This window comes from Desulfovirgula thermocuniculi DSM 16036 (assembly GCF_000429345.1).
GTDB classification, from domain to species: Bacteria; Bacillota; Desulfotomaculia; order Desulfotomaculales; family Desulfovirgulaceae; genus Desulfovirgula; species Desulfovirgula thermocuniculi.
This window is the reverse complement of the sequence record NZ_AUBR01000004.1, coordinates 1-55487: the sequence shown is the minus strand read 5'-3', so window position 1 is coordinate 55487 and position 55487 is coordinate 1. Positions and strand designations below refer to the sequence as shown.

Below are 55487 nucleotides of genomic sequence, written 5' to 3'. Positions count from 1 at the left end.
TAGGCGGTGGCCACCGCATCCACCACGCGGCTAAAGCGGATGACCTGCCCGCCCCGCGAAACCTGGTTTTGCGTCCCCACGCGGACCACCCGCTCCACGGGAGCCTCCAGCACCTGGCTGTCCTGCATTACCCGGCTGACCTCCTGCCCGTCGTGGTAGGTGAGCAGCCAGCGCTGCCTGGCCTTTCCCGGCCTCCCCTCCTGCACCACCTTCTGCTGGCCCACCAGCAACTCCCCGTCCAAAATGCGCCGGGTGTCGTAGGGGAGGCTCACCTCCACTTCCTTTACCTCCTCGCGGACCCTCACCACGCGGATGTCCATGCCCGGGCGGAGCGCCTCATCGGCTGCGGGGTAGACGAGGTCCTTTTCGCCTAGGGCCACACCCACCGCCACCAGCGCCTCCCTCACCGTCCCGGCGGCGACCAGCACGCTCTTTACCTCGCCGTCTACGGCCAGGTTCACCGGCACCGCCCTCCGTACTTCCACGCGCATGCCGCCGGCCAGGGGGGTTTCCGGGGGCGGGTCTACCCTGTCCTGCGGCCCCAGGTCGATCCTTTGCGCGCGCAGGAGGTCGGCCACCGACCGCGCCTTGGTCTTCAGGGTGACCTCCCGCCCGTCGGCGGCCAGCGTCACCTCTTTGGTCGCCAGGGAAACGTAGGCCAGGCCGCACAGGGCCAGGGTTGCCGCCAGCGCCAGGGGCAAGATGAGGCGCCGCCCTGCCTTCATAATTATCCCTCCTCCGGCATCTAAAGGTGCCGGGCCTGCTGTTTATGGTATATTCTTTCCTCCCGGGCCGTTCTCCTGCCAGCCGGACCCAAAAATCATGTCACAATCACGGGAAAAGTTGTCGGCAAATTAAAATGGTCAACAAAGTTGGCAGGCGGCCCTATAAATATTTTATGCCTAACGGCTCCCATGGGCAAAAAAATCCCCCGCACCTCTGTGCGGGGCGCTAGCCCGTGCAGTGAAAGGTCCGCCAGTCTTCCTCCTCCAGGCACTCGTTCTGGCGCAGGCACTTTAAGACGGCCGAGGCCAGCCTGCCCATGGCCAGGGTGGGGCCGATCACCAGCACCCGGCTTTCTGCATACCGGCCTTCCAAGGGCTTTATGCTTGCGGCGGAGGGAAGGTAGTCCATGTGCACCCAGCCGTCCTCGCAGCAAAAAATGCCCTTGGCCCGGACGACCTGGCCGAAACAGGAAGCGTTTATTTTCTTTAAAAAGCCGAGCAGTTGCTGCGCGGCAAAAATGCCGCGAAACCTCTGCGCAAAGCTAAAAAAGCCCGGGATGTCCTGCGCGCTCCAGGAGCGGCGGCGGGCCTTACGGCCAACTGCCGAAAGCTGCGCCGCGTCGAGGCCTTCCAGGGGGCCGGTAAGCAGCGGGGCGTGCGGGTTTAAGCACCGCAGCGTCTTCACCAGTCTGTCCAGTTCCTCCGGCGGCACCTCCTCCCCCTTGTTCAGCACCAGCACGTCGGCCCGCCCCACCTGAGAGCCAATGAAGCGGGGTGACTGGCTGTACCAGAGCCCGAAGGCAGCGGCATCTACCACATGGATGATGTTGAACTGCGGTACGGGCAGGTCCGCCATGCGCAGGGCGGCCAGGAGCCCCTGCACGGCGGCCACGCCGGGGTATTCCACAATCAGCCTCTGGGGCTCCATGGTACGCTTGATGCGGGCTATCTCTGCGGCCAGGTCGGCATTCATGGTGCAGTAAATGCACTTGCTGTTCAGCTCCACCACGCCGGGCAGGTCCCCCGCCAGCAGGAGCCCGTCAACCCCCACCTCGCCGTACTCGCCCACCAGCACGGCCACCCGCTCCCTGGGAGCCAGCTGTCTCGCCAGGTGCCGGATGAGGGTGGTCTTTCCGCTGCCCAGAAAGCCTGTTACGATGTTCACAAACATGGCCAATACTCCGCGCTTTTAATTTAAGCACCTATGTTTTTTATTCTAAGGCAGCTTTCTTTTTTTTGTAAAGTAACTTTTAAAAATTAAAACTCGATGCCCCGCTGGGCTTTAACACCCTTTTGGTAGTGGTGCTTTACCTCCCTCATCTCCGTAACCAGGTCCGCCTTTTCGATCACCTCCGGCGGGGCGTCGCGCCCGGTAAGCACCAGGTGCAGGTGGGACGGCTTGCGGTCGATGAGGTCGATTACCTCTTCCAGGGAAACGAGGCCGAACTTCAGAGCGTAGAGGATTTCGTCGAGGATGAGGAGGTCGCAGCCTCCCTCGTCTATGGCTTTTTTAGCCTCTTCCAGGGCTGCGCGGGCCGCCTGACGGTGCGCCTCCTCCTCTCCTACCCAGGTAAAGCCCTCCCCCAGCTGGCGTATCTCAAAGCCGGGGGAAAGCCTGGCGGCGGCGGCCAGCTCCCCGTACTTCCAGCCGCCCTTGATGAACTGCAGCACCAGCACCTTCATCCCCTGGCCCCAGGCCCGCAGGCCCATGCCCAGGGCGGCGGTGGTCTTGCCCTTGCCGTTACCGGTGAAAACCAGCACGAGGCCTCTTTGTTCCGGCATAAAATCCTCTCCCCGTCTCTTTAACTTGTCCCCGGCAGCCCGAAGAGAAGCCGGCTGTTTTCGGCCGTGGCCGCGGCCACCTCGTCGGCGGCGAGGCCACGCAGCGCGGCAATTTCCTCCACCACGCAGCGCAAAAAGGCCGGCTCGTTGCGCCTGCCCCGCCAGGGCTGCGGGGGCAGGTACGGGCAGTCGGTTTCAATGAGGAGGCGCTCCAGGGGCACCCTTGCGGCCACCTCCCGCGTTTTCTGCGCGTTGGGGTAGGTCACCGGGCCGGCCAGGGAAATATACAGCCCCAGCTCCAGGCACTCCCTGGCCAGCTCCCAGTCCCCGGAGAAACAGTGCATGACGCCGCCGCGGCGCCCCAGGCCGTCTTTGCGCAGGATGCCCAGCACCGCGGCGTGGGCCTCCCGGTCGTGGATGATCACCGGCAGGTCCAGTTCCCGCGCCAGGGCCAGCTGCTCGCGGAAAACTTTTTCTTGCACCGCGCGGGGGCTTAAGTTACGGTAGTAGTCCAGGCCCATTTCCCCTAGGGCCACCACTTTGGGCTTTCGCGCCAGCTCCCGCAGCCGCTCCAGGTAGTCCGGGGGCACCTCCCCGGCGTCGTGGGGGTGCACGCCCACGGCGGCGTAAAGAAAGGGGTGGGCGCCCGCCAGCTCCAGGCAGGCGGCAGAAGAGGGCAGGTCAAAGCCGACGTTGACGACGGCCGCCAGGCCAGCCTCTCTGGCCCGCGCCAGCACCTCCTCCCGGTCGGCCTCAAAGCGGCGGTCGTTTAAGTGCGCGTGGCTGTCAATTAGCGGCACCACCGCGGCTCACCCCAGGCTCCCCGGGTCGATGCGCGGGAAGAGGATTTCTGTGCGGCGCACCGTTAAGCCCGCCGGCAGGCGCCCCCAGCGCAGAGACTCCCAGGTGTGGAGGTCCGGGCGGTCGGCTATGCCTAGCTGGCGCCAGATGCGCTCCGGCGTCCTGGGCATGAAGGGCCCGACGAGCACCCCTATAAAGCGCACGCACTCGGCCAGGTTGTAGAGCACGCGGCAGAGGCGCTCCCGCCGGGCGGGGTCGCGGTTTAAGGCCCAGGGCTCCGTCTCGTCCACGTACTTGTTGGCGCGGTTAACCAGCCTCCAGATGGCCGCCAGGGCCGCGGACAGCTCCCGGCGGTCCATCAGCTCCTCCACCGCCGTCGGGGTCTGCAGGGCCAGCTCGATGAGGTCCTCGTCGACGCCCTCCACGGGGCCGGGGTCTTCCAGCCGCCCCCCGGTGTACTTTTCCATCATACCCAGGGTGCGGCTCACCAGGTTGCCCAGGTCGTTGGCCAGGTCGGTGTTAATGCGGTTGACCAGGGCCTCCTCGGAGTAATAGCCGTCGGCCCCGAAGGGCAGCTCCCGCAGCAGGTAGTAGCGCACGGCGTCCGAGCCGTACTTTTCAATGAGCACCAGCGGGTCTACCACGTTGCCCTTGGACTTGCTCATCTTGCCGCTCTCCAGCAACAGCCAGCCGTGGCCCACCACCTGGCGCGGCAGCTCGATGCCCGCGGCCATGAGGATGATGGGCCAGATGACGCTGTGGAAGCGCACGATGTCCTTGCCCACTAGATGCACATCCGCCGGCCAGAACTTGCGGAAAAGCTCGTCGTCGTCGCTGCCGTAGCCCAGGGCGGAAACGTAGTTGGTCAGGGCGTCCACCCACACGTAAATGACGTGCCGGGGGTCAAAGGGCACGGGTATGCCCCAGTCAAAGGTGGTGCGGGAGACGCAAAGGTCCTCCAGGCCGCCCTTGATAAAGCTGATCATCTCGTTGCGGCGGGAGGGCGGCAAAATAAAATCGGGGTTTTCCTCGATGTAGCGCAGGAGGCGGTCGGCGTACCTGGAGAGGCGAAAAAAGTAGCTTTCTTCCTGCGTGAACTCCACGGGGCGACCGCAGTCCGGGCACTTGCCGTCCACCAGGCGGCTTTCCGTCCAGAAGGTCTCGCAGGGGGTGCAGTACCAGCCCTGGTAGGAGGCCTTGTAGATGTCCCCCTGGTCGTAGAGCTTCTGGAAGATGGCCTGTACCACCCTCTTGTGGCGCTCCTCGGTGGTGCGGATGAAGTCGTTGTAGCTTATGTCCAGGCTGGCCCACAGGTGCTTGAAGCTGGCCACAATCTGGTCCACGTATTCTTTGGGGGTCATCCCCTTGGCGCGGGCCGTGCGTTCAATCTTCTGGCCATGCTCGTCCGAGCCCGTCAAAAACCAGACTTCGTACCCCGTGAGGCGCTTGAAACGGGCCAGGGCGTCGGCGGCCACCGTGGTGTAGGCGTGGCCGATGTGCAGGCGGTCGCTGGGGTAATAGATGGGCGTGGTAATGTAGAATGTTTTCTTCAAAACGGCATCCCTCCTGACCAGCATCTGTCAAGTTTTCCCACGCCGGGCGAAATTTATACAAAAAAATACAAATCCTATTGACTTTAACTGGGACACTTGGTACCATTTACTTGTACAATCTTATAACTTATTGTCGAAATATGTCAATAGAGGGGAGGGGAAGTAGTGAAGTCCACGGGAGTAGTGAGAAAGGTGGACGAACTCGGCCGCATAGTCATCCCCATCGAGCTGCGGCGCACCCTGGGGATTGACGAAAAGGACGCCATGGAAATCTACGTCGACAACGAAAAGATCATCCTCAAGAAGTACGAGCCCGCCTGCATTTTCTGCGGCAACGCTTCCGACGTCAAGCACTTCCGCGGCAAGCTTGTCTGCAAGAACTGCGCCATGGAGATGTACGAGCACGCCAAGGCCATGTAAGCATTCCTTCCTGCCAGGGGGCCGGAAAGTGTTCTCCCGTCCCGGCCCTCTTTTTGCTTTTATTTTTCTTCCCCCCGGTGAACTTCTTCGTAAACCAGGCGCTTGGGCAGGCGGTGCTGCCTGGCCACCTCCTTTATGGCCTCCTTTTTGCTGTAGCCCATCTCCACCAGAAGGGCCACGTGCGCGGCGGGGGAAAGGCCCGCCCCGCTGCCCTCCTCATCTTCCGGCGGGGCGCCGCCCACCACCAGGGTGAACTCCCCCCGCGGCGGGTGCTGGCGAAAATGCTCCAGGGCCCCGGCGAGTTTTCCCCGCCACACCTCCTCGTGCACCTTGGTTAACTCCCTGGCCACGGCCACCGGGCGGTCGCCCAGGACCTCCAGCATGTCGGCCAGCGTTTCCAGCAGGCGGTGCGGGGCCTCGTAAAAAATGAGGGTCCGCTTTTCCTTTTTCAGCTCTTCCAGCCGGCGGCGCCGCGCTCCCCTTGCTGCGGGCAGGAAGCCCTCAAAGCAAAAGGACGATGTGGGCAGGCCGGAAACCACTAGGGCCGTGATGGCCGCGCTGGGCCCGGGCAGCGCCACCACGGGAATGCCCTCGGCCACGGCCAGGGCGACCAGCTCCGCCCCGGGGTCGGAAATGCCCGGCGTGCCGGCATCGGTCACCAGGGCAATTTTCTGGCCGGCCAGGAGGCGTGACAACAGCTCCCTGCCCCTTTGGCGGCGGTTGTGCTCGTGGTAGCTGAGCAGGGGCTTTTTAATACCGTAGTGGTTGAGGAGCTTTTTCGTGTGCCTGGTGTCCTCGGCGGCAATGAGGTCCACTTCCTTCAGCACCCGCAGGGCCCGCAAGGTGATATCCTCCAGGTTGCCGATGGGGGTGGCGCAGAGGTAGAGCACCCCCTTGCCGCTCATTTTGCCGCGCCCCGCTCCCGGCGCCAGAAGGCCTCGCAAAACAGGCATTCCTGGACCCGCAGGCGCCCGAAGTGGACGTTGCAGACGTGAAAGCCCTGCTGATATAGGTCCCAGAGGTTGCGCAGGCCCCCCTTCAGGGAGCCCTCCCCGGCATCTTGCCCGTAGGCTCTGGCCAGCTCGTGCCGCAGCCGCTCATTTTCCTCCGCCAGTAGGCGGGCCTGCCGCTTCAGCTTCCCCAGATCTGCCTGCAGGGCCTGCAGTCTGGCCTCCATTTCCTTCAACAAGCTGGTCAGAGCCTCCACCCTGCTCACCCCTTGCCTTTAATGAAATTACCTGGTGAAAGGCGTACTCCTTGTGCAGCTTGCTCTCCTTTAATTCCACCACCACGGTCTTGCGGAAAATGTTTACCGCCGCCACCCTGCCCTCGCCGTCTGGGGTAATCACGCGGCAGCCGATTTCCGGGTGCTCGGCCTTGGCCTCCTCGTAGATCTCGTTTTCAAACTTCAAACAGCACATCAGGCGACCGCACAGGCCGGATATTTTGGCGGGGTTCAGGGAAAGGTTCTGGTCCTTGGCCATGCGGATGGAAACGGAGGTAAAATCGCACAGCCAGGTGTTGCAGCAGAGTTCCCGGCCGCAGCAGCCCAGGCCCCCGCGCAGCTTGGCCTCGTCCCTCACCCCGATTTGCCGCAGTTCAATGCGCGTGCGGAAAACGGCGGCCAGGTCCTTGACCAGCTCGCGGAAATCCACCCGCCCTTCGGCCGTGAAGTAAAAAATGATCTTGCTGCCGTCAAAGGTCTGCTCCACCTCCACCAGCTTCATGGGCAGGCCGTGGGCGGCAATCTTCTCCAGGCAGATGTAAAAGGCCTCCCGCTCCTTCTCCTTTTTCAGCTTTATCCTTTCCAGGTCCTCCGGCGTGGCCGGGCGGATGATCTTTTTCAGCGGCGCGGCCACCTCCTCCTCGCCCACCTCGCGCGGCCCCAGGACCACCTCCCCGTTCTCAATCCCCCGCGCGGTTTCCACAATGACCTGGTCGCCGGGTTTTAAGTGGTACTCCCCCGGGTCAAAGTAATATATCTTCCCTGCCCGCCGAAAGCGCACGCCGACTACGCGGCAGGCCATTATTTACTCCTCCCTTCCGGCTCTCGCCCCCGCCAGGCGCAAAAACAACACCTCCAGGGCCAGCCTGGTGTTGGCGTTGGCGCGCAGCAGCTCTTTGGTCGCCCCCACCTGCTTGAGCAGCCCCACCAGGTCCCGGCGCCGGTAAGCGGCAGCCTCCTGCCGCACCAGGGAAACCCGGTCGCGGTTTATGAGCAGCCTTTCCGCGGACGTTTCCCGCCAGACCAGCAGGTCGCGCAGCCAGGCCTCCAGCAAATCCAGGAAGGTCAGGGCTCTCTCGCGGTCCTCGGCCAGGAGGGCCGCCTGGCGAAAGACTTCCAGTACGGGGGACTGCCGCAGCATGCCGGGCAGGCCGCAGGCCCTGCGGCGCAGCTCCGCAAAGTCTCCGCGGGCCAGCTCAAGGGCCCTCCCCGGGCTGCCCCCGGAAAGTAGGGCCACCTCCCCGGCCACCTCCGGCGCCAACTTTGCCTCCCTAACCAGAACCTCCTCTACTTCTCTAACCGGGAGGGGCCGGAAGGTAAAGACCTGGCAGCGGGAAAGCACGGTGGGCGGCAGCGCCTGGGGGCGGCTGGAGAGCAGGATAATTACCGTACGCTCCGGAGGCTCTTCCAGCACCTTTAAAAAGCTGTTGGCCGCCTCGCGGGTCAAAAGGTCCGCCTCCTCCACCAGGAAAACGCGGCGGCTCCCCTGGCGGGGGGTGAGGTAGGCCACGCGCTGCAGCTCGCGCACCTGGTCGATCTTTATGGAGGCCCCGTCGGGGCGTATTTCCTGCAACTCCGGGTGGTTTCCCGCCGCCAGCTGGCGGCAGTCCCGGCAACGACCGCAGGCCTCGCCTGCCGCGGGCGCGGGGCACAAAAGGGCGGCGGCAAAGGCGCGGGCCACGGCGGTCTTGCCCACACCCCGGGGGCCGGCAAAAAGGTAGGCGTGGCCCACCCTGCCCGCGGCCACGGCCTGGCGCAGGGCCAGCACATTTTCCCTGTGCCCAATGATCTTTTCCCACTTCATCGCGCCTTAACCTCAAACGCCTCCAAAATGGCGCGGTGCAGCTCCAGCGGGGACAGCCGGGCATCCAGTACCAGGTACCTATCGGGGTGCCTGGCGGCCAGCCAGAGGTAGCCCCGGCGCACCCGCCGGAAAAATTCCCTTCCCTCGCCCTCCAGCCGGTCCGGCTTCCCGGCAAGCCTGCCCAGGGCCTCCTCCACGGGCATGTCCAAAAGCACCGTAAGATCCGGCACCAGACCCCCTGCCGCCAGCAGGCTTATGCGTTCCAGCTCTTCCAGGGCCAGCCCCCGCCCGAAGCCCTGGTAGGCCAGCGTGGAATCCAAAAAGCGGTCGGCAATAACCACCTGCCCCTTTTCCAGGGCGGGGCGTATTTTCTCCGCCACGTGCTGGGCCCGGCAGGCCGCGTAAAGGAAAACTTCCGTCCAGGGCGCCGGGGCCAGGTCGCGGTCCAGAAGGAGGCCGCGGAGTTTTTCTCCCAGCGCGGTGCCGCCGGGCTCCCTGGTGGACAGCACCGGGTAGCCCTTCCCGGCCAGCGCGGCGGCCAAGAGGCCGGCCTGGGTGGTCTTGCCCACCCCGTCAATGCCCTCAAAGGCAACAAAAAAGCCCTTCACCCGTCCACCACCCGGATACCCTCCAGCCGCGGGTCCGCGGGCCCCTGCACCGCGGGCACGTGCGCGCGGAGCCACTTTAAGTATTCGATGACTTCCGGGGTAATTTCCTCCCCGGGGTACACCAGGGGTATCCCCGGAGGGGAGACGCAAACCGCCTCTGCGCTCACGCGCCCGGCACACTCCGCCAGGGGAAGGTACCGGCACGGGGCCAGCCAGGCTTCCCGGGGTGTGAGCCTCGCGGGGGGTAGGGGCGGCAGGTCAGGCGGGGGAGGGAGGGGGCGGGAGCCGGCGTGCCGCCGGGAAATTTCTTTCAGGCCCCGCCGGAGCGCCTCCGCATCCCTCCTGGTGGTGCCGATGCCCACCAACGCCACCAGGTTGGTGTAATCGGCCATTTCCACCAGCACGCCGTGCTCGCGGGCCAATAGGCCCGCCACCGCGTAGCCGGAGAGGCCCAGGCGGCGCACGTTGATCACCAGCCGGGTGGGATCGGCACGGGCGGCACCCGTGCCGCCCAGGTGCTCTTCCCCTAGCACCAGGAGGCCCGGGAGGCGCGAGATTTCCCGCCGCAGGAAGGAGGCCAGCTCCAGGGCGGACTCCAGCAGACGGCGGCCCTCCCTCGCCAGCTGCCACCTGGCGCCGTCTAAGGAGGCCATGAGGAGGTATGAGGGGCTGGTGGTCTGCAGCCAGGAAAGGGCCGCCTTTACCCTGGCCGCGTCCACCCGGGCGCCCTTTAGGTGCAGGAGGGAGGACTGGGTAAGGGAGCCGCCCGTCTTGTGCAGGCTCTGTACCGCCGCGTCCGCGCCGCAGGCCAGGGCCGGGGGCGGGAAGGCCTCGTGAAAGGCAAAATGGACCCCGTGGGCCTCGTCGACCACGAGGGGTATGCCGGCGGCGTGGGCGGCAGCGGCCTGCGCCCCCAGGTCCCCGCAGAGGCCGTAGTAGGTGGGGTGCACCGCCAGGAGGCACTTGGCCGCGGGGTGCCTTCTTACGGCCCCGGCCACCGTCTCCGCCTTTAGGGGCAGGGGGATATAAAAATCTTCCAGATAATCCGGGGCCAGGAAAACGGGCCTGGCCCCGGAAAAAACGAGCCCTCCCAGCACGGCACGGTGGGCGTAGCGGGGCAGGAGCAACTCCTCCTCCGGCCCGCAGAGGGCCACCACCAGGGCCATGATCCCGGCGGTGCTCCCGTTGACCAGGAAAAAGGTGGTGTCGGCGCCAAAAAGGGCGGCGGCCAGTTCCTGGGCCCCGGCAATAACCCCGGCGGGAGCGTGGAGGTCGTCGAGGCCGGGCAGTTCCGTGAGGTCCATTTTTAAAAAGCCCCTGTGCCGCCGCCAGGGGGCAAACACGGCCTGCCCCTGGCGGTGCGCCGGCACGTGCAGGCGGGCATAAGGCCGGCGGCAGTGCTCCAGCACCGCAGCCAGCAAGGGCGTTTCTTCTTGGCTTTTGATCATGGCGGCCAGATCCACCCGGCATTTTGTTCTGCCCTCTATTTTACCATACCGCCGGCTTCTTGGCCTGCCATTACTTTAATCTCATAATCCCACCCCGCCCGGCCAAAATAACACATAGAAAGGGGTGGTGGCAAAGTGGGCAGCGCCGCCAAAATTGATGCGCATGGCCTTTCGCGCAAGTACCGGGTCAACGTCCCGGTAATCATCCGCGCCTGGAAAAAGGGTCTTTCCGATGCGGAAATTGCCCGGCGCACGGGCTGCGACCCGGCCACGCTCCTCGTCATCCGCAAAGAAATAGAAATGATCAGCCGCCAGCAGCGCCTGGCCCGCCGGGAAAAGCCCGGGTAACATGCCGCACGAACACCCGGGAAGTCTCCCTCATACTTTATTATTGCCCGCCCAAAACCCGGTACCGGCGGCGAATTTTTTGCCGCCGTTAAGATAAAGGCCCTTTCCCTGCCGGGGAAAGGGCCCGCTATTTTTCAGCCGGCCTTCTTTTCTTCTTTTTTGCGCACCACCAGGATGGCGCAGTCCGGGCAGTAGGTCTGGCAGATGCCGCAGCCGATGCAGCACTCTATATCGGGCTCCACCGAGGGCGTGCCGTAAACGCCCAGCACCTCCGACCAACTCAGGCACTGCTTCGGGCATTTGGCCATGCAGAGCCCGCACCCCTTGCACAGTTCCGGGAAAATGGTCCACACGCTTTTCTTCGTGTCAATGGTCCTGGCCTTAAACTCGCGCGCCATGAAACCTGCAAACCTCCTTAGCCGGCCTGGGCTACCAGTTCCATGCCCCGCTCCAGGGCCCGGTAGTTCAGCTCCCGCAGCTTGGGATCCTGCGCGAACTTGTAGCCCAGCCTTTTCTCAATGGCCTTCTTGGCTTCTTCCTCTGAAACCACCCCGGTGGCCCTGATTACCGCCCCCATGATGAGCACGTTAAACACCCGCGGGTGCAGTTCCTTCTTGGCAATTTCCACGGCGGGGATGGCCAGTATCCTCTTTGCCTGGGAGGGCAGCTCTTCCCTCTCCACCTCGATGCTGGAGTCGTAGACGAAGACCGTCTCGGGCCCCACGTACTGGCGCACGCGGCTCACGGCGCGGCCGCTTAGGGCCACCACGATGTCCCCCGTGTTAAATTTGGGCGAACCGATGGGCTCGTCGGATATCTGCAAAAAGGCAATGGATACGCCGCCGCGCTGCTCCACGCCGAAGTTGGGGATGTATACGGCCTCGCGCCCTTCCTCGTAGGCGGCCTCGGCCAGGATCTCCGCCACCGACTGCACGCCCTGGCCGCCCTCGCCGGCCAGGAGGATCCTGCTCACCTTAGCCATTGTCCTTTCCCCCTTCCCGCGGAGTCCCGGGCACGCGCAGCTCCCCGACCTTAAAGTATTTGGTCATTTCCTCCTCCACCATGCGCCACGTTTCCTTGGCGTTGGTGCGCCAGTTGGTTGGGCAGGTAGAAAGGACCTCCACAAAGGAAAAGCCCCTGCCGGCCATCTGGTTCTCCAGGGCCTTTTTAATAAAGCCCTTCAGCTGGCGGTAGTTGGCCACCGTGCCCCGGGCCACGTAGGCGCCCTCGGGGGCTATGGCCGCCACCATCTCCGGTCCCTGGGTGGGGTAGCCGGTCTTTTCCGGGTCGCGCCCGTAGGGGGTGGTTTCCGTCTGCTGGCCCGGCAGGGTGGTGGGAGCCATCTGTCCGCCGGTCATGCCGTACTGGGTGTTGTTGACCAGGATGACGGTGATCTTTTCGTTGCGGAAAGCAGAGTTGACCAGGTGCTGGGAGCCAATGGCGTACCCGCCGCCGTCGCCCATGTAGGCTATGCCGATGAGATTGGGGTTGGCCCTTTTCAACCCCACGATGACCGGCGTGGTCCTCCCGTGGTGGGTCTGCACGGTATCCACGTTAAAGAAATCCCAGGACAAAAGGGAGCAGCCGATGTCGCAGCCGAAAACGGCGCGGTCCTGTATCCCCAGCTCGTCAATGACCTCGCCCAGCGCTTTGAGCACCAGGCCGTGGCCGCAGCCGGGGCAGAACTTGTGCGGCTTGGACTCCGCACGCCAGCTCCTGGGCATGGCTGGTTGCAGCGCCATGTGCCAAAACCTCCTTTAAGGCTTAACCCAAGATTTCCTTGACGCGGGCCACTACGTCTTCCGCCGTGATGCCCATGCCGGGCTTGTACAGGGGGAGCATCTCCGCGGTCGACCCGTACAGGGCATCCTTGAGCAGCCTGGCCAGCTGGCCCTGGGCCGACTCCACCACCAGGAACCTCCCCGCTTTTTGCGCCGCCTCCTGCAGCGCCGGAACGGCCAGCGGGCGCAGGGTCACGGGCCGGAAGTAACCCACCTTGTACCCCGCCTCGCGCAGTTCCTTCACCGCAGCCTTGCAGGCCCGCGAGACCACGCCGTGGGAAACCACCGCCAGCACGGCGTCGTCTAAGCCAAAGGCCTCGTACTCGGCCACCTCCGGAGCAATCCGCTCAAAATCCCTCACCAGGCTGCCCACCAGCTCGTAGAGCTCTTCCTCCACGTTGTAGGTGTTGCGCAGGTGCACGGGGGGCCTGTCCACGCCGGGCACGCCGGGCTTGCCTACCAGCGGCTCCGCCGGCACCATGGTTATCCCCCGCAGCTCGGGGTCGTAAATGGTGAGGGGCTCCCGGGCCTTGGCCTGGTAGCCGTCCCCCAGGATAAAGGTGGGGAAGCGGTACTTCCACGCGGTGTTAAAGGCCTTGATGGTGTAGTCGAATAGCTCCTGGTGCGTGGCCGTGGAGTACACGATACGCATGCCTTCCCCGTTGCCGCCCAGGGTGGTCATGGTCACTTCCTGCTGGGAGTAAATCACCGTGCCCGTGGAGGGGCCGCCGCGCTGCTGGATGACCACCACGGTGGGCAGGCGCATGGCCTCGGCCATGGACATGGGCTCCTGCATGAGGGTGTTCCCCGGACCCGCGGTGGCCGTAAAGGCCTTCTTGCCGGCCAGCACCCCGCCGATGGTGGTAAATCCCGCCGAAAGCTCGTCCTCCGTCTGCAAGAACTCGCGGCCAAACTTGGGCGCCAGGCGGGTCCAGTAGTGCATGATCTCGTTCTGCGGCGTGATGGGGTAGCCGTACATGATCTCCGCCCCGGCGGCCAGGGCCGCCCAGGCCACCACCTCGTTCCCGGTCATGAAAACGCGCTTTTCCCCTTCAATGGGCTTGCCAGGCATAAATTCCCGCACACCTCCACCAATTTTTATGTGCTCCTTACGGGCTCCCGGGCTACCACAGCGTCCGGTCCATGTATCGCCTGATGGGCCAAACGGGATGCCCGCAGGCATCCCGCGGCCCCATCTTTGCCGCCAGCTCTTCCAGCACGGTGGTGGCCACTACGGGCAGCCCCAGGCGGCGCGCCGCCTCCGCCACCACCCGCGCGCCCTCCTGCACGAACTCCACGGTGGTTTCCCCGCCCAGGTGGCTGTTGTTGATCAGGCCGTCCACGCGGCCCAGGGTCTGCACGTACTGCACGATGTCCTCCACCGTAGCGGTCATGGGACGGGCAATGTTGACCACGGCCAGGACCTTTAAGTGCGGGTCCTCACCGGCGCCCTCCACCAGGTTGAGCGTGCGGGCGCCGCCCACGCCGTAACCGACGTCCAAGATCACGTCCCCCGGGAGGCGCAGGGCCCAGCGGTTTGCCGGGCGAAAAACCAGCCCCGTTTCTCCCAGGCCGATCATTTCCCTGGTGTCCCAGGCCAGCACGTTTACGCCCTGCTCCCCCAGCTTTTTCTTTATGGGGCGCAGGGTATAAAAGGGCTCCACGATGTCCAGGTCCACGAGGTTCACCCGGCGGCCCTGGCGGGCGAGGGCGAGGGCCCGGTTGACGGCCACCTCGCTCTTGCCGCTGGCATACTCTCCCACGTAAGCTTCGACGATGCGCTCGCCGATGGCCCCCACCCCCGCGTGCCACCCTGCGGGACGGCATAAAGAAAATAAGCCACAACTAGTATAATCGAAAACAAAAAAGCCGTCAACAAAAGGACGGGTCATGGAAAAATCAAACAAAAAAGCACCTTAACAGAGCCAAAAGGATGACACCGGGCACCTGCAGCACCCCGGCCAGCAGGAGGGTGAAGGGGTTAAGGGCAATGTGCAGCCCCCAATGCCCGAAGAGCAAATTTACCCCCGCCAGCAAGATGCCGCCCGTGGCCAGGCAAAAGGCCGCCCGCAGGAGGAACTTCAAGGGCGTCCACAGGGCGTTGCCCACGAGCACCAGGCCCAGGATCCCCACCAGGCCCCAGAAAACCAGCTTCAAATCCACCATCCCACCCCTTGTCCAGCGTTCCTTTTATATCAAGATTTTATGAGTGCGGGATGGCGGCATATGCCTTTAAGGCCACTCGCGCCGGCCTTCCAGGGCCTTGGCCAGGGTCATCTCATCGGCGTACTCCAGGTGGGCCCCCACGGGGAGGCCGTGGGCGATGCGTGTCACCTTTATGCCCAGCGGCTTGATGAGCCGCGCCAGGTAAAGGGCGGTGGCGTCGCCCTCTACATCCGAGTCGGTGGCCAGGATGACCTCTCTGACGCCGCCCCCGGAGAGCCTGGCCAGCAGCTGCTTGATGGTCAGCTTTTCCGGCCCGATGCCGGCCAGGGGGGAGATAACCCCCTGCAAGACGTGGTAGAGGCCGTTGTAGCCCCGGCTTTTTTCCATGGCCAGCACGTCCTTGGGCTCCTGGACCACGCAGATAACCTCCCGATCCCGCTGGGGATCGGCACAGATGGAGCATACCTCCCGGTCGGAGAGGTTGGCGCAAACGGAGCAGTAGCGGACCACCTCCCGCGCCCGGAGAATGGCCCCGGCCAGCTCGCGGGCCACTTCCGGCGGCGAGTTTAAAAGGTGAAAGGCCAGTCGCTGCGCCGTTTTGGGGCCGATGCCGGGCAGCTTGGCCAGCTCCTCCACCAGGCGGGCCACCGGTCCGGGAAGGTGCTTCACCTTGCCTCACCCCTAAAAGAGGCCGGGCAGGGACAGTCCTCCGGTTATCTTGCCCAGCTCCTGCGCCACCATCTCCCGGGACCTGGCCAGGGCGCCGTTGACGGCGGAAATAATAAGGTCGGCGAGCATCTCCACGTCTTCCGGATCCACCGCTTCCGGCTTGATCTCCAGGGCCACGATCTCCTGCCGCCCGTTGGCCACCGCCTTTACCGCGCCGCCCCCGGCGGTGGCCTCCACGGTACGCCCGGCCAGTTCTTCCTGCAGGCGCATCATCTCCGCCTGCATTTTCTGCACCTGCTTTAACACCTTGCTCATGTTCGGGCCCATCATCGGCAAACCTCTCCTTTGCGGTTGTTAAATAAGCTCTTCCCCGCCAAACAGCCTGATGGCACTGGAGGCATCCAGCTCTTCTTCCTCCTCTTCGGGTTCCTCCGGCACAAGGCCCTCCACCACGGCGGTGCGCACCTCCCAGCGGCCGGGCATGACCGCCTCCAGGACTTCCTCCACCACCTGCCGGTGAAGGGGCTCCGCCAGGCGGTTCTTGAGCATATCGTCATCGGGCCCAAAGGCCAGGACCAAAGTCCCTCCCCTCACCTCGTGGGGCCGGCTGCGGACAAGATAGCTGTACACGGGAACGCTCCTTGCCCGCACCAGGTCCAGGATCTGCGGCCAGCGCTGCCGGATCTCCTCCAGGAGACGGCCGTCAGGAGGGACTAAAGCGGCGCCGCCCCCGCCTTCCGCGCGGTGGCCGGCAGGTGCCGGCGGCTGCCCGTTCCCTTTCCCGGGAAGGCTGCCGCCCCCTTTGAGCCTTTCCTCCAGCATTTCCAGGCGCCTGGCCACCTCATACAGGGAGGGCACTTCCCGCACCATGGTCGCTTCCACCAGCGCCACCTCCAGCACAATGCGGGGCTGGGTGGCCCACTTCATTTCCTGCTCCGCGCGGTTTAAAATGGTGAGCGCGCGCAGGAGCTGGTCCTTGTGCAGCGTCACCCCCCCGGTGCCGGCGCCACCGCAAACCCGCTCCACCAGGAGGTCCCGCAGGTGGGCAACGAGGCCGGCGGCAAACAGGCGCAGGTCCTTCCCCTCTTCCGCCAGGGCGGCCACCTGGCTTAAAAGCGCATCCGCCCGCCCTTCGACCAGGGCCCGTACCGCCTCCCGCACGGCCTCCTCCTCCACCGTGCCCAGGATGCGGTGCACGTGCTCTGCGGTTACCACCATGTTGCCGTAGGCCGCCGCCTGGTCCAGCAGGGCGAGGGCGTCGCGGAGGCTGCCGCCGGCCGCCCGGGCAATGAGCAGCAGCGCCCCTTCTTCCAGCTCCACGCCGGCCTGCGCGGCCACCTCCCGCAGCCGCCCAGCAATCTCCGCGGCGGTCAGGGGGCGAAAGTCAAAGCGCTGGCAGCGGGAGAGGATGGTCAGGGGCACACGGTGGGGTTCGGTGGTGGCCAGGACGAAGAGCACATGGGCGGGGGGCTCCTCCAGGGTCTTCAGCAGGGCGTTAAAGGCCTCGGTGGTCAGCATATGCACTTCGTCAATGATGTAAACCCGGTAGCCCGCCTCCACAGGGGAAAAGCGCATCTTTTCCCGCAGCTCCCGCACCTCGTCTATGCCGCGGTGGGAAGCGGCGTCTATTTCCACCACGTCCAGGGAAGTCCCTGCGGTAATGCCCCGGCAGTTGGGGCAGCGGTTGCAGGGCTCCGCTTCTTCCCTTTCCCGGCAGTTCAGCGCCTTGGCCAGGATCTTGGCCGTGCTGGTCTTGCCCGTGCCGCGCGGCCCGCAGAAAAGGTAGGCGTGGGCCAGGCGCCCGGAGAGGAGGGCGTTTTTAAGGGTGCGCACCACGTGCTCCTGGCCGACAACCTCGCCGAAGCGCTGGGGGCGCCACCGGCGGTACAACGCCTGATAACCCAAGAGCAAACCCCCCGTGCTTAAAGAGTTTACCGCTTGAGGTGCCTAAATTTAAAAATTCGCCTGCCCTCTATCATTTCCCTCCGGGCAGGGCAAACAAAAACCGCCCCGAGAGGCGGTCCTCGAAAAATATAAAGGCCGTGCACCTGTCGTTGAATATGACTTCCGGGCGTTACTCCTGCAGGTAACTCGGGCCAGGCGCCCCTGCGGCACCCGGAGGTTCTCCCTTAGTGCTGCTTCCGCCAGGACCTGACACGGTTCGGGAGTCTCCGCTGCGCAGGACCCGGCCTTCACCGCCCCTTACAGGAGCCGGTCCCCACAAGCCATACCCGCGGACAGGAATTCGACCCCGCTATAGCGGATTGCGGGTACAGGGCACCGCTACCTCCCCGTCTAGCACGGCCAAATTTATGACCAGGTAAGGAAGGCCGCAAGAAGGATCTTGCGGCCGGCGGGATAAAGTGGCGGAGAGAGTGGGATTCGAACCCACGAGGCGAGGTTTTGCCCCGCCTACTCGCTCTCCAGGCGAGCGCCTTCAACCACTCAGCCATCTCTCCGCACGCCCGATCATATTATAGCTCTAAAGTGCCCAGAACTCAAGGGGGTGGTTTTCGCGGCTCCCGGGTGCAAAAGGCCGGGACCGCCCTCTGCCCCGGGGATGGGGCTACCGGCAGGAGGCAATCCGCTCTACCTCCCGGCACCCGGCGGCAACAAATTCCGGCACGGTGTGCAAGTGTAATTCCCCTCTTTCCGCCGCTTCCAGGAGGTGCGCCAAAAAGTCCTGCAGGAAGGCATTAAGCCGGCGGAAAACTTCCTCGCGCCCGGCACGAGGGCCGTCTTTTAGGGACCCTGCGCCGGGAGCGGCCCCGCTTGCCCCCTCCTTGCGGCCCATCTCCAGATCCTCGCCCCCGGTTACATCCAGTACCCACCGGGCCACGACTCCCATCACCCGGGCCACCGCCTCCGCCCGCAGGTCGGCAATCAGGTACCTTCCCTCGTAGCCGGTAAAGCCCGCCGGCTCCAAAGCGCCCCGGGCAGAAAGCTCGTCATAGGCCGGTGTCCCCCGCAGGACCACCTGGCGGTGGAAGAAGAGGTGGGCCGTAGTGGAGGGGCGGTCCAGCAGTCCCATGCGCTTTAAAAACTCCAGGTTCTCCTGTACCTCCTCCAGGGTGGTGCCCGGGTCGAAATTGATGAAGCCAAGGGAAAGGTTCAGGCCCAGGCGGCGCAAGGTCTCTATGGCCCTTTCGTTTTGGGCCACGGTGGTACCCTTGCGGAAGCGGTCCAGGGCCGCCTGCACCCCGCTTTCCACGCCCAAGAAGACGTCCCGCAGGCCGACTTCCGCCAAGGAGGAAAAGACCTCCTCATCCACGTCGGAGGCCCTGCATTCCAGGCCAAAGACCAGGGGAAAGGGCAGCTTCTTTAAGAGGCGGGCCATCTCCAAGGCCCGTCGGCGGCCCTTTACTCCAGGGCCGAAAAAATTGGCGTCGGCAAAGTAGAAACTGGGGTTGCCCGTTTCAGCGTATACCCTTTCCACCTCAGCCGCAATGTTGGCCGGGCTGCGACCCCGCCAGGTCATCCTCGGCCCGTAAAAGCGGTTTAAATAACAGAAGCTGCAGCGCCCGAAGCAGCCCCGGCTGCCGAGGATGTAGTTATGCATGTGGCGCCGGGCGGCCAGCGCAGGGTCGGGGCGCAGCGGAAAGGGGAGGGCATCCAAATCCTTTACCGGCGGTCGCCACGGGTTTCTCACCGGCACACCGTGCCGCCTAAAGGCCAGCCCGACAATGTCCTGCCAGGCGGCGTGCCGCCGGCCGGCGAGGCTCCTGGCCAGCTCCACAAGGGTAATTTCTGGCTCGCCCAGGACTACCGCATCGACAAAGGGAAACCGGCACAGGAGTTCCCCGGCGGCAAAGGTGGGGTAGTGGCCGTACAGGGCCAGGAAAATGCCGGGCTTACCTTCCTTCACCGCGCGCAGCATTTCCATGACTTCCGCGGTGCGGTCCCAGAGGAACTTGAGGTGCACGCCCAGGAGAACAAAATCCTCGGTCAGCAAGCGCTCCCCGGTCTCGGCAATGCTCCACCCGGCCAAGTCGGCATCTAAAATGGTCACCTCAAAACCGGCCTGCCGGAGGCAGGCCCCCGCGTAACCGGTGAGCAGGCAGGCCGAGAGGGGAGCATTAACCACCAGGTCGCGGGTAAAATGGTCGGTCAAAAGGGGCGGGTTGAGGAGCACCACCCGCACGGCACCTTCACCTCCCGGTAAAACCGTTAGCTCAAAAGGCTGCGAGCGTTCCGGTGGGTCCTACTCCACCAGCAGCAGCCCCACGCGGGGGCAGGTGTTTCTAAAGTCCTCTTGCGGCGCCAGCACAAGGCCGTTGTTGGCGGCGGTCCGGAAAACATCTATTCCGCAGGCCTCCATGGAAGGCCGGGCCTCCCCGGGGCGGCGGCAGGGGCCCGGGACGTTGCATGGGGCACAGAGCCCGCACGGGCCCGCCCCAAGGCCGAAGGCCCTATAATAGCCGGCCCTAAAGGCCCGGCGTTCGAGCCGGGCGGCCAGGTAGCGCACCTGCCAGGATTCTTCGGCCCAAAAGAGCAGGCCCCGGCGGTAGCAGCGCAGCACGGCGGCGGTTTCCTCAGGCCGGGGGCTAAAGGGGGGACAGGTGAGGCTCCGGCCGTAATACGGGCACCCGTACTGGCACTTCCAGCGCACCCAGGGAGCCACCGCCACCGTGGCCGTGTCAACGGCCTTGACCCCCAGAGCCCCGGCCTCCCGGGCCAACCGGCAGAGCTCTTCCAGGAGTTCGGGAAGGGGCAAGGGCCGCGCGCCCACGCAAAGGTCCTCTTCACCCTCCCCGCCACCATCTCCCGGCTTCTCACCCACCAGCAGTACGCTGCCGGGGGTAAAGGGGTGATGCCGGATTTCCCGAAAGCCGGCAGACTCCAGCCAGGATTCCATCTCCTTTGCGCCGTACACTCGACCGGTAACGGTACCCACCAGCATGTTCAAGTCAAAAAGGGCGGCCTCCGGGGCGGGGTTTTCCGTCAACACGTAGTCGTGCACCGCAATTTGACCGCCGGGGCGCAGGGCGCGCCAGACCCGGCGCACCAGATTTTCGTTGGTGGCGGGATCGTAGATGTGCACCACGTTGGAGAGGAGCACCAGGTCGTAGAGGCCCTCGCCGAGGTCGTCCATGGTAAAGTCCCCGGCCAGAAGCTCTACGCGCTCCGCCACGCCATAACCCCGCAGGATCTCGCCGGCCAGCTCCAGCACGGGGGGCAGATCCATAAGCACGGCCCTGGCCCGGGGCTGCCTTTTTAACAGGGCCGCCGTATACACTCCCGGCCCGCCGCCGAGATCCAGGAAACGCCGGCAGCGGCACAGATCCAGCGCGGCGGCCAGGCGCCCCGCCTTTAACGCGGCGTAGTCCCGCATGGCCAGAATGTAGTCCCGCAGGCGCTCCCGGTACTCGGACTTTTCCACGGCCTCAAAGCCGGTGGGGCACCCGCAGCGCACGGCCTCGCCCAGCCGGGACCACCCCTCGGCCAGGTTGGCAAAATGGCGCACGGCATGACCCAGATAGGTTTCTCTACCCCTCACCAGGTGGCGGTCGGCGGCGGGGGAGTTGCGGTAGCCCTCTCCCGCCTTTTCCACCAGGCCCAGGGCGGTCAGGGCGCGCAGCAGCCGCGCGGTGGCCTCCGGGTGGGTCCCCAGGGCAGCGGCCACCTGGGAGGGGGTTAGCCCAACGGGGCCCTGCGCGCACCCCCCGGGGCCTGCCGCACCGCGCGCCAGCGCGTCAAAAATCCCCAGTTCCACCGCCGCAAATAGCGCCCACGCCGCCCAGTGCCCGCGGCAAATGTCCAGGATGGCTTCGGCACCGCCGCCACCCGTGCAATTACCGACCCCCAACAAACCGCACCACCTCCTGCCGGTGCTCAATCTGCCCTTTTCCGGCCCGCCTTTTACCGCCCGAAATAATCCGCCACCAGCCGCAAGGCGCACACATCGCAGGCGCGGCAGAGGCCGTCGCCCTTGCCTTCGAGGTGGCGGCGCACCGCGGCAGGGTCCAGCGCCAGGTCGGCCACCGCGGCGACGTCCAGGCGGGCGCGGGCGCGGGCCATTTCCAGGTCCCACTCCCAGGCCCCTCTTACGCCCTTGGCTAAATCGGCGGCGTGGGCGGCAATGCGGGCGGCCACCACCCCCAGGCGCACGTCCTCTTCCGTGGGCAGGCCCAGGTGCTCCGCGGGCGTGACGTAGCAGATGAAGTCCGCTCCGGCAGCCCCGGCTAGGGCCCCGCCAATGGCCGCGGTAATGTGGTCGTAACCCGGAGCCACGTCGGTGGCCAGGGTGCCCAGCACGAAGTAAGGGGCCTGGTGGCACAGGCGCTTCTGCAGGAGAATGGTGGTCTCCACATGGTGAATGGGCACGTGCCCCGGACCCTCCACCATTACCTGCACCCCTTTTTGCCGCGCCCGCAGCACCAGCTCGCCGGCCACCAGCAGGCCCTGGACCTGCGCCCCGTCCAGGGAGTCGGCAATGCACCCGGGACGGATGGCATCGCCCAGGCTCAAGACCACGTCGTACTCCCGTAAAATTTCCAACACGCGGTCGAAATGCTCGTAGAGGGGGTTTTCCCGGCGGTTGTGTAGCATCCAGCCGGTGAGGAAGGCGCCGCCCCGACTGACGATGTCCGTTACGCGGCCGGTCTTTTTGAGCCGCTCCAAGACACCGAAATTTAAGGCACAGTGGATGGCCATGAAGTCGACGCCGTCGGCGGCCTGCTTCTCGATGGCCGCAAACATATCCTCCGGCGTCATGGCCACGATGCTCCCCCGCCGCTTTTGCGCCTCCACCGCCGCCTGGTAAATGGGCACGGTCCCGACGGGGACGGCGGCCCTTTCCAGGCTCAGCCGCCGCATGGCATCAATGTCTCCGCCCGTGGAGAGGTCCATGATGGCGTCGGCCCCGGCGCTTACGGCGGTCTCTATCTTGCGGGCCTCCATTTCCGGGTCGTCCCGGTCGTCAGAGGTACCGACGAGGGCGTTGACCTTGGTGCGCAGCCCCCGGCCAATGCCGCAGGTCTTAATGCCGTGCCGCCGCCTGTTTCGCGGGATGACGATGGTTCCCTCGGCCACCCCGGCGCGCACGAACTCCGGTTCCATCCCTTCACGGCGGGCCACCTCTTCCATTTCCGGCGTCAACAGCCCCTTCCTTGCCGCCTCCAGCTGCGTCATGGCCCTAGCACACCCCCTGTTCCCTGCCGAGGTATTCCCCGACCACCTTCATGGCGCAGTACCTGCCGCACATGGCACAGGTGTCCCGCGAGCCGCGGCTGCGCTCTCGGCGCATTTTCCCGGCCTGCTGCGGGTCCAGCGCCATTGCTATTTGCCTTTCCCAGTCCAGGGCCTTGCGCGCCCGCGATATGGCCAGGTCCCAGCGGGCCGCTCGGGGGTCCCTGGCCACGTCGGCAGCGTGGGCGGCAATGCGGGCGGCCACCACTCCCTCCCGCACCTGGCACACATCGGGCAGGCCCAGATGCTCCGCCGCCGTGACGTAGCAGATGAACTCCGCACCGGCCCACGCCGCCAGGGCCCCGCCGATGGCCGCGGTAATGTGGTCGTAACCCGGAGCCACGTCCGTGACCACGGGGCCGAAGACAAAGTAAGGCGCGCCGCGGCAGAGTTCCTTGCCCAGCTGCACGGTAGCCCGCAGGTGGTGCAGGGGCACGTGGCCCGGCCCCTTGACCATTACCTGGACCTTTGCCTGCCTGGCACGGGCCACCAGCTCACCCAGGACGACCAGCTCCTGCACCTGCGCGGCATCTAGGGAGTCGGCCAGGCAGCCGGGGCGCCAGCCGTCGGCCAGGCTCAAGACTACATCGTAGCGCCGACAGATGTCCAGGACGCGGTCGAAATGTTCGTAGAGGGGGTTCTCCTTGCGGTGGTAAATCATCCAGCCCATCAGGTGGCTGCCCCCGTGGCTGACCAGGTAGTCCACGCGGCGCTGCTTCTTGGCCGCCTCCATGGTCTGCCAGGTGGTGGCGCAGTGCAGGGCCAGAAAATCCACTCCGTCTGCCGCCTGGCGCTCGATGACCTCGAAAAGCTCCTCCACCTCCATCCTAACCGCCGCGCCGCGTTTTTCCCTGGCCTCTGCCAGGGCCTGGTAGGCCGGCAGCGTGCCCACCGGCACGGGCGCAGCCGCCAGGATGGCCCGCCGGGCGCCGTCCATGTCGCCGGCCACGGAAAGATCCATGAGGGCGTCGGTGCCGGCCTCCAGGGCGGCGCGCACCTTGGCCAGCTCGCCTTCCACGGAATCCCCCTCTTTGGCCAGACCCACGCTGGCGCTCACCTTGACGCGCAGCCCCGCCCCCACGCCCAAGGGCGCGGCGCTCCCGTGCCGGGGATTGTGAAGGATGACGATGGTGCCCTCGGCCACTCCCCGGCGGACGAACTCCGCCTCAACCCCTTCTTTTTGCGCCACCTGCTTCATTTCCGGCGTGATTTCCCCGGCCTGGGCCCTCTCCATCAACGTAGGCACGAACACCCACCTCCGCTTAAAAAATTAAGTCCCCAGCCAAGCAGAAAACTGGCTGGGGACTTTGCCATCATCCCCCGCGGCGCCTTCCGGCGGGCAGGTCTCCTGGCTCGCGGCTCATCGCCCTTTTTGCCCGGCCTTCCCGGGCCGGTGCCCAGTGGCCCAAGCAAGGCTCCCCGCATACAGTGGCGGGTCCGCGCCGTTTGCAGGCGGGCCTGCACTTCGGCAGGCGACGCCCGCCCGGACTTCCCTATTCTCCCCCGGCAACGGGGGCACCCGCCGGACTTGTTTTTTAAAATGTGGCGGAGAGAGTGGGATTCGAACCCACGAGGCAGCTTTTGGCTGCCTACTCGATTTCGAGTCGAGCGCCTTCATCCACTCGGCCATCTCTCCGCGCCTAATCCCTTTGCCTCAGCTCCTGAAAGAAGCGGCGCATTATTTGGGCGCACTCCTCGGCCAGGACCCCGGAGATTACCTCCACGCGGTGGTTGAAGCGGGGGTCCCTCACTAGGTCCAGGAGGGAGTCCACCGCCCCGGCCTTCGGGTCGCGGGCGCCGTACACCAGGGTGCCCACGCGGAACTGCACGATGGCCCCGGCGCACATGGGGCAGGGCTCAATGGTGCTGTAAAGGACCGCCTCGTTTAAGCGCCAGTCGCCGAGCCTTCTGGCCGCCTCCCGCATGGCCAGGATCTCCGCGTGGGCGGTGCTGTCCACAAGGGTTTCCCGCAAGTTGTGCCCCCGCCCGATGACCTCACCCTTTAAGACCACCACCGCCCCTACGGGCACCTCGCCCCGCCCGTAGGCTTTCTGCGCTTCCTCCAGCGCCAGGCGCATGAAGTGTTCGTGGTCCAAATACGGCCCCTCCCCAAAGCCCGGACAAGAATTATTTTAGCACAGCGCCGGGTGGGGAGCAATAAGCAACGGCGGCCGGAACTTTTGCTGGTATAATTTTAGCGGGAGAGGAGTGATGCCCTTTGCATGTCCGGCAACTGGAACTCTTGCGGGAGTGGTTTAAAGAATACGCGAGGGGGTTTTACAGCCCCGACCCCCAGATACAGGAAGCCATTTCGTACAAGGAAAAGCATACCCGGCAGGTCTGCGAGAAAATCGTGCGCCTCGGCCGGTCCCTGGGGTTGGAGGAAGGCGACCTGCTCCTGGCCGAAGCCGTGGCCCTCCTGCACGACGTGGGGCGTTTTGTGCAGCTGGCCCGCTATCGCACCTTCAACGACCGCCGCTCGGAAAACCACGCGCTCCTGGGTGTGCGCGAGCTGGAGGCGTCCGGCGTGCTCCGTCCCCTCGAGGAAGAAGAACGCCGCCTGCTCAAGGAGGCCATTGAATACCATTCCCTTCCCGAGCTACCGGATGGCCTGCCGGAGCGCACCGCGCTTTTTGCCAGGCTCATCAGGGACGCGGACAAGCTAGACATCCTGGAGAATTTCACCGCCGCCCTGGAAAAGGAGAGGTCTGCCCTCAACCCCCTCCTCTACGGGGGGCTTGACGGCAGCCCGGACTATTCGCCGGCCCTTCTGGAAAGCCTCCTCCAGGGCAGGTGCTGCCGCTACGACCAGCTGCGCACCTTTAACGACAGAAAGCTGCTCATGCTCTCCTGGCTCTTTGACATCAACTTCAAGCACACCATGGAGGAAATTGCCCGCCGGCAAATCGTGGAGAAGATCGTGCAAACGCTCCCGCAGGGAGAAGAAATCCGCCAGCTTTACCGGCACCTGAAGGGGTACATGGAGCGCTTCCTGGCCGGGCGGGGCTCATAAATCCGGCTCTTCCTTGGCCAGGTTCATGAAGCGGGTGAACTCCTTGATGAAGGCCAGCTCCACCAGCCCGGTGGGGCCGTTTCTCTGCTTGGCCACAATGATTTCGGCAATACCCCTTTTTTCCGTATCGGGACGGTAGTATTCGTCCCTGTAGATGAACATGACCACGTCGGCGTCCTGCTCCAGGGCACCGCTTTCCCTCAAGTCGGCCAATGACGGCTTTTTTTCCGCCCGCTGCTCCACCTGGCGGCTGAGCTGGGCCAGGGCCAGCACGGGGACGTTTAAGTCCTTGGCGATGCCTTTTAAAGAGCGGGAAATCTCGGCAATCTCCTGCTGGCGGTTCTCCGCGCGCCGGTTGGCCTGCATGAGCTGGAGGTAGTCGATGACTATTAAGCCCAGCCCGGCCTCCTGCTGCAGGCGGCGGGCCTTGGCGCGCAGCTCGCGCGGGGAAAGCACCGGCGTGTCGTCGATGAACAGAGGCGCCTTGGCCAGCCGGGTGGCGGCCTTGGTCAGGCGGCTCCAGTCCTCCTCCGTAAGGTAGCCGCTGCGCACCTTCTGCTGGTCCACCATGGCCTCGGCGCACAGCATGCGCTGAACCAGCTGCAGGCGGGACATCTCCAGACTGAAAATGGCCACCGGGATGCGGTACTGGAGGGCCACCTGGTGGGCGATGGTCAGCCCCAGGCTGGTCTTGCCCATGGCCGGCCTCCCGGCAATGATGATCAGGTCGCCGGGCTGCAGGCCGCAGAGGAGCTTATCCAGGTCGGTAAAGCCTGTGGCCACGCCGCTTATCCTGCCGCGGTTTCTGTAGCGCTCCTCAATGTAGCGCAAAATCTCCTCCAGGATCTCCCGGATGGAGGCCAGCACGCCCGCGCTCTTCCGGGCCGTGAGCTCCAGGATCATCCTCTCCGCCTCGTCCATGAGGCGGTCGACCTGGTAGGCTTCCTCGTAGCCCAGGCCGGCAATCCTCTCGGCCACCTCAATGAGGGCGCGCAGGATGGCCTTTTCCTCTACGATGCGGGCGTAGTGCTCCACGTTGGCCGCCGTGGGCACCAGGTTGGCCAGGGAGGCCACGTAGGTGGCGCCGCCCACGCGCTCCAGCAGCTTCTTTTCCCGCAGGTAGTTGGTGACGGTGAGGAGGTCCACCGGCTGGCCGGCCTCGTCCAAGGCCAGGATGGCCTCGTAAATCCTGCGGTGGGCGTCTAAGTAAAAATCGTCGGGCTTGAGCACCCGGGCCACCCGTGAAAGGGCCTCGCGGTCGATGAAAAGGGCGCCGAGCACGGCCTGCTCGGCATCTATGTTTTGCGGCGGAACTTTTTCCTCCATCGCGAAAAGCCTCACCCGCCAGTTACCGGTTAGTTAAATACCAGGTCCATCAGCTCCTCCACCGTGGCCACGGGGACCACCTCCAGGCCGCACAGGCCGGCGGGAACGTCGGCGGCGTTTTCCGCCGGCACAAACACCCGCCTCACGCCTGCCAGGCGGGCACCGTAAATTTTTTCCGCCACGCCGCCCACAGGCTTGATACGCCCGCGGATGGACAGCTCACCCGTCACCGCCACGTCCTGGGGCAAGGGCTTTTCTTTCAGGGCGCTGAAAACGGCCAAAAAAACCGCCGCACCCGCCGAAGGCCCGTCAACGCGCCCTCCCCCGACAACGTTGATGTGCACGTCGTAGTTGGCCAGGTCCTCGCCGGTTATCCTGCGGATCAGCGAGGCGGCGTTAAACACCGCGTCGCGGGCCATGCTGCCCGCGGCATCGTTAAAGCGCAGGGTGCCCTGGCCCCGGGTGCGGGACGGGAAGACCACCGCCTCGATTTCCAGAACCGTCCCTGTAAAGCCCATCACGCCCAGGCCGAAGATGCGGCCCACCTCATAATGGGGGCTGGCCCGCCGGGAGGCGCAAGGCGTCAGGCGGCTGGCCCGGATGACCTCGTAAACGTCTTCCAGGGTGATCTTCGCGCCCCTTGTCCTACCGCCGCGCATGAAGGCCAGGCCGAAGGCGTCGGCCAGGATGCCCACCGCCTTTCGCCCCTCCAGGGTGTAGCGGCTGATGACCTCCGGCACCCGGTCCTCTATGCGCACCCCCAGGCGTGCCGCCGCCTGCGCGACGATGACCTGAATGTCCTGGGGGGAAAGGGGATCGAAGAAGACCTCGGCGCAGCGGGAGCGTATGGCCGCATTTATCTCCTCAGGCTCCCGCGTGGTGGCCCCGATGAGGATGAAGTCCGCTGGCGCCCCCTCCTCAAAGAGCTTGCGCACGTACTTGGGCACCGTCGGGTCGTGGGGGTCATAATATGGGGAGTCAAAGTAGACCCTTTTATCCTCCAGCACCTTCAAAAGCTTGGTCTGCAGCAACGGGTCCATTTCCCCTATTTCGTCAATGAAGAGGATGCCCCCGTGGGCTTCGGTAACCAGCCCCAGCTTAGGCTCCGGAATGCCGCTTTCGGCCAGGTCCCGCCGGGCGCCCTGGTAAATGGGGTCGTGCACCGAGCCCAGCAGGGGGTTGGTTACCTCGCGGGGGTCCCAGCGTAGGGCGGCCCCGTTTACCTCCACAAAGGGGGCATCTTTGGCAAAGGGAGTGCCCCGCATCCTCTTGGCCGCCTCCAGGGCCAGGCGGGCGGCGGTGGTCTTGCCCACCCCCGGCGGCCCGTAGAGGATGACGTGCTGCGGGAAGGGCGAGGCCAGCTTGGCCAGGAGGGCCTTTACCGCCCTCTCCTGCCCCACCAGCTCCGCGAGGTCTTTCGGGCGTGCCAGCTCTATGGCCGAGCGGGAAAGCTTGCGCTGCTCCAGCTTCTCCAGGAGGGCCAGCTTCCGTAAGGTCTGGGCGTTTTCCGGCCCGCTCGCTTCTCTGAGCACGGAAATTTTAATTTCCCGGAGGTACTCCTCGTGTCGCCTGTGGAGCCTCTCGTTAATTTTCTTTTCCAGCTCGGCCTCCACCGCCCGCCGCGCCAGGGCATCGGCAATCCTCTCTTCCAGGTGCTCCAGGATGGCGGGTATTTCCTCCAGGGAGGGTTCCCGCTCCAAGGTGGGGTCTTCCAGGACGAGCCTTTGCAGGGCCAGCACCCTCTTGGCCAGGCCCGGTGAGCGCAACAGGTGCAGGGCGTTTAGCTTGCCGGCCCGCAGGGCCAGCTTCTCCGTGCCGTAGAGCTCGGCCACCAGCCCGTAGAGGGCGTTGATGCGCCGCCTGAGGTGCTCCGTTTCCCTGGCCCTGGCGCCGCTACCTTTCTTAACCGCCCTCATCTTGGCTTCAATTGCTCCTTTCGCCGCCCGCATCCTGCGCGACTACGGACACCTTGATGCGGGCCTGCACGGCGGGATGCAGCTTAATGGCCACCTGATAATCCCCGAGTTGCTTGATGGGGTCCTTGAGGAGGATTTTCTTCTTATCCACTTCCAGGCCGTGCTGGCCGGAAAGCGCCGCGGCAATGTCCTTGGTGCCCACGGCGCCAAAAAGCCTGCCCCCTTCCCCGGCCCGCACGGCAATGGTTAATTCCAGCCCGTCCAGCCTGGCGGCCAGCTCCCTGGCCCGGGCCTCCTCCTCCCGGCGCCTCCTGTCCTGGCTGGCCTTCAGCATTTCCAGCTCCTTTAGCCTCCCCGGCGTCGCCTCCACCGCCAGGCGCCGCGGCAGAAGGTAGTTCCTGGCGTAGCCGTCGCTGACCTCCACTACCGCCCCTTTAGGGCCCAGGTTCTTCACGTCTTCCAGCAAAATGACCTTCATCTCTCCCTCACCTTTTCCTTTCCGTGAGATGGGATAACAGGGCGGAAAGATCGCCGAACCAGCGCTCTACCTCATGGTCCTCCTCGATTCCCTGGCGCAGCTTGGACTCCAGCTTGAGGTCCATGCGCGTGTAGCCGATCCCCAACCGCCGCCCCAGCACGTAGCAAAGGATGATGATGCCGCTTAAGGCATCCAGGACGCGCTCCTCGCTCCCGCGCAGCATGGCCTTAAACAGGGCTGAAAGGGAAGCCAGCAGGTCTGCCTTTATCCACTCGATAACCCGGATGTTCTTGGCCATGCCGGTATCTTGCTGGACCCCAAACACGGGCCGCCCCCCTTTCTTGGCCGCGTCAAGGTTATTTCGTGACTCCCCCGCCCTTTTCCTGCTGTAATTTGCTGGCCCGCCTGGTATCCGGGGAGCGGGCAAAATTTTAAGGGGAACCTCTTCGGTTCCCCTTTGCAGGGCTCACTCCACAATGAAGGGCAGCAGGGCCATGATCCGCGCCCGCTTTATGGCCACCGTGAGCATGCGCTGGTGGCGGGCACAGTTCCCGGAAATGCGCCGCGGGATGATCTTGCCCCTCTCCGTGATGTACTTCTTCAGGCGCGGCACGTCCTTGTAATCAATGATGTCGATCTTATCCACACAGAAATTGCAGATGCGCTTTTTGCCCCGCCGGCCTCTTTCCTTCTTTGCCAACGGCGTCACTCCCCGTAAAAAGTATTTTCGGTTTTAAATTAAAACGGGATGTCGTCTTCCGTAAAGTTAATTTCCGTATAACCCGGGCCGTCCAAGTCAAGGGGCTCCCCGGCAACGGCTCCGGCAGCGGCCTGGGCTTCCCGCGGGCGGTCGAGGAAACGCACCGCCTCGGCCACCACCTCGGCGGCCCGGCGGCGGATGCCCTGGCTGTCCTCGTAAGAGCGCACGCGCAGTCGGCCTTCCACGGCCACCAGGCGCCCCTTGTTTAAATACTGCGCGCAGACCTCTGCCTGGCGCTGCCAAACCGCGATGTCGATGAAGTCGGTTTCCCTTTCCCCCTGCCGGTTGGCCAGGGGACGGTCCACGGCCAGGGTAAACCTGGCCACCGTGGAGCCGCCAGGCGTGTGCCTCAGCTCGGGCTGGTTAACCACGCGCCCGATGAGGATAACCCGGTTGAGCATTTTTTCACCGCCCCGCCGTTAATAAAAGCTAGGCCGCCATCTTGACGATGATGTGCCGCAGTACGTCCTCCGTGATCCTGAACACCCTGTCCAGCTCCTGGGCCACTTCCGGGGCGGCCTTGAACTGCATCACCACGTAAAAGCCTTCCCGCCGGTGGGCGATCTCGTAGGCCAGGCGGCGCTTGCCCCACTTCTCCAGCTTGGTAACCTCGCCGCCGTGGTTCTCCACCAGGTTCTTAAACTTATCCACCAGCTCGCCCACCGCTTCCTCGCTCAGCTCGGGCTTCAGGATGTACATGGTTTCATAGCTGCGCACCCAACGCACCTCCTCCCTTCGGCCTTATGGCCCTACCCTAAGGGGTAGAGCAGGGCAGGTCTTGCGTTCAGCTAGGTGATTATAGCACAGGAGGCGCGTTCCTGGCAAGGAGGCCGAGGGCGGCGGAGGGCGGTCCATTTTCCCCCTGATGCTTTCTCCCGGCGGCGCGCCGGGCGCGGCCCAAGGGGAGGCGCCACAGACGGCCCGCCGGCTAGCTTTCGCCGGGCTCTGGCCCTTCCTCCGGAGCCGCCTGCACGATGGCCCGCACGCTCTTTTCAAACTTGGGCCGGGGGAGCATGACCACCCGCCCGCAGGTGGTGCACTTTATGCGGAAGTCCACCCCGGTGCGCATGATCTCCCACGTGTCGCCCCCGCAGGGGTGGGGCTTGCGCGTGCGCACGATGTCTCCCACGCGGTACCTGACCAGCACGCCCTATCCCTCCCTGCCCACGGTTGTAATGACCACCCGCCGGGGATAGGGAATTTCAATGCCCTCCCGGTCAAAGGCCTCCTTAATGCGCCGCCGCAGCTCCCTCTCCACGTACCAGTGGTGGAGCGGCTTGGTGTAGGCCACGATCCTGATGACCACGTCGTGAGGGCCGAAGCCCTCCACGCCCAGCACCTTGGGGCCCTCCACGATGACCTCGGACAGCTCGCCGGAAGCCTCCTCGCACACTTTTTTCAGCACCCCCAGTACCCTCTCCAGGCTCTCCTCGTAGGCCACCCCCACCTCCACCAGGACCCGGGTGTTGCCCTTGCTGTAGTTGGTGACCATGGAAATCTGGCCGTTGGGGATGATGTGCAGCTGGCCGCCAAAATCGCGCAGCTTGGTTACCCGGAGGCCCATCTCCTCCACCGTACCGCTCACCCCTGCAGCGGTGATGTAGTCGCCCACCGCAAACTGATCTTCCAGGAGGATGAAAAAGCCGGTAATCACATCGCGCACCAGGCTCTGGGCCCCAAAGCCCACCGCCAGACCAACTATGCCCGCACCGGCCAGGATGGCCTCCACCTTCACGCCGCAAAGGCTGAGCGCGGTGACGATAATCATAAAGTAGGCGGTATAGTGCAGCCCGCTCTTTAAGAGGGTGCGCAGGGTGTTAACCCGCCGGTTCTCCCCTCCGCGGCGGGCAAAGAAGCGGTCTATGGCCGCATCGCCCAGGCGCAGCAAAAGCCACGCCAGGAGGATGACCACGACTACCTTCAGGCCCGCGGCCAGCACCGCCGTCCAGTTAACGGTTTCCCACTGGGCGCGCAGGAATTCTCCTGCCCTGGCCGTCCACTTTTCCCAGAAGCCTGCCAACCTGCCCCCACCGTCCCCGCTAATCTGCCTGCAAGAAGGCGCCGTACCCGCGGTAGGCCATGTAAACGTCCAGCTTGTGGGCCACCTCGAAGGGGGAATGCATGCCTAAAACGGGCACACCGCAGTCCAGCACGTCCATGCCGTGCATGGCCAGGAGGTAGGCAATGGTTCCCCCGCCGCCCTGGTCTACCTTGCCCAGCAGGCCGCTCTGCCAGATCACGCCGTGCTCCTCAAAGAGGCGGCGGACGAAGGCCACGTACTCGGCGTGGGCTTCGCTGGCCCCCTTCTTTCCGGCGGCGCCGGTGTACCTGGTCAGCACCACCCCGTGCCCCAGGCGGGCGGCGTTTATCTTATCCATGACCTCGGGGTAGCCGGGGTCCAGGCCGGCGTTCACGTCGGCGGAGAGGGCGCGGGAGGCGGCCAGGATGCGCCGCAGCGCAAGCTCCCCGCAGCCTGGCTGCGCCCGCGCGGCCAGCTCGGCCACAAAGTTGGTGAAAAACGCCGAGTACATGCCCGTGTTGCCCGTGCTGCCGATCTCCTCCTTATCCACCAGGAGCACCACCGCCGTCCGCCGCAGCGGCAGCGGGGCGTCAAGGAGGGCCCGCAGGGCGGCGTAGGCGCAAACCCGGTCGTCCTGCCCGTAGGCGCCGATCATGCTGCGGTCAAACCCCACGTCCCTGGCCGGCCAGGCCGGGACGGCCTCAATTTCCGCGCAGACCAGGTCCTCCTCCGCGAGCCCGTGCTCCTTCCGGAGGTAGTCTAAAACGGCCCGCTTGACCTTCTCCTTTGCCTCCCCCGATGCCGGCAGGCCCCCCACCAGGACGTTTAAGTCTTCTCCCTTGATGGCCTCGGACATCTTTTTCTCCATTTGCTCCCTGGCCAGGTGCGGCAGGAGGTCGGTGATGGTAAAAACGGGATCTCCTTCCTCTTCCCCGATGACCAGCCTGACGACCTGCCCGTCGCCCCGCACCGCCACGCCGTGCAGGGCCAGGGGAATCCCCACCCAGTGGTACTTCTTGATCCCCCCGTAGTATTGCGTCTTGAAAAGGGCCAGGCCGGCCTCCTCGTACAACGGTCTGGGCTTTAAGTCCAGGCGGGGGCTGTCGATGTGGGCGCCGATAACGTTGAGGCCCCTTTCCAGGGGCCCGCCGCCCACCACGGCCAGGGCCAGGCACTTGCCGCGCCACAGCTCGTAGACGCGGTCGCCCGGCTGCACGCGGCGGCATTCTTTTAAAGGCACAAAGCCCGCGTTTTGAGCCAGGGAAAGGGCCAGTTCCGCGCACTCCCTTTCCGTCTTGGCACAAGATATAAAGCGGCGGTAGTCCGCGCCGAAATCAAGGGCGGCTTTGCGCGTGCCCTCGTCAATCCTCTCCCAAGGCGCAGCAGGTTCCATTAACCGCCACTCCTTTTTCCTAAGTATTATACCCCCACGAGGCGCGCCAGCTTTTCTAGGAAGCCCACCCAGGGCAGCAAGAGGGGCACCAGCCGCGAACCTTCCAGGGCGCGCTCCAGTAAGGGCACGGGCAGCACTTTCTGCACGCCGAGGGAAAGCCACACCAGGATCGCCGCCTCCACGCCCCCGCGCAGCGCCCCGCACGCGAGGCCTAAAAGCCTGTCCAGGGGCCCCAGCAGCAGCAAGCCCGCCACCCTCGAGCCCAGGTGGCCCACCCAGCCGGCCAGGTTCCCCACCACCAGCACAATGAGGACAAAGGCCACCGCCTCCCAGAGAGGCGAGGCGAAGAGCCAGGAAGGCCCGGCGGGGCCCCGGGCCGCCGGCAGCGCCCCCTGAAAAAGGTGCGCCAGGTAACTTCCCAGGACACCCCGGTACTGGAGGGCCAGAAGCCAGCCTATGAGCAAGCCGCCCGTGCGGAAAATGCCGACAATAAAGCCGGCCTGGAGGCCGCGCCAGGCGGCAAAAAAGGCCGTAACGGTTAAAAGCCAGTCAAACCAGTTCAACGCTTCCCTCTCCCGGAGCGCAAAGAGCCGGTTTCCTAGATTTTTTCTGGGGCCTCCCGCAAAATTCCTCCCCCCAAATTCACTTTTTTGCCGCGCGCGCCAGGCGCAGGGGGGCGACGGCCAGGGCCGCGGTGAGGAGCAGGCCCGCGCAGCCAAAGAGCGGGTAGAGCAATTGCACCAGGCGGGAAAAGTCCGCTCTAGCCAGGGGGAGACAGGCGAGAACGGCCAGTACGCCGGCCCGGCGGTACGCCCTGCCGCCGCGGGGCGCCAGCCGGCTGGCCAGGCCGTGGGCATCGGCAATGGCCGTGGTGAGGATGGCCAGCCAGACAAGCACCCCCAGGCAGTGCTTCCAGACCTCCCCCAGGGACGCGGCCACCACCAGGAGCGGCACCTGCTGCCGCAAAACGCCGGGGAAGAAGGCCAGCTCCGCCAGCGCCACCAGGAAGACCGCGGCCCCCAGCGCGGCCCCGCCGGCGGCACCGCCCGCCACCCCGGCCCCCGGAGACACCCTCCCGCCCAGGGAGGAAAGTACCGCCACGGGAACCACCATGTTGTAAGAGACATAGAGGAGGCCGGACAGCGCCCAGTGACGGCAGGGGGGGTTGAGGGGGAAAGGCCCTCCCGTAAGGTCCGGCCACGCCCCGCAGCGCCACAGGGCCGCCAGGCAGACAAAGGCAATGAAGGCCACCTTCAGCGGCACCAGGAGGGCGTTGGCCAGGATAACCCCCTCCAGGCCGCCGAGAATGACCAGCGAGGTCACGGCGGCGGTAAAAATAACGCCGCAGGCCCCGGGTAAACCCAGCTGCTCGGTGGCCAGGGCCCCGCCGCCGGCCAGCATGACGGCAAGCCCGCCGAAGAGCATGAGCAGGTTCAGGTAGTCCATGAAACCGGCCAGCCGCCGCCCCAGGAGCCAGGGCAGGAGCTCCCCGTAGCTTGTGGTTCTATGCGCGCCGACGGAGAGCATGAGGGAAAAGCCCAGCAGGGCAAAAAGAAAGGTGACCAGGGCAGCTCCCCAGAGGCCCCGGTAGCCAAAGACCATGAAAAACTGCAGTATCTCCTGGCCGGAGGCAAAACCGGCGCCGATTACCGCCCCCACGTAGAGCACGGCCACCTGAAAGCTCTCTTTAACCCACCGCCCGCAAGGCACATCTATCCCCTCCCCTTATCATATGCTTTTTCTTCCAGGGCATGTCTGGAGAAAAAGGGGGAGAGGAATAAACCGTTGGCCTTGCGGCAATAAATATAGTAGTTGTTGGCAGATCAGGAGGAGATAAAAGTGATCAACAAGGTATGCGAGCTTTATAAGGCCGAAAAAACGAGGATTCACATAGACGACTCCCTGGCCGCCCAGAAGCTGGGGTACGATCTCTTCTACCGGCTGGAAAGGGCCGGAGCCCTGCAGGGAAGACCGCTGGTGCTTTTATGTATCGGCACCGACCGCTCCACGGGCGACTGCCTCGGTCCCCTGGTAGGGACCAAGCTTGCGGCCACCCCCCAGGAAACCTTCATCGTCCACGGCACCCTGGAGCACCCGGTGCATGCCACAAACCTGCAGGAAAAGCTGGCGGAGATCTACCGGGAGCACCGCGACCCCGTGCTTGTAGCCGTGGACGCCTCCCTGGGCTCACTGGAAAGCGTGGGGTACATAACCGTCGGCGACGGGGCCTTAAGACCCGGCGCCGGGGTGCATAAAAGCCTGCCCCCCGTGGGAGAGGTCCACGTCACCGGCATTGTCAACGTGGGCGGCTTCATGGAGTACATGGTCCTGCAAAATACCCGCCTCAACCTGGTCATGCGCATGGCCGAGGTGATTACCCAGGGCATCCTGCAGGCTGCCGCCCTGGTGGCCAAAAAAGAGGCCCGGGAAATGTAGCTCCCGGGCCCTCCCGTTTTTAAGCCAGCTCTTCAAGGCGCGCCAGCACCTCTTCCGGCGTCATGCCCGCAGCGTCTATGACCCGACCCCTGACGGCAATATCCTGCATGTTCATGACGTTGTTGTCCAGGCCCGTAAGCACGGTAGCCACCACCTCTTCGCCGCTCTGCGGGCTCACCACCTGGTAGCCCTTTCTCTCCAGGAGGTTCTTTACGCCCGTGAGCGAGTCTTCCACGGCCACTTTTTTCCTCTGCAACCGGAGCACCTCCACCAGACAGTTTCTCCGGGCATTATTTTGACCTCCGGAGGGCCTTTTTATTTTCCTCCAGCAAATCGATCACATCCCGGTCGGAGGTCTGGGAGAAGTCCCGGTAAAACTGGCCCACGGCGTAAAAATCGGCGGGTGAGGAGAGGACCACCAGCTGGTCAACCTCGCCTTTCAACCGCACGGCCGTTTCCCGCGGGGCCACCGGCACGGCCAGGATCAGCTTGCAGGGCGAAAACTTCTTTCTCACCCAGCGCAGGGCCGCCGTAATGGTATAGCCCGTGGCTATGCCATCGTCGACCACGATCACGCACCGCCCGTCGTAAGCGGGGTACTCCGTGCTCCCGCGGTAAAGCCTCATGCGCCTCTCGATTTCCGCTTCCTCCTCCTTGACCAGGGCAAAAACCTCCTCCTCCCCGATGCCCAGGGCGGCCATCAGGGGGCGGTTAAGGTACACCGTGCCGTCCTGGGTCACCGCTCCAATGGCCAATTCCGGGTTCTGCGGCGCCCCTATCTTGCGCGGGATGACCACATCCAGGGGAAAGCCAAGCTCCCGGGCCACTTCCGCGCCCACCACCACCCCACCCCGCGGCACGGCCAGCACCACGCCATCCCCCGGGCAGACGCCCTTCAGCTCCGCGGCCAGCCTTCTGCCGGCATCCACGCGGTCGGCAAAGATCACTGTTCACCACCCCTTTATGCAAGTATACTTAAAAGCAGGGCCAGCTAAACGCGCCTTTTCCCCGCGCCCGCAAAGCAACAAAGCCACAACCGGGAGGTAGCCTTTATGAAAATTGCCTACCTGGACTGCGTGGGCGGCATCAGCGGCGACATGACCCTGGCCGCCTTTATAGACGCCGGCGCCGACGCCCGGGCCATCGTCAGTCAGCTAAAAGCGCTCCCCGTGGAAGGCCTGGAGATAAGAGTGTGGGAGGAGGTAAAGGGGGGGTGGCGGGGCACCAGGGTGAGCGTGGAGGACGGCGGCAAAAGCCAGCCTCACCGCCATCTGGAAGACATCCTCTTCCTCATCCGGGAATCACCGCTACCGGAACCAGTTAAAGAAACCTCCGCGCGCGTTTTCCGCCGCCTGGCCGCCGCCGAAGGGAGGGTACACGGCAAGCCCCCGGAGCGCGTGCACTTCCACGAGGTGGGTGCCGTGGACTCCATTGCAGATGTGGTGGGAAGCTGCCTGGCCGTCCACCTGCTCGGCGTAGAAAAAATTTACTGCTCACCCCTGCCGATGGGCTACGGCACGGTCACCTGCGCCCACGGTGTTCTCCCCCTCCCCGCGCCGGCCACCGCCGAACTCCTGCGCGGCGTACCCGTGCGTCAGGTAAACGTGGAGGGAGAGTTGGTCACGCCCACCGGGGCGGCCCTGGCCGTCACCCTGGCCGCAGATTTCGGCCCCCTGCCCTCCATGCGCGTTGAGGCCACCGGCTACGGGCTGGGCTCCCGCGATTACCCGCAACCCAATTTCCTGCGCGTTTTCCTGGGACAAAAGGAAGGCGCCGGCGAGCTTGCCGCCCGGGAGGAAGCGGTGCTGGTGCTGGAAACGGACATCGACGACATGAACCCGGAGCTTTACCCCTACGTGGAAGGCCTCCTGCGGGAAGAGGGCGCCCTGGACGTCTTCCTGTGGCCCACGCTAATGAAAAAAGGGCGCCCCGGCACCCGCCTGGCGGTGCTCTGCGCCCCCGCCAAAAGAGACGACCTCCTGAGGATCATTTTCCGCGAAACCACCACCCTGGGCGTGAGGGCCCGCCTCGAGCACAGGTTTACCCTGCAAAGGCAGGCCCTGGAGGTGGGCACCCCCTGGGGCGCCGTGGGAGTAAAGGTGGCCTTTGACGGGCAGGGAAATGCCCTGCAGGTGAGCCCCGAATACGAGGATTGCCGGCGCGCCGCCCGCGGGTCCGGCGTGCCCCTAAAAGAAGTCTACCGGGCAGCCGCCCAGGCGGCCCGGGAGAAGATTACAGGCGGTAGTTCAGCTTCATGCGGCGGTACTTCTCAAAGGTGACCGGGTCTATTTCCTCGAGGGGCAGGGAGTCCAGGAGGGGCAGGAGCTTTTTTAACCCCTCGCCGCGCACCATCCACTGGTAGTAGCTCCTGCCGCCATGGCTGTACGGGCCGTAGAGGCGGGACCCGGGAACGTTCTTGAGGAGCCACTCAAAGAGGCGGCGGTGACGCGCGTGCATGCGCAGGGTTATCTGCGCCTGCCTGCCGTCACCTCCAAAGTGGCCCTCCCCAACCAGCAGGCCCAGGAGAAAGCCCCGCGTGAAGTCGTCCATCAGCATCACCCTGCGCCTGTTGTTTCACCGTAATGTAACACGTGAAACACTCCCCGCCCCGCCTTCAGGTCAACTGTTCGACCAGGTGGGCCAGCTGCCGGCGGTCGCCAAAGGGAATTTCGATGACCCCGCCGCCCCCACGCCGCAGCTTTATGCGCACCGCCGTGCCCAGGGCCTTGCCCAGGGCCGCCTCGAAGCCGTCCACCTGGGGGTCCCTTTCCTCCCTGCTTCTTTTGCGCTCCCGCCTCTTTTCCGCCGCCCCTTCCCCGCACAGCTTTCTCACCAACTCCTCCGTTTCCCTCACCGTTAAGCCTTTGTTGAGGGCCTCCCGGGCTACGGCTATTTGCCTTCCCGCATCCTCCAGCACCAATAACGCCCGGGCGTGCCCCGCGGTCAGCTTCCCCTCGGCAAGCATATCCTGCACCTCCGGGGGCAGGCCCAGCAGCCGCACCGCATTGGCCACATACGCCCGGCTCTTCCCCACCAGCCGGGAAACTTCCTCCTGGGTAAGGCCGAACTCTTGGAGCAACTGCCGGTAGGCCTTGGCCTCTTCGACGGGGTTTAAGTCCTCCCGCTGCACGTTCTCAATCAGCGAGAGCGCAGAGGCTTCCAGTTCTCCGCACCCGCGCACGATGGCCGGTATGTACTCCATACCCAGCCGGCAGCAGGCCCTCCAGCGCCTTTCGCCGGCAATGATCTCGTACTTTCCGTCCCCCACCGGTCGCACAAGGATGGGCTGCACCACACCGTGCTCTTTGATGGAGGCGGCCAGCTCGGCGATTTTTTCCTCGTCCAGCGACTGCCTTGGCTGGCGCGGGTTCGGCCTGATGTCGCCCACGCGTAGCTCTTTTAGCGAACCTTCCTCTTCCGGGGCCACGCCCGGCAGCAGTGCCCCGAGGCCCCTGCCGAGGCTGCGCTTCTTACTCACCGCCCATCACTTCCCTGGCCAGCTCGTAGTACACTTCCGCCCCGCGCGACCTCCGGTCGTACAGCATAACCGGCTGGCCGTGGCTCGGCGCCTCGCTTAAACGCACGTTGCGGGGAATGATGGTGCGGTACACTTTACCTGGGAAAAACTTTTTCACCTCTTCCACCACCTGTATGCTCAGGTTGGTCCGCCCGTCAAACATGGTCAGAAGCACTCCCTCCAGAACGAGGCCCGGGTTCAAGCGCTTTTGTACCAGCCGGATGGTGTTCATCAGCTGGCCGACCCCCTCCAGAGCATAGTACTCGCACTGGATGGGGATGAGCACCGAATCGGCGGCCACCAGGGCATTGACGGTCAAAAGTCCCAGGGAAGGTGGGCAGTCAATAAATATAAAATCGTAGTCTGCCCTCACCGGGTCCAGCGCCCTGCGCAGCCGCTTTTCCCTTTCCGGCAGGGCCACCAGCTCTACCTCCGCCCCGGCCAGCTCAATGGTCGCCGGCACCACCTTTAGCTTTTCAATGGCGGTGCCCGTAATTACCGAGGCAATTTCCGCGCCGCCTATGAGCACGTCGTAAATGCACCTTTCCAGCCCGTCCTTATTGATGCCCACGCCGCTGGTGGCGTTGCCCTGGGGGTCAACGTCCACCAGCAAAACGTCCTTGCCCAGCAGGGAAAGCCATGCCGCCAGGTTTACCGCCGTGGTTGTCTTGGCCACACCTCCTTTTTGGTTGGCAATGGCAATGGTCCTTCCCAAGCACTACCCACCTCACCGCAAAACGTTTATTATGCCAATATTCAACGGTGAAACTTTTTCTCCTGCCCAATAAAAAAGGCCGCATCTTTGCGGCCTTTCTGCGGAGGTGGTGCTTAGCCCCGTGTCTTAAACGTCTCACACTGCGTCTGGGCAGAGCTGTTTGCCCTGCTGGCCCCATTGCGGTTAACCTGGATCATCGGGGCGTCGCACATCTGATTGGCATTGTACTGGCACTCGGTAACCGAGCACTTAATGGTGGCCATTAAACTATCACCTCCGCATATTAAGTTGCCCCGTACCCCCAAAATTATGCATAAAAATTTTTTGCTCACAGCGGGCGGCGCCTGATTGCCGCCGTGCGCCGGGGATATGCCGGGGGAGTTTCCCCCACCTTCTCCACAAAAACCAGCACCCTTTCGTGGCCCGCGTAGGGAAGCTCCAGCCGCTCCACCCTCTTTATCTCCCCCCCCAGCAGGGCAAGCGCCCCCCGCGCCGCATCCACTTCCTCTTTCGCACCCGGCCCCTTGTAGGCCACAAAAAGCGCCCCCTCCCTCAGCAAGGGAAGGGCGTACTCCAGGAGCACGGGCAGAGGGGCCACCGCCCGCGCCATGGCCAGCCCGAAGCCTCCGCGAAAATCCCGCCTCCGCCCCAACTCCTCCGCCCTCCCTTTTACCACCTTCACTCCGCGCAGTCCCAGGGCGCGCACCAGCTGCTCCAGGAAAAAGGCCTTCTTGCCCACCGCCTCCACCAGGGTCAGCTCGAGGTCCTCCCGCACGATCTTCAGGGGCATGCCGGGAAAGCCGGCCCCCGACCCGATGTCCACCGCGCTAATTCCTTCGTGCGGGCGGTAAAGTGCAAGAAGGGAAAGGGAGTCGATAAAGTGCTTCACGTAAACCTCGCGCGGCTCCACCACGGCGGTCAAATTTATCCTCCTGTTCCACTCCAGGAGCAGGTTCAGGTAAGCCCTGAACCTTTCCAGCGCCCCCTTGCCCACCTCCACCCCCCACCTGCGCGCCGCGCCACACAAAAGCTCATCGAGTTCCGCCGCGCCCTTCATGTGGCCGCCTGTTCCTCCGCGCGCTGCCTTCCTTCCAGGTACACCAGGAGCACCGCTATGTCGGACGGGTTTACTCCCGAGATGCGGCTGGCCTGGCCGATGGACCGCGGCCTTATCTGGGAAAGCTTTTGCCTGGCCTCGTTGGAGAGCCCCTTTACCTGCGTATAGTCTATGTCGTCGGGTATGCGCCTCCCCTCCAGCTTCTCAAAGCGCTCCACCTGCTGCATCTGTTTTTTAATGTAACCCTCGTACTTTATCTCTATCTCCACCACTTCAATTACTTCCGGCGGCAGTTCCGGGCCGGGCGTAATTTCCTTAATGTGCCCGTAATTTATCTCCGGCCGCCGCAAGAGCACCGCCGCCGTGGTCCCGTGCTGCACCGGCGCGCTGTTGGCCTTTTTCAGGATCTCCTGCACCCTCTCGTTCACCGGCACGATGGTTTTCTTCAGCCGGTCTATCTCTTCCTGCACCATCTTCCTCTTTTTCTCAAAGGCCCGGTAGCGCTCCGGCGTGACCAGCCCCACTTCGTAGCCCTTTTCCGTCAGCCGCATGTCGGCGTTATCCTGGCGCAGGAGGAGCCTGTATTCCGCCCTGGAGGTAAGCATGCGGTAAGGCTCGTTGGTGCCCTTGGTGACCAGGTCGTCAATTAACACCCCGATGTATGCTTCGGAGCGCGAAAGGATCAGCGGCTCCCTGCCCTTTATGAAGAGGGCGGCATTGATGCCGGCCATGATCCCCTGGGCGGCAGCTTCCTCGTAGCCGGAGGTGCCGTTTATCTGCCCCGCGCAGAAAAGCCCCCCGATGGTCTTGCACTCCAGGGAAGGTTTTAACTGCGTGGGCACGATGCAGTCGTACTCGATGGCGTATCCCGGCCTGATGATCTCCACCCTTTCCAGGCCCGGTATGGTGCGCAGCATGGCCAGCTGCACGTCTTCCGGCAGGCTCGTGTACATCCCCTGCACGTACATCTCCACCGTGTCGATGCCCTCCGGCTCGATGAAGACCTGGTGGCTGGGCCGGTGCGCAAAGCGGACCACCTTGTCCTCTATGGATGGACAGTAGCGCGGCCCCACCCCCTGGATCATCCCCGAATAAAGGGGCGAGCGGTGGAGGTTCTCCCTGATCACGCGGTGCGTGGCCTCCGTGGTATGGGTTAGCCAGCAGGGAACCTGTTCTCTTTCCCTTACGGGGGAGATGAAAGAAAAGTTGAGCAGCCTCTCGTCCCCGGGCTGGATGATCATCTTGCTGAAGTCTACGGTGCGGCGGTCCACCCGGGGCGGCGTGCCCGTCTTGAAACGCACCAGCTGCAGGCCTAGGTCACGGAGGGAGTCTGAAAGCCCTACGGCGGCCAGCTGCCCCTGCGGGCCCCCTTTGTAGGCGTACTCGCCGATGATGATGCGCGAGTCCAGGTACACGCCCGTGGCCAGGATTACCGCCGGCGCCAGAAACTTGGCCCCGGTGGTGCCCACCACGCCCTCCACCCTGTCGCCCCTCACGAGGAGCCGGGAAACCATGACCTGCTTAATGTCCAGGTTGGGCTGGCTCTCCAGAACCTTTCTCATGCTCCACTGGTAGCGTTTCTTGTCCGCCTGGGCGCGCAGCGCCTGCACGGCAGGGCCCTTGGCCGTGTTCAGGAGGCGCATCTGGATGGCCGTGCGGTCCGTATTCAGGCCCATTTCGCCGCCCAGGGCATCAATTTCCCGGACCAGGTGTCCTTTTGCCGGGCCGCCTACCGCCGGGTTGCAGGGCATGAGGGCAATATTGTCCAGGTTCAGCGTGAGCACCAGCGTCTTGCATCCCATGCGCGCCGCGGCCAGGGCGGCTTCGCACCCCGCGTGCCCTGCGCCCACCACGATGACGTCGTACTTTCCGGCCAGGTACTCGTAAGCCATACGCCCACCTCACTTCCCGATGCAAAAGTCCTGGAAGATGCGGTCTACGATGTCTTCCGTCACGGTAGCGCCCGTAATCTCGCCCAGCGCCTCCCAGGCCGCCCGCAGGTCGATGGCCAAGAGGTCGAGGTTCTCCCCCCTTTTTATGCCCTCGGCCACCTCCTCCAGGTGCTCCCGGCAGCGCTCCAGCGCCACCCTGTGGCGCACGTGGCTGACCAGTGGCACATCCGAGGCGGCCACCCTTCCCTCCAGGACCATCTCCTCGATGGCCTTTTCCAGGTTTTCCATCCCCTGCCCCGTGCGCACCGATACCACCAGCACCGGCTTGTCCTGGGCCACCCCTCGTACCCTTTCGGCCACCGCTTCACCGTCGGCAATGTCGCACTTGTTTACCAGCACGATGCCCTTCTTTTCCCGCACCAGCTCCAGCACTTCCAAATCCTCGGGCACCAGGCCGGTGCTGGCATCCAGCACCACCAGGACCATATCCGCCAGGCCCACCGCCTCCCGCGACCTCTCCACGCCGATTTTTTCCACCACGTCATCCGTGGCCCGCAACCCGGCGGTATCGGCAAGCCTGATGGGTATCCCGGCAATGTTCACCACTTCCTCGATCACATCTCTGGTGGTGCCGGGAATCTCCGTGACGATGGCCCTCCGCTCACGCAACAGGGCGTTTAAAAGCGAGGACTTGCCGACGTTTGGCCTGCCCACAATTACCGTGCGCAGACCCTCGCGGTACACCTTACCGTAGCGCGCCTGCTGCAGGAGGCGCCCCACTTCCCCCAGCATTTGCCTTACCTCGCGGTCCATTTCCTCCCTCGTGAGTTCCTCTATGTCTTCCTCCGGGAAATCAATGCTTGCCTCCACATGGGCCAGCAGGCCCAGGATCCGGTCCTGGAAGCCCCGCACCCTTGCGGAAAGCTCCCCGGCCAGCTGGGAGAGGGCCACCCGCAGCCCCGCCTCCGTCTTGGCCCTGATCACGTCCAACACCGACTCCGCCTGGGCGAGGTCGATCCGCCCGTTTAGAAAGGCCCTCTTGGTAAATTCTCCGGGCAGGGCCAGCCTCGCCCCTTGCCGCAGGACCAGCTCCAGCACCCTGCGCAGCGGCACTATCCCCCCGTGGCAGTTTATCTCCACCACGTCTTCTCGCGTGTAGGTGCGGGGGGCAAGCATGACCGTGAGCAGCACCTCGTCCACCTTTTCGCCGCTCTCGGGGTCAACGACAAAGCCGTAGTGAAGCCGGTGGCTGCCCTGCTCCCGCAGGCGCCCTGCGTCCCTGCCGACAAAAACCTTTTCCGCTATCTCCAGCGCCTGCGGGCCGGAGAGCCTGACGATGCCGATGGCTCCCTCGCCCAGCGGCGTGGCTATGGCCGCAATGGTATCGTTTAACACCGTCCCTCACCCGCCTATTTGAAAAAAACCCAGCATGCCCGCGGCAGCTGGGTTAACCACTCACTTTCGGGGGGAGATGATAATCTTGCGGTAAGGCTCCTCGCCCTCGCTGTACGTGTAGATGTCGTCCCTTCCCTGCAGTGCCGTGTGGATGATCTTCCTTTCGTGGGAACTCATGGGCTCAAGGACGATATTGCGCCCCTTGCGCTTGGCCTTCTCGGCCAGCCTCAGGGCCAGCCGGCGCAGCGTTTCTTCCCTTCTCCTGCGGTAGCCCTCCACGTCGAGGTACACCTTGCACTTCTGCACCCGGTTCTTGTTCACGTACAGGCTCACAATGTACTGCAGGGCATTTAACGTTTCCCCTCTCCTGCCAATAAGTATGCCCACATTGGGACCGGCAATGTCGACAAACAAACCTTCTTCCGTTTCCCGGAACTTCATGTCCACCATCAGTCCCATGGCGTCGATCACTTTTCCCAGCAGTTCTTTCGCGCGCCTCACCGGGGTGTCCTTCACCCGCACCCTTACCCTAGCCGGCCTCCTGCCCAGCAACCCGAAAAGCACCTTTGACGGCTCTTCCAGGACCTCCACCTCGACCTCTTCCCTTTTTGCTCCCAGCTCGGCCAGCGCCTGCTCGACGGCCTCCTCCACGCTCCTAGCGGTTTTCTCTACCTCCACCGACGTTTAGCGCCTCCTTCAAACCTTGTGTATGCTTGTTCACAAAATACTGCTGCACGATGCCCACGGCGTTAAAAACTACCCAGTAAAGGGCCAGCCCCGCCGGAACGGTGGCGCTAATCCAGGCAATGAAAACCGGCATAACCACCAGCATGGTGCGCTGCGTCGGGTCGCTCATGTTGGTGGTCATGCGCGAGAGAATGTAGGTAGTCAGGCCCGCCAAAAGAGGCAGCACGTAGTAAGGGTCCCCTACCTGGCTCAGGTTCTTGATCCACAGAAAACGCGCGTGCGCCGGGTCCGCGTAGTTAAAGTACAGGAGCGCCCGGTAGAGCGCAATTAAAATGGGTAGCTGGATTAAAAGGGGAAGGCAGCCGGCCATGGGGTTCACGTTGTGCTCCCTGTACAGCTCCATTATCTTCTGCTGCATCTTCTGGGGGTCTTTCTGGCGGTAACGCTCCTGAATTTCCTTCACCTTGGGGGCCAGCTGCTGCATGATGACCATGGAGCGCATCTGCTTTACCGTCAGGGGGTAGAGGGCTATCTTCACGAGCACTGTCAGCAGGATGATGGCCAGCCCGTAATTTGGCAGGCGGATGAGCACGGTAAACTGGTAAAGCCAGTTTAAAAGGTGCGTCATGCCGTCAACAAGCGCCTGAAACAAATCATCCCCTCCTTCACGCTAGCGCACGGGGTCGTAGCCACCCCGGCAGAAAGGGTGGCACCGCAGGACCCGCCACGCGGCCAGAAGGGATCCGCGGGCGAGGCCGTACTTGGCAATGGCCTGCACGGCGTATTCCGAACATGTGGGGTAGAAGCGGCAGGACGCCGGCTTCAAGGGAGAAAGGTACCGCTGGTAAAAGCGCAAGACGCCTATGGCCACCCTGCCCAGCAAGAAAATCATCCCCTTGCACCCGTTTTGCGCGCAGCCCTGGCGGCCAGCTTTCTTACGTGTTCCGCCAGTTCACGAAAGCCCAATTCCCTGGCGGCGCTCCTGGCAATGATGACCACGTCGTGGCCGCCGGGAAACCAGCTCTCGTTCAGCCGGCAGATCTCGCGCAGGATCCTCCTCACGCGGTTCCTCACCACGGCCTTGCCCACCCTTTTGCTCACCGAAAAGCCAAACCTCACCTTACCGGTACGGTTGGGCAAAAGGAAGAGGACCAGGACGTCGTCCCCTGCAGAAACGCCGCGGCGGTATACGCGCTGGAATTCTTTATTTTTTTTTAATATTTCCATCACCGAAATGACGCCTGCCCGAAAACAGTGGCCAGAATTACGAAAAGGCCACTTTGCAAAGCGGCCTTACGCGGTGAGCCTTTTTCTTCCCTTCAGTCTCCTGCGCTTGATTACCTTGCGACCACCTCTGGTGGACATCCTCTTTAAAAAGCCGTGTACCCTCTTCCTCTTCCTTCTCTTCGGCTGGTAGGTGCGCTTCAAATAAAACACCTCCTTGATTGCTGCGGGCGCCGGGCTGGAAAAACCAGACACGTCAGAGGTAATTCAGAGGTAATTATATAGGATGTGCCTTAAAAAAGTCAAGAAAAAAGTCTGTTCCGCAAGGGCACCAGGGCCCCGCCCACCATGCCTCTCGGGGATTGATAAAAAAAGGTAAATTTGATATTATGGTATCGCTGTTTTGGCCACAAAGTTATCCACATTGTTGATAAAAATGCTGTTCTTTTCCGGGGGTACCTGCAATGGTCAAGTCCCACGTTAACGAGATCTGGGTGGATGTCCTGGAACAGGTGCAGCACCGTCTGGACGCCGAAACCTACGAGATATGGAAAGAATCGGTACTCCCGCTGGGCTTTCACCGCAACACCTTCTTCATCCAGGTGCCCAATCACTTTTTCCGCGACTGGCTCGTCGCCCGCTACTCCTCAGTCATCAAGAGCATCGTGCAGGATATCGTCCACGACGAAATTGAGATCCAGTTTCTTCCCGCCGAGGAAGTCAACGAAAAGCTCTTAAGCAGGATCCGCAAGTCCATTGCCACTTCGCCCCTGACCGAGGCCAGCCCGCTCAACCCCCGCTATACCTTCGAAACCTTTGTGGTGGGGAACAGCAACCGCTTTGCCCATGCCGCCTCCCTGGCGGTGGCGGAGGCCCCAGGAGAGGTCTACAACCCCCTGTTTATTTACGGCGGCGTGGGGCTCGGCAAGACGCACCTCCTGCACGCCATCAGCCACTACATCCTGCACAGGAACGCCAGCTGCCGCGTCGTCTACGTCACTTCGGAAAAATTTACCAATGAGCTGATTAACGCCATTGCCGAAAAGCGCCCGGCCGAGTTCCGCAACAAGTACCGCACCATGGACGTCCTGCTCATCGACGACATCCAGTTCCTGGCCGGTAAGGAGAGGACCCAGGAAGAATTCTTCCACACCTTTAATACCCTTTACGAGGCCAACAAGCAAATTGTCATCTCCAGCGACAGGCCGCCCAAGGAGATCCCTACTTTAGAGGACCGACTGCGCTCGCGCTTTGAGTGGGGCCTAATCACCGACATCCAGCCCCCGGACCTGGAGACGCGCATTGCCATCCTGAGAAAAAAGGCGCAGCTGGATAACCTGCAGATTGCCGACGAGACGCTGGAGTATATTGCCACACAGATAACCTCCAACATCCGCGAGCTCGAGGGGGCCCTCATCCGCCTGGCCGCCTACGCTTCCCTCTACAAAACACAGGTCACCACCGACCTGGCGCGTGACCTTTTAAAGGACATCATGCCCAAAAAGGCGCCGCGCAAGATAACCGTGGAACTCATCCAGGAAAAAGTGGCCGCCTACTACGGCCTTAAGCCCGAAGACCTGAAGTCCAAGAGGCGCAGCCACAACATTGCCTTCCCCCGCCAGGTGGCCATGTACCTGGCCCGCGAGCTGACCGATCTTTCCTTGATCCAGATCGGTGAGGCCTTCGGTGGCCGCGACCACACCACCGTGCTCCATGCCCAGGAAAAGATTGCCGCACAGCTTTCCAGCGACCCCTTGCTGGAGGAAGCCATAAACGACCTGAGGAGAAAAATTAAAGAAGACCTTTAAACATGCCTGTCCACATGATCGGGCAGGCCGCCTTTCCGGCCCTGCCGCGGCGGGGTGCCCGTTTTACACTTTTTCCACAGACGTCTTCTACTTATATCTGCTGTTTCAAATCTAGCTCTTTTAATATAATCACCTGCTGCTATTTCTTGTTTTGGAGGTACGCGGTGCAAAATGAGATTCACCTCCGAAAGGGAAAAGCTTGCCGAGGCCATCGGCGTGGTGCAAAAAGTAGTTTCTGCCCGCTCTCCCCTGCCCGTCCTCTCCGGCATCCTTTTTGAGGCCAGGGGGAGCAGCCTCATCTTAACCGGCTCCGACATGGACCTCACCATCCAATACGCCGTGGATGTAGAAGTAGAGGAAGAGGGAGCGGTCGTGCTCCCCGTGCGCTACATTGCCTCCCTTATCAGGCACCTCCCTGACGTGCCCGTCCACTTCCACACCCTTCCCGAAAGCGCGAGCACCGTTATCACCTACGGGGCTTCGCAGTTGAGCATCCACGGCTTTGAGGCCGAGCAGTACCCGGTGCTGCCGCAAATTACGGGCAGCGTGCGTTTTTCCCTCCCGCAGGACCTGCTGAAGGCGGCCCTGCGGCAGGTCCTCTTTGCCGTCTCCAGCGACGATGCCCGCCCCATTTTTACCGGCGTGCTATGGCAATTGCGGCCCGGGGAACTGCGCCTGGTGGCCACCGACACCTTCCGCCTGGCCTTGCGCCGGCTAAACTTGCGCGAGGAGCCTTCCCGGGAGCTGGACCTGATCGTGCCGGGCAAGGCGCTGGGCGAAGTGGCACGCCTGGCCGGCGACGAGGAGGAAGGGGAGGTAGAGGTAGTCTGCGGGGATAACCACATCTTTTTCCTCATGGGCGGCGTAAAGATATATTCCCGCCTCATTGCCGGCCAGTTTCCCATGTACGAGCAGGTCATACCCCGCGAATTTGTCACCAGGGCCCGTCTGATTACCAGGGAGGTAATGGAGGCCACAGAAAGGGCTTCGCTGCTGGCCAAGGACAACCTCCCGGTCATCCAGTTCACCATTCAGGAAAAGCGGTGCATTATTTCCGTGCAGACCCAGGCGGGCTGGATCAGGGAAGAGGTGGAGGCGCAGGCCGCCGGCGAGCCCATGGAGGTCTGGTTCAACGCCCGCTTCATCTCCGAGGGGCTCAAGGCCCTCGGCAGCGAGGAGGCGGAGCTCTCGCTGACCGGGCCGTTGAGCGCAGCCGTGCTCCGGCCTCCCGGGGATGAAAGCTACCTCTCCCTCCTCCTGCCGGCAAAGCCCCCCCGGGGGGAATGGGAGGAGTAAGGTGCAAGTCCTGCGGCTGCGCCTGCAAAACTTTCGTAACTTTCCCTCCCTCGACTGGGAGCCAGCGCCGGAAGTCAACATCATTACCGGAGAAAACGCGCAGGGAAAGACTAACCTCTTAGAGGCCCTCTTTTTCGGCCTGACCGGCCGCTCCTTCCGCACGGCAACTGAAAGGGACGTCGTCCGTTGGGGAAGCGCTTTCTGCCGGGTAGAGCTGGAGGTTGCCGGGACGGGCCGGCACGCCCTCGTGGTGGCCTCGCTGACTTCCGATGGGAGGAAAAAGTTGCTCGTGGACGGCAAGGCGGGGCGCCCGGTGGAGTTGTGCGGCGAGCCCGTAATTTTTACGCCGGAGCACCTCTGGCTGGTTAAAGGGGGCCCGGCCCTGCGAAGGCGCTGGCTGGATCTGGAAATTTGCTCCCTGCAGCCCGGCTACGTGCGCTGCCTGAGGCGCTACCAGCAGGTGCTGGCCCACCGCAACAGGCTTCTGCTCGGCCTGCGAGGCAGGGAAGGCGGCCACGAGGCCCTTGAGCCGTGGGATCGGCAGCTGGTGGAGCTCGGCGCGCGGATAATCTTCTGGCGCCGCCGGCTGCTGGCCGGCTTTGCTTCCCTGGCCTCGCAGGTGTACTCGGCTATAAGCGCGGAAAAGGAGGTGCTCTCCCTCGCCTATCTCTCTTCCTTTCCGCTGGAGAATGCCCGGGAGGAAGAGGAGCTGCGCCTTTTATTCCTGCGGGAGCTTGCCAGGCGCCTGCCGCAGGAGCTGGCCTGGGGCCAGACCCTGGTGGGGCCGCACCGCGACGACGTAAGGTTCAGCATCAACGGTCGCGACGCCCGCCGCTACGCATCCCTGGGCCAGCAGCGTACGACCGTCCTGGCTTTAAAGCTGGCCCAGCTCGAGCTTGCGGCCAGGCTTTTAAACTGTTACCCCTTGCTCCTCTTAGACGACGTCTTTTCGGAGATCGATGAGCGTCGCAGGGAAGCACTCCTCGGTTACCTGGCGGGGAAGACACAGGTCTTTTTAACCACCAGCCTGGAGAGGAGCGCCCTGCCGCCCGCATCCGGCTGCATTTTTGAGGTGCGCCGCTCAACCATCACACAAGGAGGTTAGTCTTGTGTTCATTCACCTGGGAGGTGACGTGATCATCCCCAAAAAGGACATCGTGGCCATCATCAGCGCCCAGGCCTGCCGCTCGGCGGCCACGGCAGAGTTCCTGGGCCTGGCCAGGAGTGAGAAAAAACTGGAGCTGATAGGGGAGCGGGGCAAGGAAAAGTCCTTCGTCCTCACCCGCGAGAAGGTCTTTTTGTCCCCTATTTCCTGCGCCACGCTAAAGAAAAGGGCAGAGGCAGAGACCTGGGGAGAGTTGGCCAGACTAGTAGGTAAGGTTATCATTGTGGCGGGAAACAGGTGAGAAACGGGGGTTCCGGACGGCCTTGCAGGAACGGGGAGCAAATGAACGCTACAGCGCAAAAGAAATTCAGGTTCTCGAGGGCCTGGAGGCGGTACGGCGCCGCCCGGGCATGTACATCGGCAGCACCGGCCCGCGGGGTTTGCACCACCTGGTGTACGAGGTGGTGGACAACAGTGTCGACGAGGCCATGGCCGGCTACTGCACCCGCATAGAAGTGGTGCTGCACAGGGACAACAGCGTTTCCGTAATCGACAACGGGCGCGGCATACCGGTGGACATCCATCCCCAGACCGGCCTGCCGGCGGTGCAAACCGTGCTCACCATGCTGCACGCTGGCGGGAAGTTCGGCGGCGGCGTTTACAAGGTTTCCGGGGGCCTCCACGGCGTGGGGGTCTCGGTGGTCAATGCCCTCTCCGAGTGGCTGGAAGTGGAGGTCAGCCGCGACGGCCAGGTTTACCACCAGCGCTACGAGCGCGGGAAGGCAGTCACGCCCCTACGCGTCATCGGGCGCGCCGAGGCCACCGGCACCAAGGTTACCTTCAAGCCCGATCCGGAGATCTTCGAGGAGCTGGAGTTCAGCCACGATACCATTAACCAGCGCCTGCGCGAGCTGGCCTTTTTAAACAAAGGGCTGCAGATCGTCTTCCGCGACGAGCGCCTGGGCAAGGAAATTACCTACCTGCAGCACGGCGGCATTGTGGACTTCGTGCGCTACCTGAACCGGAGCAAGGAGGTGCTCCACGAAAAGCCCATCTATATTTTTAAAGAGAAGGACCGCGTGCAAGTAGAGGTGGCCATGCAGTATACGGAGGGCTACGTGGAGAGCCTCTTTTCCTACGTAAACAACATCCACACGGTGGACGGCGGCACCCACGAGACCGGCTTCAAGGCCGCCCTCACCCGCGTGATCAACGACTACGGCAAGAAGTACAACCTCCTCAGGAACGGCTCGCCGGTCCTCACCGGGGAGGACATCAGGGAAGGCCTGACGGCGGTCATCAACGTCAAGGTCCCCGACCCCCAGTTTGAGGGCCAGACCAAGACCAAGTTGGGCAACAGCGAAGTGAGGAGCATTGTGGACTCGGTGGTGGCGGAGGGTCTGGCCGTCTTCCTAGAGGAAAATCCGGCCATCGCCCGCCGTATCCTGGAGAAGGCCATTACCGCGGCCAGGGCCAGGGAGGCCGCCCGCAAGGCCCGCGAGCTCACCAGGCGCAAGAGCGCCCTGGAAAACGCCGCCCTGCCGGGCAAGCTGGCCGACTGCTCCGAGCGCGACCCCAGCAAGACGGAGCTTTACCTGGTGGAGGGCGACTCCGCCGGCGGCTCCGCCAAGCAGGGCCGGGACAGGCGCTTCCAGGCCATCCTGCCGCTGAGGGGCAAAATCCTCAACGTGGAAAAGGCGCGCCTGGACAAGATTTTGGCCAACGAGGAGATCCGCGCGCTCATTTCGGCCATCGGCACGGGCATCGGCGAGGACTTCGACATCAAGAAGGCCCGCTACCACCGCATCTTCCTCATGAGCGATGCCGACGTGGACGGGGCGCACATCCGCACCCTGCTGCTGACCTTCTTTTACCGCTACATGCGCCCGCTCATCGAGGCGGGCTACGTGTACATCGCCCAGCCGCCCCTGTACCGCGTGCGCAAGGGCAAGATAGACCGCTACGCTTACAGCGACGCCGAGCTGGAAGAAATATTGAAGGAGATCGGGCGGGACGGGGTGACCATCCAGCGCTACAAGGGGCTCGGCGAGATGAACCCGCAGCAGCTCTGGGAAACGACCATGAACCCGGAAAAGCGCACCGTGCTGCAGGTAAACATTGAAGATGCCATCGAGGCCGACGCCATCTTCTCCATGCTCATGGGGGATCAGGTGGAGCCGCGCCGCGAGTTCATCCAGGAAAACGCCCGTTACGTGCGCAACCTGGACGTGTAGCCAAAACGGACGAGGTGAAAGGCATTGACGACCTCCATCGGCAAGGTAATCCCCGTAGACATCAACGAGGAAATGAAAAACTCTTACCTGGACTACGCCATGAGCGTCATCGTGGGGCGGGCCCTGCCCGACGTGCGGGACGGCTTGAAGCCTGTGCAGAGGCGCATCCTCTATGCCATGCACCAGCTGGGCTTGACGCCCGACAGGCCTCACCGCAAGAGCGCCCACATCGTGGGCGAGGTTATGTCCAAGTTCCACCCCCACGGCGACATGGCCATCTACGAAGCCCTGGTGCGCATGGCCCAGGACTTTGCCAGCCGCTACCCGCTGGTGGACGGCCACGGCAACTTCGGCTCCGTGGACGGGGACGCGCCGGCGGCCATGCGCTACACGGAGGCCCGCATGTCCCGCCTCACGGAGGCCATGCTGGCGGACATCGAGAAGAATACGGTGGACTTCGTCCCCAACTACGACGGGAGCACGGAGGAGCCCAAGGTCCTCCCCTCCCGCGTGCCCAATTTGCTCATTAACGGCTCCTCGGGCATTGCCGTGGGCATGGCCACCAACATCCCGCCCCATAACCTGGGGGAAGTGGTGGACGGGGTGGTACGTCTCATTGACGACCCCGCGGTGAGCGATGAGGAGCTAATGGAGATCATCAAGGGGCCGGACTTTCCCACCGGCGGCAAGATCATGGGCAGGCAGGGCATTCGCGACGCCTACCTCACCGGGCGCGGGGCCATAAAGGTGCGCGCCCAGGTGGCGGTGGAGAAGATCGGCGGGGGGCGCAGCGCCATCATTATTCGCGAGCTGCCCTTTATGGTCAACAAGGCCCGCCTGATTGAAAAAATAGCCGAGCTGGTGCGCGAGAAAAAGATAGACGGCATCGTGGACCTGCGGGACGAGTCCGACCGGCACGGCATGCGCGTGGTCATTGAGCTGCGCCGTGACGCCAGGCCGAAGGTGATCTTAAACCAGCTTTACAAGCACACCCAGATGCAGGAGACGTTTGGCGTCATCATGCTTGCCCTGGTGGACGGCCAGCCGCAGGTGCTCACCTTAAAGCAGATGCTGGAGCAGTACCTGGCCCACCAGAAGGAGGTGGTCGTGCGGCGCACGCGCTTCGACCTGGAAAAGGCCGAAGCCAGGGCCCACATCGTGGAGGGCCTGCGCATTGCCCTCGACCACATCGATGAGGTGGTCAACACCATCAGGTCGTCCCGCACGGTGGACGTGGCCAGGAGGGCCCTCATGGAAAAGTTCGGGCTCACCGAGAAACAGGCCCAGGCCATCCTGGACATGCGCCTGCAGCGCCTCACCGGTCTGGAGAGGGAAAAGCTGGAGGAGGAGTACCGGGACTTACTGCAAAAGATTGCCTACTACCGAAGCGTCCTGGCCGATGAAAGGAAAGTCCTGCAGATCATCAAGGAAGAGCTCCTGGAGATAAGGGAGAAGTTTGCCGATCCCCGCCGCACGGTCATCAGCGACGAAGAAGTTGCCCTGGAGGAAGAGGACCTCATCCCGGAAAAGGAAGTGGTCATCACCGTCACCCACCAGGGCTACACCAAGCGCACGCCCCTGGATGCCTACCGCAGCCAGAGGCGCGGGGGGCGCGGCGTGACGGCCATCGGCACCAAAGAGGAGGACTTTGTGCGCCACCTCTTCATCACCAGCACGCACCACTACTTCCTCTTCTTCTCCAACAGGGGCAAGGCATACAGGCTTAAGGTGCACGAGATTCCCGAGGCCAACCGGCAGGCAAAGGGGACGGCCCTCGTGAACCTCCTGCCGCTGGAGTCCGACGAGCGCATTACCGCCGTCATCCCCGTAAGGGAGTTTTCCCCCGGGTCCTACCTCTTTATGGTCACCAGGCGCGGCGTGGTGAAGAAAACCAACCTGGAGGTTTTTGCCGGCACCCGCAGGGACGGGCTCATTGCCATCAGGCTCGATGAGGGCGACGAGCTGGTGGAGGTCAAGCTGACCACCGGCAGGGAGGAAGTAATCCTGGGCACCAGGCTGGGCCTGGCCATCCGCTTTGCCGAGGAAGAGGTTCACCCTTACGGGCGCACGGCCCGCGGCGTGAAAGGCATCGACCTCCAGCCGCAGGACGAGATTGTGGCCATGGACGTGGTGCGTGAGGACGGCGAGGTGCTGGTGGTCACGGCGGGAGGCTACGGCAAGCGCACGCCCCTTAGCGCCTACCGCCGGCAGTCCCGCGGGGGCAAGGGCATCGTGAACGCCAAGGTGACGGAGCGGAACGGCCCGGTGGTGGCCATGCAGGTGGTGAGGCCGGAGGAGGAAATCATGCTCATCAGCGCCGAAGGGGTGATCATTAGGCTGAAGGTTGCCGACGTGCCTCTGACCGGGCGGGCGGCACAGGGCGCGCTGCTCATGCGCCTCGCCCCGGGCGATAAAGTGGTGGCTGCTGCGCGCGTCCCCCTGGAGGGGTAGTTGACAAAGGCGGTCGGTTGTGCTAGGTTATTAATTGCGCTTGTCAGATGGCGCATAGTTTAGAGTGGCAGTGCTGCTAGAAATTACAATTTGACGCGGCAGCAGTCACCGTGTTAAAATAAAAAATGCACCGTGCGGGAGCGCGGTGGGGTGGTCCTTGAAAACTGAACAGGGTGGCGCGGAGCTGGTATTGGGTGGGGCTTTTTTATGGAGAGTTTGATCCTGGCTCAGGACGAACGCTGGCGG

62 protein-coding genes, 2 tRNA genes, 1 other RNA gene and 1 riboswitch (1 of these 66 running past the window's edge) are annotated in these 55487 nt (G+C 63.7%); of the genes, 11 read left to right on the top strand and 54 right to left on the bottom strand.

Annotated elements, in window-relative coordinates; translation table 11 throughout:
- From G454_RS0101370 to metG, 5 genes are all read right to left on the bottom strand, one after another.
- A protein-coding gene (locus G454_RS0101370) for a resuscitation-promoting factor (RefSeq protein ID WP_035106389.1) crosses the window boundary here: on the bottom strand, nucleotides 1-725 show its 5' portion. Its footprint begins 238 nt before the window's first position; only the first 725 of its 963 coding nucleotides appear in the window; its start codon is at nucleotides 723-725; its stop codon lies beyond the left edge, outside the window.
- Between the two features lie 226 nt (nucleotides 726-951).
- Nucleotides 952-1896, bottom strand: coding sequence for a CobW family GTP-binding protein (locus G454_RS0101365; protein WP_156896607.1), 945 nt, complete (start codon nucleotides 1894-1896; stop codon nucleotides 952-954).
- 86 nt (nucleotides 1897-1982) lie between these two features.
- Nucleotides 1983-2507 (bottom strand): cob(I)yrinic acid a,c-diamide adenosyltransferase, encoded by a 525-nt coding sequence (gene cobO / locus G454_RS0101360; protein WP_027717137.1) that lies wholly within the window; start codon nucleotides 2505-2507, stop codon nucleotides 1983-1985.
- A gap of 20 nt (nucleotides 2508-2527) precedes the next feature.
- The gene (locus G454_RS0101355; RefSeq protein ID WP_027717136.1) at nucleotides 2528-3310 is read right to left on the bottom strand and encodes a TatD family hydrolase; all 783 of its coding nucleotides are present in this window, start codon (nucleotides 3308-3310) and stop codon (nucleotides 2528-2530) included.
- Between the two features lie 6 nt (nucleotides 3311-3316).
- Complete coding sequence (metG, locus tag G454_RS0101350) at nucleotides 3317-4861, bottom strand: methionine--tRNA ligase (protein WP_027717135.1); 1545 nt, start codon at nucleotides 4859-4861, stop codon at nucleotides 3317-3319.
- A 165-nt stretch (nucleotides 4862-5026) separates the two neighbouring features.
- Between metG and G454_RS0101345 the strand changes: the two genes are divergently transcribed.
- Complete coding sequence (locus G454_RS0101345; RefSeq protein WP_027717134.1) at nucleotides 5027-5281, top strand: AbrB/MazE/SpoVT family DNA-binding domain-containing protein; 255 nt, start codon at nucleotides 5027-5029, stop codon at nucleotides 5279-5281.
- A 59-nt stretch (nucleotides 5282-5340) separates the two neighbouring features.
- On the opposite strand, the gene rsmI is transcribed toward G454_RS0101345, so the two are convergent.
- The 6 genes from rsmI to G454_RS0101315 are packed head-to-tail and all read right to left on the bottom strand — an operon-like array spanning nucleotide 5341 to nucleotide 10366.
- Nucleotides 5341-6186 (bottom strand): 16S rRNA (cytidine(1402)-2'-O)-methyltransferase, encoded by an 846-nt coding sequence (rsmI, locus tag G454_RS0101340; protein WP_027717133.1) that lies wholly within the window; start codon nucleotides 6184-6186, stop codon nucleotides 5341-5343.
- The gene (locus G454_RS0101335; RefSeq protein ID WP_027717132.1) at nucleotides 6183-6458 is read right to left on the bottom strand and encodes an initiation control protein YabA; all 276 of its coding nucleotides are present in this window, start codon (nucleotides 6456-6458) and stop codon (nucleotides 6183-6185) included. The genes rsmI and G454_RS0101335 overlap by 4 nt, the downstream gene beginning before the upstream one ends.
- Nucleotides 6379-7308 (bottom strand): PSP1 domain-containing protein, encoded by a 930-nt coding sequence (locus G454_RS0101330; protein WP_027717131.1) that lies wholly within the window; start codon nucleotides 7306-7308, stop codon nucleotides 6379-6381. The genes G454_RS0101335 and G454_RS0101330 overlap by 80 nt, the downstream gene beginning before the upstream one ends.
- 3 nt (nucleotides 7309-7311) lie before the next feature.
- Entirely contained in the window at nucleotides 7312-8310 is a 999-nt protein-coding gene (holB, locus tag G454_RS0101325; RefSeq protein WP_027717130.1) for a DNA polymerase III subunit delta', read from the bottom strand.
- Complete coding sequence (gene tmk / locus G454_RS0101320; protein WP_027717129.1) at nucleotides 8307-8918, bottom strand: dTMP kinase; 612 nt, start codon at nucleotides 8916-8918, stop codon at nucleotides 8307-8309. Before tmk ends, holB begins: the two co-directional genes overlap by 4 nt.
- Nucleotides 8915-10366 (bottom strand): aminotransferase class I/II-fold pyridoxal phosphate-dependent enzyme, encoded by a 1452-nt coding sequence (locus G454_RS0101315; RefSeq protein WP_035106431.1) that lies wholly within the window; start codon nucleotides 10364-10366, stop codon nucleotides 8915-8917. The genes tmk and G454_RS0101315 overlap by 4 nt, the downstream gene beginning before the upstream one ends.
- Before the next feature lie 135 nt (nucleotides 10367-10501).
- Here G454_RS0101315 and G454_RS17195 point away from each other — a divergent pair, with 135 nt between their 5' ends.
- Nucleotides 10502-10714: a hypothetical protein gene (locus tag G454_RS17195; protein WP_035106384.1), complete on the top strand. Its 213-nt coding sequence runs from the start codon at nucleotides 10502-10504 to the stop codon at nucleotides 10712-10714.
- 134 nt (nucleotides 10715-10848) lie between these two features.
- Here G454_RS17195 and G454_RS0101305 read toward each other — a convergent pair whose 3' ends face one another.
- The 17 genes from G454_RS0101305 to tadA form a co-directional block, all read right to left on the bottom strand.
- The gene (locus G454_RS0101305) at nucleotides 10849-11112 is read right to left on the bottom strand and encodes a 4Fe-4S dicluster domain-containing protein (protein WP_027717127.1); all 264 of its coding nucleotides are present in this window, start codon (nucleotides 11110-11112) and stop codon (nucleotides 10849-10851) included.
- Nucleotides 11113-11129: 17 nt separating this feature from the next.
- Entirely contained in the window at nucleotides 11130-11696 is a 567-nt protein-coding gene (locus G454_RS0101300) for a 2-oxoacid:ferredoxin oxidoreductase subunit gamma family protein (protein ID WP_027717126.1), read from the bottom strand.
- Nucleotides 11689-12456, bottom strand: coding sequence for a thiamine pyrophosphate-dependent enzyme (locus G454_RS0101295; RefSeq protein WP_027717125.1), 768 nt, complete (start codon nucleotides 12454-12456; stop codon nucleotides 11689-11691). The genes G454_RS0101300 and G454_RS0101295 overlap by 8 nt, the downstream gene beginning before the upstream one ends.
- 22 nt (nucleotides 12457-12478) lie before the next feature.
- Nucleotides 12479-13567 carry a ferredoxin oxidoreductase gene (locus G454_RS0101290; protein WP_027717124.1) on the bottom strand — a complete coding sequence of 363 codons (1089 nt, stop codon included), beginning with the start codon at nucleotides 13565-13567 and terminating at the stop codon, nucleotides 12479-12481.
- Between the two features lie 52 nt (nucleotides 13568-13619).
- Nucleotides 13620-14294, bottom strand: coding sequence for a hypothetical protein (locus G454_RS0101285; protein WP_084413177.1), 675 nt, complete (start codon nucleotides 14292-14294; stop codon nucleotides 13620-13622).
- A 100-nt stretch (nucleotides 14295-14394) separates the two neighbouring features.
- Nucleotides 14395-14658, bottom strand: a complete 264-nt coding sequence (locus G454_RS0101280) for a pro-sigmaK processing inhibitor BofA family protein (RefSeq protein WP_027717122.1) — start codon at nucleotides 14656-14658, stop codon at nucleotides 14395-14397.
- A gap of 69 nt (nucleotides 14659-14727) precedes the next feature.
- Nucleotides 14728-15330, bottom strand: a complete 603-nt coding sequence (recR, locus tag G454_RS0101275; RefSeq protein ID WP_027717121.1) for a recombination mediator RecR — start codon at nucleotides 15328-15330, stop codon at nucleotides 14728-14730.
- A gap of 12 nt (nucleotides 15331-15342) precedes the next feature.
- Entirely contained in the window at nucleotides 15343-15645 is a 303-nt protein-coding gene (locus tag G454_RS0101270) for a YbaB/EbfC family nucleoid-associated protein (RefSeq protein ID WP_281168428.1), read from the bottom strand.
- 39 nt (nucleotides 15646-15684) lie between these two features.
- The gene (gene dnaX, locus G454_RS0101265; protein ID WP_027717119.1) at nucleotides 15685-17235 is read right to left on the bottom strand and encodes a DNA polymerase III subunit gamma/tau; all 1551 of its coding nucleotides are present in this window, start codon (nucleotides 17233-17235) and stop codon (nucleotides 15685-15687) included.
- Between the two features lie 135 nt (nucleotides 17236-17370).
- Nucleotides 17371-17634, bottom strand: an RNA gene (ffs, locus tag G454_RS20735) — signal recognition particle sRNA large type.
- A 60-nt stretch (nucleotides 17635-17694) separates the two neighbouring features.
- Nucleotides 17695-17789 (bottom strand) — tRNA-Ser (locus tag G454_RS0101260).
- Between the two features lie 107 nt (nucleotides 17790-17896).
- On the bottom strand, nucleotides 17897-19471 hold the full coding sequence (locus tag G454_RS17190) for a B12-binding domain-containing radical SAM protein (RefSeq protein ID WP_051275743.1): 1575 nt from the start codon (nucleotides 19469-19471) through the stop codon (nucleotides 17897-17899).
- 60 nt (nucleotides 19472-19531) lie between these two features.
- Entirely contained in the window at nucleotides 19532-21136 is a 1605-nt protein-coding gene (locus tag G454_RS20155) for a DUF2284 domain-containing protein (protein ID WP_169719293.1), read from the bottom strand.
- A gap of 53 nt (nucleotides 21137-21189) precedes the next feature.
- The gene (bzaB, locus tag G454_RS0101245) at nucleotides 21190-22461 is read right to left on the bottom strand and encodes a B12 lower ligand biosynthesis ThiC-like protein BzaB (protein ID WP_027717118.1); all 1272 of its coding nucleotides are present in this window, start codon (nucleotides 22459-22461) and stop codon (nucleotides 21190-21192) included.
- A gap of 4 nt (nucleotides 22462-22465) precedes the next feature.
- Nucleotides 22466-23752: a phosphomethylpyrimidine synthase ThiC gene (gene thiC / locus G454_RS0101240; protein WP_035106421.1), complete on the bottom strand. Its 1287-nt coding sequence runs from the start codon at nucleotides 23750-23752 to the stop codon at nucleotides 22466-22468.
- Nucleotides 23753-23839: 87 nt separating this feature from the next.
- Nucleotides 23840-24056, bottom strand: a riboswitch (cobalamin riboswitch).
- Nucleotides 24057-24061: 5 nt separating this feature from the next.
- Nucleotides 24062-24154: transfer RNA gene (locus G454_RS0101235), tRNA-Ser, on the bottom strand.
- 4 nt (nucleotides 24155-24158) lie between these two features.
- Nucleotides 24159-24614, bottom strand: a complete 456-nt coding sequence (gene tadA, locus G454_RS0101230) for a tRNA adenosine(34) deaminase TadA (RefSeq protein ID WP_027717116.1) — start codon at nucleotides 24612-24614, stop codon at nucleotides 24159-24161.
- Nucleotides 24615-24736: 122 nt separating this feature from the next.
- Here tadA and G454_RS0101225 point away from each other — a divergent pair, with 122 nt between their 5' ends.
- Nucleotides 24737-25531, top strand: coding sequence for an HD domain-containing protein (locus tag G454_RS0101225; RefSeq protein WP_027717115.1), 795 nt, complete (start codon nucleotides 24737-24739; stop codon nucleotides 25529-25531).
- Here the strand turns inward: G454_RS0101225 and dnaB are convergent.
- From dnaB to G454_RS0101165, 12 genes are all read right to left on the bottom strand, one after another.
- On the bottom strand, nucleotides 25526-26857 hold the full coding sequence (dnaB, locus tag G454_RS0101220) for a replicative DNA helicase (protein WP_027717114.1): 1332 nt from the start codon (nucleotides 26855-26857) through the stop codon (nucleotides 25526-25528). The genes G454_RS0101225 and dnaB overlap by 6 nt on opposite strands.
- Nucleotides 26858-26886: 29 nt before the next feature.
- Nucleotides 26887-28773, bottom strand: coding sequence for a Lon family ATP-dependent protease (gene lonC / locus G454_RS0101215; RefSeq protein ID WP_027717113.1), 1887 nt, complete (start codon nucleotides 28771-28773; stop codon nucleotides 26887-26889).
- Nucleotides 28774-28780: 7 nt separating this feature from the next.
- Nucleotides 28781-29251, bottom strand: coding sequence for a 50S ribosomal protein L9 (gene rplI / locus G454_RS0101210; RefSeq protein WP_027717112.1), 471 nt, complete (start codon nucleotides 29249-29251; stop codon nucleotides 28781-28783).
- Nucleotides 29252-29258: 7 nt separating this feature from the next.
- On the bottom strand, nucleotides 29259-29576 hold the full coding sequence (locus G454_RS0101205) for a MazG-like family protein (protein WP_027717111.1): 318 nt from the start codon (nucleotides 29574-29576) through the stop codon (nucleotides 29259-29261).
- Nucleotides 29577-29717: 141 nt separating this feature from the next.
- On the bottom strand, nucleotides 29718-29951 hold the full coding sequence (gene rpsR / locus G454_RS0101200) for a 30S ribosomal protein S18 (protein WP_027717110.1): 234 nt from the start codon (nucleotides 29949-29951) through the stop codon (nucleotides 29718-29720).
- A 38-nt stretch (nucleotides 29952-29989) separates the two neighbouring features.
- Nucleotides 29990-30412 carry a single-stranded DNA-binding protein gene (locus G454_RS0101195; protein WP_027717109.1) on the bottom strand — a complete coding sequence of 141 codons (423 nt, stop codon included), beginning with the start codon at nucleotides 30410-30412 and terminating at the stop codon, nucleotides 29990-29992.
- Between the two features lie 28 nt (nucleotides 30413-30440).
- Nucleotides 30441-30728: a 30S ribosomal protein S6 gene (rpsF, locus tag G454_RS0101190; RefSeq protein ID WP_027717108.1), complete on the bottom strand. Its 288-nt coding sequence runs from the start codon at nucleotides 30726-30728 to the stop codon at nucleotides 30441-30443.
- 211 nt (nucleotides 30729-30939) lie between these two features.
- On the bottom strand, nucleotides 30940-31155 hold the full coding sequence (locus G454_RS0101185) for a DUF951 domain-containing protein (RefSeq protein ID WP_027717107.1): 216 nt from the start codon (nucleotides 31153-31155) through the stop codon (nucleotides 30940-30942).
- A 6-nt stretch (nucleotides 31156-31161) separates the two neighbouring features.
- On the bottom strand, nucleotides 31162-32031 hold the full coding sequence (locus tag G454_RS0101180) for a mechanosensitive ion channel family protein (protein WP_027717106.1): 870 nt from the start codon (nucleotides 32029-32031) through the stop codon (nucleotides 31162-31164).
- 19 nt (nucleotides 32032-32050) lie between these two features.
- Nucleotides 32051-33424, bottom strand: coding sequence for an aminopeptidase (locus G454_RS0101175; protein WP_027717105.1), 1374 nt, complete (start codon nucleotides 33422-33424; stop codon nucleotides 32051-32053).
- Between the two features lie 26 nt (nucleotides 33425-33450).
- Nucleotides 33451-33987: a CvpA family protein gene (locus G454_RS0101170; RefSeq protein WP_027717104.1), complete on the bottom strand. Its 537-nt coding sequence runs from the start codon at nucleotides 33985-33987 to the stop codon at nucleotides 33451-33453.
- A 79-nt stretch (nucleotides 33988-34066) separates the two neighbouring features.
- Entirely contained in the window at nucleotides 34067-35134 is a 1068-nt protein-coding gene (locus tag G454_RS0101165; RefSeq protein WP_027717103.1) for a YkvI family membrane protein, read from the bottom strand.
- Nucleotides 35135-35263: 129 nt separating this feature from the next.
- Here G454_RS0101165 and yyaC point away from each other — a divergent pair, with 129 nt between their 5' ends.
- Nucleotides 35264-35860: a spore protease YyaC gene (yyaC, locus tag G454_RS0101160; protein WP_245574266.1), complete on the top strand. Its 597-nt coding sequence runs from the start codon at nucleotides 35264-35266 to the stop codon at nucleotides 35858-35860.
- 19 nt (nucleotides 35861-35879) lie between these two features.
- On the opposite strand, the gene G454_RS0101155 is transcribed toward yyaC, so the two are convergent.
- A complete protein-coding gene (locus G454_RS0101155; RefSeq protein ID WP_035106381.1) occupies nucleotides 35880-36116 on the bottom strand; it encodes a YkuS family protein in 237 nt (78 codons plus the stop codon).
- A gap of 34 nt (nucleotides 36117-36150) precedes the next feature.
- The gene (locus G454_RS0101150) at nucleotides 36151-36807 is read right to left on the bottom strand and encodes a phosphoribosyltransferase (RefSeq protein ID WP_245574265.1); all 657 of its coding nucleotides are present in this window, start codon (nucleotides 36805-36807) and stop codon (nucleotides 36151-36153) included.
- A gap of 105 nt (nucleotides 36808-36912) precedes the next feature.
- Here G454_RS0101150 and larC point away from each other — a divergent pair, with 105 nt between their 5' ends.
- Nucleotides 36913-38139 carry a nickel pincer cofactor biosynthesis protein LarC gene (larC, locus tag G454_RS17180; RefSeq protein ID WP_051275741.1) on the top strand — a complete coding sequence of 409 codons (1227 nt, stop codon included), beginning with the start codon at nucleotides 36913-36915 and terminating at the stop codon, nucleotides 38137-38139.
- Here the strand turns inward: larC and G454_RS0101140 are convergent.
- From G454_RS0101140 to rpmH, 12 genes are all read right to left on the bottom strand, one after another.
- Nucleotides 38093-38416 (bottom strand): hypothetical protein, encoded by a 324-nt coding sequence (locus G454_RS0101140; protein WP_211229887.1) that lies wholly within the window; start codon nucleotides 38414-38416, stop codon nucleotides 38093-38095. The two genes, larC and G454_RS0101140, sit on opposite strands and share 47 nt — an antisense overlap.
- Before the next feature lie 58 nt (nucleotides 38417-38474).
- Nucleotides 38475-39338: a ParB/RepB/Spo0J family partition protein gene (locus tag G454_RS0101135; RefSeq protein ID WP_027717098.1), complete on the bottom strand. Its 864-nt coding sequence runs from the start codon at nucleotides 39336-39338 to the stop codon at nucleotides 38475-38477.
- Nucleotides 39331-40092 (bottom strand): ParA family protein, encoded by a 762-nt coding sequence (locus G454_RS0101130; protein ID WP_027717097.1) that lies wholly within the window; start codon nucleotides 40090-40092, stop codon nucleotides 39331-39333. Before G454_RS0101130 ends, G454_RS0101135 begins: the two co-directional genes overlap by 8 nt.
- A gap of 113 nt (nucleotides 40093-40205) precedes the next feature.
- Complete coding sequence (locus G454_RS22535; RefSeq protein ID WP_084413174.1) at nucleotides 40206-40355, bottom strand: DUF1540 domain-containing protein; 150 nt, start codon at nucleotides 40353-40355, stop codon at nucleotides 40206-40208.
- A gap of 65 nt (nucleotides 40356-40420) precedes the next feature.
- Nucleotides 40421-41149: a 16S rRNA (guanine(527)-N(7))-methyltransferase RsmG gene (rsmG, locus tag G454_RS0101120; RefSeq protein WP_027717096.1), complete on the bottom strand. Its 729-nt coding sequence runs from the start codon at nucleotides 41147-41149 to the stop codon at nucleotides 40421-40423.
- A complete protein-coding gene (gene mnmG / locus G454_RS0101115; protein WP_027717095.1) occupies nucleotides 41146-43041 on the bottom strand; it encodes a tRNA uridine-5-carboxymethylaminomethyl(34) synthesis enzyme MnmG in 1896 nt (631 codons plus the stop codon). The genes rsmG and mnmG overlap by 4 nt, the downstream gene beginning before the upstream one ends.
- A 9-nt stretch (nucleotides 43042-43050) precedes the next feature.
- Nucleotides 43051-44436 carry a tRNA uridine-5-carboxymethylaminomethyl(34) synthesis GTPase MnmE gene (gene mnmE / locus G454_RS0101110; RefSeq protein WP_027717094.1) on the bottom strand — a complete coding sequence of 462 codons (1386 nt, stop codon included), beginning with the start codon at nucleotides 44434-44436 and terminating at the stop codon, nucleotides 43051-43053.
- A 60-nt stretch (nucleotides 44437-44496) separates the two neighbouring features.
- Nucleotides 44497-45114, bottom strand: a complete 618-nt coding sequence (jag, locus tag G454_RS0101105; RefSeq protein ID WP_027717093.1) for an RNA-binding cell elongation regulator Jag/EloR — start codon at nucleotides 45112-45114, stop codon at nucleotides 44497-44499.
- Complete coding sequence (locus tag G454_RS0101100) at nucleotides 45092-45775, bottom strand: YidC/Oxa1 family membrane protein insertase (protein ID WP_027717092.1); 684 nt, start codon at nucleotides 45773-45775, stop codon at nucleotides 45092-45094. Before G454_RS0101100 ends, jag begins: the two co-directional genes overlap by 23 nt.
- Before the next feature lie 18 nt (nucleotides 45776-45793).
- Entirely contained in the window at nucleotides 45794-46015 is a 222-nt protein-coding gene (gene yidD, locus G454_RS0101095) for a membrane protein insertion efficiency factor YidD (RefSeq protein WP_035106378.1), read from the bottom strand.
- Nucleotides 46012-46350, bottom strand: coding sequence for a ribonuclease P protein component (gene rnpA, locus G454_RS0101090; RefSeq protein WP_027717090.1), 339 nt, complete (start codon nucleotides 46348-46350; stop codon nucleotides 46012-46014). The genes yidD and rnpA overlap by 4 nt, the downstream gene beginning before the upstream one ends.
- A gap of 66 nt (nucleotides 46351-46416) precedes the next feature.
- Entirely contained in the window at nucleotides 46417-46551 is a 135-nt protein-coding gene (gene rpmH / locus G454_RS0101085) for a 50S ribosomal protein L34 (protein WP_027717089.1), read from the bottom strand.
- A 260-nt stretch (nucleotides 46552-46811) separates the two neighbouring features.
- On the opposite strand from rpmH, the gene dnaA reads away from it, so the two are divergent.
- The 6 genes from dnaA to gyrA all read left to right on the top strand — a co-directional run bounded on the left by dnaA (nucleotide 46812) and on the right by gyrA (nucleotide 55241).
- Nucleotides 46812-48155, top strand: a complete 1344-nt coding sequence (dnaA, locus tag G454_RS0101080; RefSeq protein WP_027717088.1) for a chromosomal replication initiator protein DnaA — start codon at nucleotides 46812-46814, stop codon at nucleotides 48153-48155.
- Between the two features lie 171 nt (nucleotides 48156-48326).
- Nucleotides 48327-49451, top strand: a complete 1125-nt coding sequence (gene dnaN / locus G454_RS0101075; RefSeq protein ID WP_027717087.1) for a DNA polymerase III subunit beta — start codon at nucleotides 48327-48329, stop codon at nucleotides 49449-49451.
- Between the two features lies 1 nt (nucleotide 49452).
- On the top strand, nucleotides 49453-50556 hold the full coding sequence (recF, locus tag G454_RS0101070; protein ID WP_027717086.1) for a DNA replication/repair protein RecF: 1104 nt from the start codon (nucleotides 49453-49455) through the stop codon (nucleotides 50554-50556).
- Nucleotides 50557-50560: 4 nt separating this feature from the next.
- Nucleotides 50561-50857: an extracellular matrix regulator RemB gene (gene remB / locus G454_RS17175; RefSeq protein ID WP_084413172.1), complete on the top strand. Its 297-nt coding sequence runs from the start codon at nucleotides 50561-50563 to the stop codon at nucleotides 50855-50857.
- Nucleotides 50858-50879: 22 nt separating this feature from the next.
- On the top strand, nucleotides 50880-52790 hold the full coding sequence (gyrB, locus tag G454_RS0101060) for a DNA topoisomerase (ATP-hydrolyzing) subunit B (RefSeq protein WP_027717085.1): 1911 nt from the start codon (nucleotides 50880-50882) through the stop codon (nucleotides 52788-52790).
- Nucleotides 52791-52814: 24 nt separating this feature from the next.
- Nucleotides 52815-55241 (top strand): DNA gyrase subunit A, encoded by a 2427-nt coding sequence (gyrA, locus tag G454_RS0101055; protein ID WP_027717084.1) that lies wholly within the window; start codon nucleotides 52815-52817, stop codon nucleotides 55239-55241.
- Nucleotides 55242-55487: the final 246 nt, after the last annotated feature.

Bases quoted from the DNA above. Each gene is read 5' to 3' on its own strand.
- G454_RS22535 (WP_084413174.1), bottom strand. From the start codon at position 40,355: ATGGCCACCATTAAGTGCTCGGTTACCGAGTGCCAGTACAATGCCAAT.
- larC (WP_051275741.1), top strand. From the start codon at position 36,913: ATGAAAATTGCCTACCTGGACTGCGTGGGCGGCATCAGCGGCGACATG.
- G454_RS0101295 (WP_027717125.1), bottom strand. From the start codon at position 12,456: ATGGCGCTGCAACCAGCCATGCCCAGGAGCTGGCGTGCGGAGTCCAAG.
- G454_RS0101195 (WP_027717109.1), bottom strand. From the start codon at position 30,412: ATGCTCAACCGGGTTATCCTCATCGGGCGCGTGGTTAACCAGCCCGAG.
- rsmI (WP_027717133.1), bottom strand. From the start codon at position 6,186: ATGAGCGGCAAGGGGGTGCTCTACCTCTGCGCCACCCCCATCGGCAAC.
- G454_RS0101305 (WP_027717127.1), bottom strand. From the start codon at position 11,112: ATGGCGCGCGAGTTTAAGGCCAGGACCATTGACACGAAGAAAAGCGTG.
- G454_RS0101140 (WP_211229887.1), bottom strand. From the start codon at position 38,416: ATGCTGATGGACGACTTCACGCGGGGCTTTCTCCTGGGCCTGCTGGTT.
- G454_RS0101335 (WP_027717132.1), bottom strand. From the start codon at position 6,458: ATGGAGGCCAGACTGCAGGCCCTGCAGGCAGATCTGGGGAAGCTGAAG.
- G454_RS0101315 (WP_035106431.1), bottom strand. From the start codon at position 10,366: ATGATCAAAAGCCAAGAAGAAACGCCCTTGCTGGCTGCGGTGCTGGAG.
- bzaB (WP_027717118.1), bottom strand. From the start codon at position 22,461: ATGACGCAGCTGGAGGCGGCAAGGAAGGGGCTGTTGACGCCGGAAATG.
- dnaB (WP_027717114.1), bottom strand. From the start codon at position 26,857: ATGGAGGAAAAAGTTCCGCCGCAAAACATAGATGCCGAGCAGGCCGTG.
- G454_RS0101330 (WP_027717131.1), bottom strand. From the start codon at position 7,308: ATGGCCTGCCGCGTAGTCGGCGTGCGCTTTCGGCGGGCAGGGAAGATA.
- yidD (WP_035106378.1), bottom strand. From the start codon at position 46,015: ATGATTTTCTTGCTGGGCAGGGTGGCCATAGGCGTCTTGCGCTTTTAC.
- holB (WP_027717130.1), bottom strand. From the start codon at position 8,310: ATGAAGTGGGAAAAGATCATTGGGCACAGGGAAAATGTGCTGGCCCTG.
- rsmG (WP_027717096.1), bottom strand. From the start codon at position 41,149: ATGAAGGGCGCGGCGGAACTCGATGAGCTTTTGTGTGGCGCGGCGCGC.
- G454_RS0101270 (WP_281168428.1), bottom strand. From the start codon at position 15,645: ATGAGCAAGGTGTTAAAGCAGGTGCAGAAAATGCAGGCGGAGATGATG.
- G454_RS0101300 (WP_027717126.1), bottom strand. From the start codon at position 11,696: ATGGCTAAGGTGAGCAGGATCCTCCTGGCCGGCGAGGGCGGCCAGGGC.
- cobO (WP_027717137.1), bottom strand. From the start codon at position 2,507: ATGCCGGAACAAAGAGGCCTCGTGCTGGTTTTCACCGGTAACGGCAAG.
- dnaN (WP_027717087.1), top strand. From the start codon at position 48,327: ATGAGATTCACCTCCGAAAGGGAAAAGCTTGCCGAGGCCATCGGCGTG.
- rnpA (WP_027717090.1), bottom strand. From the start codon at position 46,350: ATGGAAATATTAAAAAAAAATAAAGAATTCCAGCGCGTATACCGCCGC.
- G454_RS0101175 (WP_027717105.1), bottom strand. From the start codon at position 33,424: ATGGAACCTGCTGCGCCTTGGGAGAGGATTGACGAGGGCACGCGCAAA.
- mnmG (WP_027717095.1), bottom strand. From the start codon at position 43,041: ATGGCTTACGAGTACCTGGCCGGAAAGTACGACGTCATCGTGGTGGGC.
- thiC (WP_035106421.1), bottom strand. From the start codon at position 23,752: ATGGAGAGGGCCCAGGCCGGGGAAATCACGCCGGAAATGAAGCAGGTG.
- G454_RS0101290 (WP_027717124.1), bottom strand. From the start codon at position 13,567: ATGCCTGGCAAGCCCATTGAAGGGGAAAAGCGCGTTTTCATGACCGGG.
- dnaA (WP_027717088.1), top strand. From the start codon at position 46,812: ATGGTCAAGTCCCACGTTAACGAGATCTGGGTGGATGTCCTGGAACAG.
- lonC (WP_027717113.1), bottom strand. From the start codon at position 28,773: ATGAGGGCGGTTAAGAAAGGTAGCGGCGCCAGGGCCAGGGAAACGGAG.
- G454_RS0101365 (WP_156896607.1), bottom strand. From the start codon at position 1,896: ATGTTTGTGAACATCGTAACAGGCTTTCTGGGCAGCGGAAAGACCACC.
- rplI (WP_027717112.1), bottom strand. From the start codon at position 29,251: ATGAAGGTCATTTTGCTGGAAGACGTGAAGAACCTGGGCCCTAAAGGG.